Annotated in this window: 51 protein-coding genes (1 of these 51 cut by a window edge); 23 read left to right on the top strand and 28 right to left on the bottom strand. The window is 60.7% G+C overall.

Features of this window, described 5'->3' with window-relative positions; translation table 11 throughout:
• The 9 genes from prfB to ACA047_RS06130 form a co-directional block, all read right to left on the bottom strand.
• The gene (gene prfB, locus ACA047_RS06170; protein WP_497357620.1) for a peptide chain release factor 2 occupies positions 1 to 12 on the bottom strand; it reaches 1,084 nt to the left of the window's first position. Within the gene, positions 1 to 12 belong to an annotated coding region that runs on past the window's edge; the region does not span the whole gene.
• Between the two features lie 286 nt (positions 13 to 298).
• Positions 299 to 1,300, bottom strand: coding sequence for a diguanylate cyclase (locus tag ACA047_RS06165; RefSeq protein WP_497357618.1), 1,002 nt, complete (start codon positions 1,298 to 1,300; stop codon positions 299 to 301).
• 39 nt (positions 1,301 to 1,339) lie between these two features.
• On the bottom strand, positions 1,340 to 2,350 hold the full coding sequence (locus ACA047_RS06160) for a chemotaxis response regulator protein-glutamate methylesterase (RefSeq protein WP_497357616.1): 1,011 nt from the start codon (positions 2,348 to 2,350) through the stop codon (positions 1,340 to 1,342).
• Positions 2,347 to 4,611 carry a hybrid sensor histidine kinase/response regulator gene (locus ACA047_RS06155; RefSeq protein ID WP_497357614.1) on the bottom strand — a complete coding sequence of 755 codons (2,265 nt, stop codon included), beginning with the start codon at positions 4,609 to 4,611 and terminating at the stop codon, positions 2,347 to 2,349. Before ACA047_RS06155 ends, ACA047_RS06160 begins: the two co-directional genes overlap by 4 nt.
• Positions 4,608 to 5,273 carry a chemotaxis protein CheW gene (locus tag ACA047_RS06150; RefSeq protein WP_497357612.1) on the bottom strand — a complete coding sequence of 222 codons (666 nt, stop codon included), beginning with the start codon at positions 5,271 to 5,273 and terminating at the stop codon, positions 4,608 to 4,610. Before ACA047_RS06150 ends, ACA047_RS06155 begins: the two co-directional genes overlap by 4 nt.
• Entirely contained in the window at positions 5,270 to 6,532 is a 1,263-nt protein-coding gene (locus ACA047_RS06145) for a CheR family methyltransferase (RefSeq protein ID WP_497357610.1), read from the bottom strand. The genes ACA047_RS06150 and ACA047_RS06145 overlap by 4 nt, the downstream gene beginning before the upstream one ends.
• The gene (locus ACA047_RS06140) at positions 6,529 to 7,065 is read right to left on the bottom strand and encodes a chemotaxis protein CheW (RefSeq protein ID WP_497357608.1); all 537 of its coding nucleotides are present in this window, start codon (positions 7,063 to 7,065) and stop codon (positions 6,529 to 6,531) included. The genes ACA047_RS06145 and ACA047_RS06140 overlap by 4 nt, the downstream gene beginning before the upstream one ends.
• Positions 7,065 to 8,687 carry a methyl-accepting chemotaxis protein gene (locus tag ACA047_RS06135; protein ID WP_497357606.1) on the bottom strand — a complete coding sequence of 541 codons (1,623 nt, stop codon included), beginning with the start codon at positions 8,685 to 8,687 and terminating at the stop codon, positions 7,065 to 7,067. The genes ACA047_RS06140 and ACA047_RS06135 overlap by 1 nt, the downstream gene beginning before the upstream one ends.
• Positions 8,688 to 8,910: 223 nt before the next feature.
• A complete protein-coding gene (locus tag ACA047_RS06130) occupies positions 8,911 to 9,621 on the bottom strand; it encodes a tellurite resistance TerB family protein (protein ID WP_497357605.1) in 711 nt (236 codons plus the stop codon).
• A 177-nt stretch (positions 9,622 to 9,798) separates the two neighbouring features.
• Between ACA047_RS06130 and ACA047_RS06125 the strand changes: the two genes are divergently transcribed.
• From ACA047_RS06125 to ACA047_RS06095, 7 genes are all read left to right on the top strand, one after another.
• The gene (locus tag ACA047_RS06125) at positions 9,799 to 10,713 is read left to right on the top strand and encodes a LysR family transcriptional regulator (protein WP_497357603.1); all 915 of its coding nucleotides are present in this window, start codon (positions 9,799 to 9,801) and stop codon (positions 10,711 to 10,713) included.
• A gap of 132 nt (positions 10,714 to 10,845) precedes the next feature.
• Complete coding sequence (locus ACA047_RS06120) at positions 10,846 to 12,303, top strand: gamma-aminobutyraldehyde dehydrogenase (RefSeq protein ID WP_497357601.1); 1,458 nt, start codon at positions 10,846 to 10,848, stop codon at positions 12,301 to 12,303.
• Between the two features lie 90 nt (positions 12,304 to 12,393).
• Positions 12,394 to 13,545: a putative ABC transporter substrate-binding protein YdcS gene (ydcS, locus tag ACA047_RS06115; protein ID WP_497357599.1), complete on the top strand. Its 1,152-nt coding sequence runs from the start codon at positions 12,394 to 12,396 to the stop codon at positions 13,543 to 13,545.
• Between the two features lie 93 nt (positions 13,546 to 13,638).
• Complete coding sequence (locus ACA047_RS06110; protein ID WP_497357597.1) at positions 13,639 to 14,676, top strand: ABC transporter ATP-binding protein; 1,038 nt, start codon at positions 13,639 to 13,641, stop codon at positions 14,674 to 14,676.
• 1 nt (position 14,677) lies between these two features.
• Positions 14,678 to 15,622 (top strand): ABC transporter permease, encoded by a 945-nt coding sequence (locus ACA047_RS06105; protein ID WP_497357595.1) that lies wholly within the window; start codon positions 14,678 to 14,680, stop codon positions 15,620 to 15,622.
• Entirely contained in the window at positions 15,612 to 16,436 is an 825-nt protein-coding gene (locus ACA047_RS06100) for an ABC transporter permease (RefSeq protein WP_497357593.1), read from the top strand. Before ACA047_RS06105 ends, ACA047_RS06100 begins: the two co-directional genes overlap by 11 nt.
• Positions 16,437 to 16,494: 58 nt before the next feature.
• Complete coding sequence (locus ACA047_RS06095; RefSeq protein ID WP_497357591.1) at positions 16,495 to 17,919, top strand: gamma-aminobutyraldehyde dehydrogenase; 1,425 nt, start codon at positions 16,495 to 16,497, stop codon at positions 17,917 to 17,919.
• A 179-nt stretch (positions 17,920 to 18,098) separates the two neighbouring features.
• On the opposite strand, the gene ACA047_RS06090 is transcribed toward ACA047_RS06095, so the two are convergent.
• Positions 18,099 to 18,284: a hypothetical protein gene (locus ACA047_RS06090; protein WP_497357589.1), complete on the bottom strand. Its 186-nt coding sequence runs from the start codon at positions 18,282 to 18,284 to the stop codon at positions 18,099 to 18,101.
• 363 nt (positions 18,285 to 18,647) lie between these two features.
• On the opposite strand from ACA047_RS06090, the gene ACA047_RS06085 reads away from it, so the two are divergent.
• Positions 18,648 to 20,273, top strand: a complete 1,626-nt coding sequence (locus ACA047_RS06085) for a glucan biosynthesis protein D (protein ID WP_497357587.1) — start codon at positions 18,648 to 18,650, stop codon at positions 20,271 to 20,273.
• Between the two features lie 193 nt (positions 20,274 to 20,466).
• Here ACA047_RS06085 and ACA047_RS06080 read toward each other — a convergent pair whose 3' ends face one another.
• From ACA047_RS06080 to ACA047_RS06070, 3 genes are all read right to left on the bottom strand, one after another.
• Positions 20,467 to 21,573 carry an NADH:flavin oxidoreductase/NADH oxidase gene (locus ACA047_RS06080; RefSeq protein WP_497357585.1) on the bottom strand — a complete coding sequence of 369 codons (1,107 nt, stop codon included), beginning with the start codon at positions 21,571 to 21,573 and terminating at the stop codon, positions 20,467 to 20,469.
• Positions 21,574 to 21,891: 318 nt separating this feature from the next.
• Positions 21,892 to 23,601, bottom strand: coding sequence for a single-stranded-DNA-specific exonuclease RecJ (gene recJ / locus ACA047_RS06075; RefSeq protein ID WP_497357583.1), 1,710 nt, complete (start codon positions 23,599 to 23,601; stop codon positions 21,892 to 21,894).
• Positions 23,602 to 23,692: 91 nt separating this feature from the next.
• On the bottom strand, positions 23,693 to 24,235 hold the full coding sequence (locus ACA047_RS06070) for a YaeQ family protein (RefSeq protein ID WP_497357581.1): 543 nt from the start codon (positions 24,233 to 24,235) through the stop codon (positions 23,693 to 23,695).
• A gap of 147 nt (positions 24,236 to 24,382) precedes the next feature.
• Here ACA047_RS06070 and ACA047_RS06065 point away from each other — a divergent pair, with 147 nt between their 5' ends.
• Positions 24,383 to 25,582, top strand: coding sequence for a CaiB/BaiF CoA transferase family protein (locus tag ACA047_RS06065; RefSeq protein ID WP_497357579.1), 1,200 nt, complete (start codon positions 24,383 to 24,385; stop codon positions 25,580 to 25,582).
• A 192-nt stretch (positions 25,583 to 25,774) separates the two neighbouring features.
• On the opposite strand, the gene ACA047_RS06060 is transcribed toward ACA047_RS06065, so the two are convergent.
• The 11 genes from ACA047_RS06060 to ffh all read right to left on the bottom strand — a co-directional run bounded on the left by ACA047_RS06060 (position 25,775) and on the right by ffh (position 36,207).
• Positions 25,775 to 26,062 (bottom strand): DUF3509 domain-containing protein, encoded by a 288-nt coding sequence (locus tag ACA047_RS06060; protein WP_497357577.1) that lies wholly within the window; start codon positions 26,060 to 26,062, stop codon positions 25,775 to 25,777.
• A 185-nt stretch (positions 26,063 to 26,247) separates the two neighbouring features.
• Positions 26,248 to 27,618, bottom strand: coding sequence for a transporter substrate-binding domain-containing protein (locus ACA047_RS06055; RefSeq protein WP_497357575.1), 1,371 nt, complete (start codon positions 27,616 to 27,618; stop codon positions 26,248 to 26,250).
• A 120-nt stretch (positions 27,619 to 27,738) separates the two neighbouring features.
• Positions 27,739 to 29,148 carry a threonine synthase gene (gene thrC, locus ACA047_RS06050; RefSeq protein WP_497357573.1) on the bottom strand — a complete coding sequence of 470 codons (1,410 nt, stop codon included), beginning with the start codon at positions 29,146 to 29,148 and terminating at the stop codon, positions 27,739 to 27,741.
• A gap of 104 nt (positions 29,149 to 29,252) precedes the next feature.
• Complete coding sequence (locus ACA047_RS06045; protein WP_497357571.1) at positions 29,253 to 30,557, bottom strand: homoserine dehydrogenase; 1,305 nt, start codon at positions 30,555 to 30,557, stop codon at positions 29,253 to 29,255.
• A 132-nt stretch (positions 30,558 to 30,689) separates the two neighbouring features.
• A complete protein-coding gene (locus ACA047_RS06040) occupies positions 30,690 to 31,421 on the bottom strand; it encodes a DsbC family protein (RefSeq protein WP_497357569.1) in 732 nt (243 codons plus the stop codon).
• Positions 31,422 to 31,606: 185 nt separating this feature from the next.
• Positions 31,607 to 32,503 (bottom strand): site-specific tyrosine recombinase XerD, encoded by an 897-nt coding sequence (gene xerD, locus ACA047_RS06035; RefSeq protein WP_497357567.1) that lies wholly within the window; start codon positions 32,501 to 32,503, stop codon positions 31,607 to 31,609.
• Positions 32,504 to 32,634: 131 nt separating this feature from the next.
• Positions 32,635 to 32,985: a 50S ribosomal protein L19 gene (gene rplS / locus ACA047_RS06030; protein ID WP_003175895.1), complete on the bottom strand. Its 351-nt coding sequence runs from the start codon at positions 32,983 to 32,985 to the stop codon at positions 32,635 to 32,637.
• Positions 32,986 to 33,030: 45 nt separating this feature from the next.
• Positions 33,031 to 33,804, bottom strand: a complete 774-nt coding sequence (gene trmD, locus ACA047_RS06025; protein WP_205929660.1) for a tRNA (guanosine(37)-N1)-methyltransferase TrmD — start codon at positions 33,802 to 33,804, stop codon at positions 33,031 to 33,033.
• The gene (gene rimM / locus ACA047_RS06020; protein WP_497357565.1) at positions 33,786 to 34,322 is read right to left on the bottom strand and encodes a ribosome maturation factor RimM; all 537 of its coding nucleotides are present in this window, start codon (positions 34,320 to 34,322) and stop codon (positions 33,786 to 33,788) included. The genes trmD and rimM overlap by 19 nt, the downstream gene beginning before the upstream one ends.
• A gap of 5 nt (positions 34,323 to 34,327) precedes the next feature.
• On the bottom strand, positions 34,328 to 34,579 hold the full coding sequence (rpsP, locus tag ACA047_RS06015; protein WP_003185073.1) for a 30S ribosomal protein S16: 252 nt from the start codon (positions 34,577 to 34,579) through the stop codon (positions 34,328 to 34,330).
• Positions 34,580 to 34,830: 251 nt separating this feature from the next.
• A complete protein-coding gene (gene ffh / locus ACA047_RS06010) occupies positions 34,831 to 36,207 on the bottom strand; it encodes a signal recognition particle protein (RefSeq protein ID WP_253471795.1) in 1,377 nt (458 codons plus the stop codon).
• A gap of 205 nt (positions 36,208 to 36,412) precedes the next feature.
• On the opposite strand from ffh, the gene ACA047_RS06005 reads away from it, so the two are divergent.
• From ACA047_RS06005 to cmoB, 8 genes are all read left to right on the top strand, one after another.
• A complete protein-coding gene (locus tag ACA047_RS06005) occupies positions 36,413 to 37,225 on the top strand; it encodes a cytochrome C assembly family protein (RefSeq protein ID WP_497357562.1) in 813 nt (270 codons plus the stop codon).
• Between the two features lie 12 nt (positions 37,226 to 37,237).
• Positions 37,238 to 38,479, top strand: coding sequence for a transporter associated domain-containing protein (locus ACA047_RS06000; RefSeq protein ID WP_497357560.1), 1,242 nt, complete (start codon positions 37,238 to 37,240; stop codon positions 38,477 to 38,479).
• 439 nt (positions 38,480 to 38,918) lie between these two features.
• Positions 38,919 to 40,232 carry an MFS transporter gene (locus ACA047_RS05995; protein ID WP_497357558.1) on the top strand — a complete coding sequence of 438 codons (1,314 nt, stop codon included), beginning with the start codon at positions 38,919 to 38,921 and terminating at the stop codon, positions 40,230 to 40,232.
• A 220-nt stretch (positions 40,233 to 40,452) separates the two neighbouring features.
• Complete coding sequence (lon, locus tag ACA047_RS05990; RefSeq protein ID WP_497357556.1) at positions 40,453 to 42,867, top strand: endopeptidase La; 2,415 nt, start codon at positions 40,453 to 40,455, stop codon at positions 42,865 to 42,867.
• 214 nt (positions 42,868 to 43,081) lie between these two features.
• Positions 43,082 to 43,474: a protease inhibitor I42 family protein gene (locus ACA047_RS05985; RefSeq protein ID WP_497357554.1), complete on the top strand. Its 393-nt coding sequence runs from the start codon at positions 43,082 to 43,084 to the stop codon at positions 43,472 to 43,474.
• 2 nt (positions 43,475 to 43,476) lie between these two features.
• Positions 43,477 to 44,121, top strand: a complete 645-nt coding sequence (locus ACA047_RS05980) for a lysoplasmalogenase (RefSeq protein ID WP_497357552.1) — start codon at positions 43,477 to 43,479, stop codon at positions 44,119 to 44,121.
• Positions 44,122 to 44,168: 47 nt separating this feature from the next.
• On the top strand, positions 44,169 to 44,912 hold the full coding sequence (gene cmoA / locus ACA047_RS05975) for a carboxy-S-adenosyl-L-methionine synthase CmoA (RefSeq protein ID WP_497357550.1): 744 nt from the start codon (positions 44,169 to 44,171) through the stop codon (positions 44,910 to 44,912).
• A complete protein-coding gene (cmoB, locus tag ACA047_RS05970; protein WP_497357548.1) occupies positions 44,909 to 45,865 on the top strand; it encodes a tRNA 5-methoxyuridine(34)/uridine 5-oxyacetic acid(34) synthase CmoB in 957 nt (318 codons plus the stop codon). The genes cmoA and cmoB overlap by 4 nt, the downstream gene beginning before the upstream one ends.
• 28 nt (positions 45,866 to 45,893) lie before the next feature.
• Here the strand turns inward: cmoB and tadA are convergent, their stop codons facing one another.
• The 4 genes from tadA to ACA047_RS05950 all read right to left on the bottom strand — a co-directional run bounded on the left by tadA (position 45,894) and on the right by ACA047_RS05950 (position 50,167).
• Positions 45,894 to 46,391 (bottom strand): tRNA adenosine(34) deaminase TadA, encoded by a 498-nt coding sequence (gene tadA / locus ACA047_RS05965; RefSeq protein ID WP_497357546.1) that lies wholly within the window; start codon positions 46,389 to 46,391, stop codon positions 45,894 to 45,896.
• Complete coding sequence (locus tag ACA047_RS05960; protein ID WP_497357544.1) at positions 46,391 to 47,767, bottom strand: multicopper oxidase family protein; 1,377 nt, start codon at positions 47,765 to 47,767, stop codon at positions 46,391 to 46,393. The genes tadA and ACA047_RS05960 overlap by 1 nt, the downstream gene beginning before the upstream one ends.
• Before the next feature lie 218 nt (positions 47,768 to 47,985).
• On the bottom strand, positions 47,986 to 48,420 hold the full coding sequence (locus tag ACA047_RS05955; RefSeq protein ID WP_497357542.1) for a nuclear transport factor 2 family protein: 435 nt from the start codon (positions 48,418 to 48,420) through the stop codon (positions 47,986 to 47,988).
• Positions 48,421 to 48,568: 148 nt separating this feature from the next.
• Positions 48,569 to 50,167: a tetratricopeptide repeat protein gene (locus tag ACA047_RS05950; protein WP_497357540.1), complete on the bottom strand. Its 1,599-nt coding sequence runs from the start codon at positions 50,165 to 50,167 to the stop codon at positions 48,569 to 48,571.
• A gap of 212 nt (positions 50,168 to 50,379) precedes the next feature.
• Between ACA047_RS05950 and ACA047_RS05945 the strand changes: the two genes are divergently transcribed.
• The 6 genes from ACA047_RS05945 (at position 50,380) to ACA047_RS05920 (ending at position 57,616) form a co-directional block, all read left to right on the top strand.
• Complete coding sequence (locus tag ACA047_RS05945; RefSeq protein WP_497357538.1) at positions 50,380 to 51,660, top strand: acyl-CoA dehydrogenase family protein; 1,281 nt, start codon at positions 50,380 to 50,382, stop codon at positions 51,658 to 51,660.
• A gap of 25 nt (positions 51,661 to 51,685) precedes the next feature.
• Entirely contained in the window at positions 51,686 to 52,288 is a 603-nt protein-coding gene (locus ACA047_RS05940; RefSeq protein WP_497357536.1) for a nitroreductase family protein, read from the top strand.
• Complete coding sequence (locus ACA047_RS05935; RefSeq protein WP_497357534.1) at positions 52,285 to 52,890, top strand: NADPH-dependent FMN reductase; 606 nt, start codon at positions 52,285 to 52,287, stop codon at positions 52,888 to 52,890. Before ACA047_RS05940 ends, ACA047_RS05935 begins: the two co-directional genes overlap by 4 nt.
• A gap of 281 nt (positions 52,891 to 53,171) precedes the next feature.
• Positions 53,172 to 54,608, top strand: coding sequence for an MFS transporter (locus tag ACA047_RS05930; protein ID WP_497357532.1), 1,437 nt, complete (start codon positions 53,172 to 53,174; stop codon positions 54,606 to 54,608).
• Between the two features lie 63 nt (positions 54,609 to 54,671).
• Positions 54,672 to 56,087, top strand: a complete 1,416-nt coding sequence (locus ACA047_RS05925; RefSeq protein ID WP_497357530.1) for an FCD domain-containing protein — start codon at positions 54,672 to 54,674, stop codon at positions 56,085 to 56,087.
• On the top strand, positions 56,084 to 57,616 hold the full coding sequence (locus ACA047_RS05920) for a DHA2 family efflux MFS transporter permease subunit (protein WP_497357528.1): 1,533 nt from the start codon (positions 56,084 to 56,086) through the stop codon (positions 57,614 to 57,616). The genes ACA047_RS05925 and ACA047_RS05920 overlap by 4 nt, the downstream gene beginning before the upstream one ends.
• Positions 57,617 to 57,671: the final 55 nt, after the last annotated feature.

Raw genomic sequence — 57,671 nt, 5'->3', positions numbered from 1 at the left:
GTTGATTTCCATGGCGGGCAGCACTCGTTGGCGAACTTTTGAAAGCCGGCGAGTATAACGTAATCAAGCGCCAGCGGCAGCCCGCCTGGCGGCTTTAGGGGCAATGAGATTCAAACCGATCCCTAGTCGAGCACATGCCCCTGTGGCGAGGGGATTTATCCCCGCTGGGTTGCGTAGCAGCCCCAAAACAGACAACTCAATTAATCTGACACACCGAGCTGCCTGGTTTCAGGACCGCTGCGCGGTCCAGCGGGGATAAATCCCCTCGCCACAAAAGCATTCCTGCCAGCCGAACGAACTATTCAACACCCACCCGATTACGCCCATTGTGCTTGGCGATGTACAACCCCTTGTCCGCCGCCGAAATCAACTGTCGGCAATCGCTACCCGGCTGCGGAATGAAGGTCGAGACACCGACGCTGACGGTCAGGTTTTCGCCGCCCTCAGGCGGGGTGTGGAGGATTTTCAGAGCAAGGACACTCTGGCGCAGTTTTTCGGCCATCAGCCGGGCGCCGCCAGGCGAGGTGCCGGGCAGTACCAGGGCGAACTCTTCACCGCCGTAGCGGGCCGGCAGGTCGGACGGTCGGCTGCACGCCTCACGGATCGCCGTGGCGACCTTGCGCAGAGCTTCGTCGCCTTCCAGGTGGCCGAAGTTATCGTTGTAGGACTTGAAGTAATCCACGTCGATCATCAACAACGACAATTGGCTCTGATCCCTTAGCGCCCTCCTCCACTCCAGTTCCAGATACTCATCGAAGTGCCGGCGGTTAGACAGCCCGGTCAGGCCGTCGGAATTCATCAATCGTTGCAGCACCAGGTTGGTGTCGAGCAGTTGCTGCTGGCTGATCCGCAGGGCGCGGTAGGCCGCATCGCGCTGCAACAGAGTCATGTAGGAGCGCGAGTGATAACGGATGCGCGCCACCAGCTCGATGTTGTCCGGCAACTTGACCAGGTAATCGTTGGCGCCAGCGGCAAACGCGGCGCTCTTGATCAGCGGGTCTTCCTTGGTGGACAGGACAATGATCGGAATATCGCGGGTGGCCGGATGGTTACGGTATTCGCGCACCAGGCTCAGGCCGTCGAGGCCGGGCATCACCAGGTCCTGGAGAATCACCGTCGGCTTGATGCGAACGGCATGGGCGATGGCTTGGTGAGGATCGGCGCAGAAGTGGACGTCGATGTTGTCTTCATTCGACAGCCCGCGCCGCACCGCCTCGCCGATCATCGCCTGGTCGTCGACGAGCAAGACCATGGCGGCGTTCTCATCGCTCTTGAAGTCATCGAGCTGTAAATCAATCATGGGGGCTCACCTGAATACGGCTTGGCCTGCTGGTTTTCTTCATTGGGTAAAAATCTCTAACAACCGTGGCGCTATTTTGTTCAGCGCAAGAATCTGTGCGGCCGCGTCGATAGCCGCCGCCGCTCTGGGCATGCCATACACCGCGCTACTCTGCTGGTCCTGGGCGATGGTCACACAGCCCTGCTGACGCATGAGTTTAAGCCCTTGTGCACCGTCGCGGCCCATGCCAGTGAGCAATACGCCCACCGCATCACCGCTCCAGAAATTGGCGACGCTCTCGAAAAACACGTCGATGGAGGGCCGATAGATCTCGTTGACCGGCTCTGCGGTGTAAGCCAGGGTACCGTCCTTCAACAACCGTAGATGGTGGTTGGTCCCGGCCAGCAACACCGTGCCGCTTTGCGGCGGTTCGCCGTGCAGCGCCAGGCGGACCTTGTGGCCCGACACACTGCTCAGCCACTCGGCCATGCCCGCGGCGAAGACCTCGTCCACATGCTGCACCAGCACAATGGCCGGGGCAAAGTGGCGTGGTAGTCCCTTGAGCAGGACCTCCAGCGCCGCCGGCCCGCCCGCCGACGAGCCGATGGCCACCAGGCTGTTGCGCGACACCGAAGCGCGCTGGGCAGCCGGCGCGGCGCGCTCACGGTTGCCGCGCTCGCCGATCAGCCAACCGATGTTGGTGATCTTGCGCAGCAACGGTGCCGCCGCCTCCTCGGGTCTACCAACACCCAGGGCTGGTGTATCGACCACATCCAACGCGCCATGGCCCATGGCCTCGAACACCCGGTGGACGTTCTGCCGGCTGTCGCCGGTGACGATCACAATGGCGCAGGGGGTTTCGGCCATGATCCTCCGGGTGGCCTCCACGCCGTCCATGATCGGCATGAACAGGTCCATCAGGATCAGGTCCGGGGTGTATTCGGCGCAACGCTGCACCGCTTCGGCCCCGTTGGCGGCTACCCAGACCACTTGATGCGCCGGTTCGAGCACCAGGGCACGGCGCAGGGCCTCGACCGCCAAAGGCATGTCATTGACGATGGCGATCTTCAAGCGCCTGCTCCTCCGATTAATTCGACCACGGCGTCGAGTAATGCGTCGTCATGGAAACTCGCCTTGGCTAAATAATAGTCGGCTCCGGCGTCCAGGCCACGGCGGCGATCTTCTTCGCGGTCCTTGTAGGACACCACCATCACCGGCAGCGATTGCAACCGGTTGTCGCGCCGCAACAGCGTCACCAGTTCGATGCCGTCCATGCGAGGCATGTCGATGTCGGTGATCAACAGGTCGAAATCCTCCGAGCGCAATGCGTTCCAGCCATCCATACCGTCCACGGCCACCGCCACATCGTAACCGCGATTGAGCAACAGCTTGCGTTGCAGCTCGCGCACGGTCAGGGAATCGTCCACCACCAGGATACGCTTGCGCGGGGCCTGGGTCTGGTTTTGACGGGCGATGCGCTCCAGGCGGCCGGTATCGAGCAACTTGTCCACCGAGCGCAGCAGGTCTTCGACATCGACGATCAACACCACCGAGCCGTCGTCCAGCAAGGCTCCGGCGGAAATGTCCTGGACCTTGCCCAGGCGTTCGTCCAGGGGCAGGACCACCAGGGTCCGTTCGCCGATGAATCGCTCCACCGCCACGCCGTAGATCGCCTCACGTTCGCGGATCACCACGACTTTTAGGGTCTGGCCACTGCTCTGTGTCGCCGGACGATTAAGCAACTGACTGGCGGCGACCAGCCCGACATGCCGGCCTTCGTGCCAGAAATGCTGGCGGCCTTCGACCTGCACGATATCTTCTGGGGCCAGGTCGCACATGCGTTCGATGTGAGCCAGGGGAAAGGCGTACGCTTCATCGCCAACTTCCACCACCAGGCTGCGCACCACCGAAAGCGTCAGCGGCACCTCGAGGTGGAAACGACTGCCCTCGCCCGCCGTCTGCTCCAATACCACTGCGCCGCGCAATTGCCGGACCATGTGCTGGACAGCGTCCAGGCCGACGCCGCGCCCGGACACTTCGGTGACTTTGTCCCGCAGACTGAAGCCGGGCAGGAACAGAAAAGTCAGCAGCTCCTCTTCGCTCAAGCTGGCGGCGGTTTGCTCAAGGGAAAGGCCGCGTTCGACGATGCTACGGCGCACCCGCTGCAGGTCTACACCGGCGCCGTCGTCCACCAACTCCAACACCAGCAGACCGGCCTGGTGGGAGACCCGCAGACGGATCAGGCCTTCGGCAGGCTTGCCGGCCAGCATGCGTTGCTCCGGGGTTTCGATGCCATGGTCCACGGCGTTGCGCAGCAGATGGGTCAGAGGCGCTTCGAGTTTTTCCAATACGTCGCGATCGACCTGGGTTTTCTCGCCCTCGATTTCCAGGCGCACCTGTTTGCCCAGGCTGCGTCCCAGGTCTCTCACCATCCGCGCCTGACCCGAAAGCACATCGGCAAACGGCCGCATGCGACAGGCCAGCGCCGTGTCGTACAGCACCTGCGCCCGTTGACTAGCCTGCCAGGCGAATTCGTCCAGCTCGGCGATTTTCTGCGCCAGCAGTTGTTGGGTTTCGGCCAGTAGACGTCGAGCATCGCCAAGAGCTTCCTGGGCTTGCAGGCTCAGGGCGTGGTCCTTGAGGTGCACGTTCAGCTCTTCCAGGGCACGCAAGCCGTTGCTTTGCTGGCGCTTGAGTCGTTGCATCGTCGCCAGCCAAGGCTTGAGGCGCTGGGTTTCCACCAGGGACTTGCTCGATAGGTCCAGCAAGCTGTTGAGGCGTTCGGCCGTGACCCGCAAGACCCGCTCGCCACCTTCGGTGACCCGCTTGGTCTTGGGCGCTGGTTCTGTTGCCGCGACCGGCTCCGGTTCGGGTAACTCTACACGGACGGGCTCGGCAGGCCTCTCGATGTTTGGCGGCGCTGCTGCGGGAGTCAGCGCACTGGAGGGGTCGAGCAACCGCCCCATCAGTGCCACATACGCATCGACGTCCGGGGCGCCGACACTGTTGCCCGGCGTAGCGATACGCGTCAGCAGGTCGGTGCCTTGCAGCAAGGCGTCGATGTGTTCGGCGCCCAGGATCAGGCGCTGCTCCTGGGCACTGACCAGACAATCTTCCATCACGTGGGCCACGCTGACCCCGGCGTCTACCCCGACGATCCGCGCCGCGCCCTTGAGGGAATGGGCCGCGCGCATGCACGACTCAAGATGATCGGCCTGGGTCGGGTCGCGCTCCAGGGCCAGAAGGCCAGCGCTCAGCACGTGGGTCTGGGCTTCGGCTTCCAGGCTGAACAGCTCCAGCAATGAGGCGTCGCGCATCTGATCAGGGGTCATGACAGGCTCCGGGTCACTGCGCACAGCAGCTGTTCTTCATCCAGCCAGCGCAGGCTGCGGCCGCCGTAATGCAACACGCCGCGGGTGTATTTGCCCGCCGATTGCGAAGCGCCCGCCAGGATACGTTCGTCGATGGCGTGAATACCGTCCACCTCATCCACCGGCATGACCACCGGCCCGCCCCGGGCCGCAACGATCAACATGCGCGGCATGACTCGCCCAGAGGAAATCACCGCCGCGGCGGGCTCCAGGTCCAACAGCTCCACCAGCGACAGACAGGCCACCAGTGCGCCACGCACATTTGCCACGCCCAGCAAGGCCCGCGAACGCTGATGGGGCAACGAATGGATCGGCTGCACCGGCGCCACTTCCACCAGGCTGCGGGTGGTCAGGCCCAGCCACTCTTCGCCCAGGCGAAACATCAGCAGCGAGCGAGTGACGATATCGGTTGGCGCCGGCGCCCGGACCAGGCCGTCGTGCTGCAGGGTATAGCGGTCGAGCAACCGCGTGGCGGCGGCCGAGTACACCGAGCAGTTGCGGCAATGGATATGCTCGTCCAGCAGCGGACACGATTTGTCGCCATGAACCCCGATGCGGTTCCAGCAGTCGTCGATTGCCTGGGCATCGTCGTGGGTGACGTTGTCAAAAGCCGAACCACTCATCGTTTACGCTCACTGTCAGCCGTACGCTCGCTGCGGGCGGCACGATCCTGCAATCGACGGGCTGCGGCCACGTCTCCCTGAGAAGCCAGCAGCGCCGCCAGATGCACCAAGGCCTCGGCGTGTTGTGGTTCAAGATAAAGCGCCTTGCGATAAAAACCCTGGGCTTCAAGCGTGTTGCCGGCCATGTCGCTGAGCAGTCCGAGCCAGTAGAACACCTGGGCCTTTGGCGCGTGGCTGCGCAAATACTGCTCACAGGCTGCACGGGCCTCGGCGCTTTTGCCACTGTTGGCCAGCGCCGCGATTTGGGCCAGCAACGTGGCGGCGTCGCTGCTTTTCGGTTCGGCAATCAGGGGCGCCGCCCCTGCAAACGGTCGGGGCCGAACCACAGGGGGGACGACGCGGGTCGGCTGACGAATGGGCAGCGGGGTCGGCATCAAGGCCGGCAACGGTTGTGGCTCGGGAGCACCCTGACGGCTGAAAGCGAACGACTGGGCAATCCCGATTGAGCGCATGCCCAGCCGCCCCAACAAGCTGCCCTCGGCGGGGCCGATAAACAGCACGCCGTCCTGGTGAGTCAGGCGCTTGAGCACCTCGAACACCTGCTGTTGGGTCGGCTGGTCGAAATAGATCAGCAAGTTGCGGCAGAACACAAAATCATAAGGTGCTTCGTTCGCCAGCAAGGCTGGATCCAGCAGGTTGCCCATTTGCAGGCGCACCTGTTCGCGCACCCGCTCACTGAGGCGATAGCCTTCATCTTCAGCGTTGAAATGCCGATCACGAAAAGCCAGGTCGGCGCCACGGAAGGAGTTTTTGCCGTAACGCGCTTCCTTGGCCCGCGCCACCGAAAGCGGGCTCACATCCAGCCCATCCACCTTGAACTGATGAGGCCCCAGCCCCGCGTCGAGCAAGGCCATGGCAATGGAATAAGGTTCTTCGCCGGTGGAGCACGGCAAGCTGAGAATGCGCAGCGCGCGCAGGTGCTTGATCTCGGCCAGGCGCTTGACGGCCAGTTTGGCGAGGGTCGTGAAGGATTCGGGATAACGCAAGAACCAGGTCTCCGGGACGATCACCGCTTCGATCAGCGCTTGCTGTTCCTGGGCCGATTGCTGCAGGCATTGCCAATACTCATCAGCGGTTCGCCCAGGCACAGCAATGACGCGCTGGCGCACGGCCCGCTCGATGATGGCAATGCCGACGGAGGTGACATCCAGGCCGATACGTTCCTTGAGGAAATCGAAAAAACGCTGGTCCTGGTTCATGGCCGGGCCTCGCGGTCATCGAGGTTCAGCGGCGGCGTGGGGAACAACACAGCGCGGACCGACTCATCGAGCAGGTCATTGACCCGCACCCATTGCAGCAGCCCTTGGGCGTCTTCACGCACGGGGCCCAAGTACGGCGCTTGCCGGTTGTCCAGGCCATACGGCTGAAAATCCGCCGGGTCGCAGCGCAAGGTGTCGGTGGCCTGTTCCAGAATCAGCCCCAGCACCTGCCCCGCTTGCTGCGCGTCAGGCCGGTAGTGCACCAGCACCAGCCGCGTACTGGTACGCGCCTCGGCGCTCTGGCCGAAGGTCAGGGTGCACAGGTCGATTACCGGCACCACCGCCCCGCGCCAGGCAAATACGCCAGCCACCCAGGACGGCGCCCGGGCAATCGGCTTGAGGGACAGGCACGGCAGCACTTCCACCACATCGATGGCCTGCAAGGCGTAGCGCTCGTTACCGATGCAAAACACCAGAAACAGCGTTTGACGGGCCACCGGTGCGGCGCCACGTCTGGCGTCGAACTCACTCATCAGACTTTGAAACGCGAGACGCCGCCGCGCAGCCCCACGGCCACCTGGCTCAACTCGTCGATGGCCGCACTGGCCTGGCGCAAGGACTCCACTGTCTGGCTGCTGGCATCCCCCAATTGCACCAACGCGTGGTTGATCTGCTCGGCACCGGTGGCCTGGGCCTGCATGCCCTCGTTAACCATCAGCACCCGCGGTGCCAGCGCCTGGACCTGATGGATGATCTGCGACAGCTGCTCGCCGATCTGCTGCACTTCGGCCATGCCGCGGCGCACCTCTTCAGAGAACTTGTCCATGCCCATGACACCGGCCGACACGGCGGACTGAATCTCGCGCACCATTTGTTCGATGTCGTAGGTGGCCACGGCCGTCTGATCGGCCAGGCGCCGCACCTCAGTGGCAACCACGGCAAAACCGCGACCGTACTCGCCGGCCTTTTCGGCCTCGATGGCGGCGTTGAGGGACAGCAGGTTGGTCTGGTCGGCCACTTTGACGATGGTCACCACCACTTGGTTGATGTTGCCGGCCTTCTCGTTGAGGATCGCCAGTTTGGCGTTCACCAGGTCGGCTGCACCCATCACCGAATGCATGGTTTCTTCCATGCGCGCCAGGCCTTGCTGGCCGGAGCCGGCGGCCACCGACGCCTGGTCGGCGGCAGTGGAGACTTCGATCATGGTGCGCACAAGGTCACGGGAGGTGGCGGCAATCTCTCTGGAAGTAGCGCCGATCTCGGTGGTGGTGGCGGCGGTTTCGGTGGCCGTGGCCTGTTGCTGTCGAGAGGTGGCGGCGATTTCAGTCACCGAGGTAGTGACCTGGACCGAAGAGCGCTGGGCCTGGGACACCAACGATGTCAGCTCGGCCATCATGTCGTTGAAACCGGTTTCCACGGCACCGAATTCGTCCTTGCGCGCCAGATTCAGGCGCCCGCTCAGATCGCCGCTGCGCATGATCTCAAGGATCTCCACGATGCGGTTCATCGGCGCCATGATCGCGCGCATCAGCAACAGGCCGCAGAGGACGGCGACGATCAACGCGACCAGAAACGACAGACCCATGGCGACCTTGGCCGCCGTCACCGCATCGCCAATGGTCCCGGTGGCTTTTTCCGCCAGCTCACGATTGCGCTCGATGATGCGATTCAAATGCCCGCGGCCGTCGATCCATACCGGCGTCAACTCTTTCTCCAAGGCCAGCCGCGCGCCTTCGTAATCCTTGCGCTGATACAGATCCAAGACCTTCGCCACGGCCTGATTGAACGCATGGTGATTGGTTTCGAACTCATCGAAAGAGGCCTGGTCGGCAGGGTCCTGGATCAGTTTTTGGTAGTTCTGGATTTCTTCGCGCAGATGCTTCTCAAAACCCTGGAAGCGGCTCTTGTCCTCGGACGTGATTTCCCCATTCCCCGAAAAGCCAACGATCTGTTGGGTCAGGACGTAACTGTCGACCCAGCCACCGCGAATCATGGAGCTGTAATACACCCCTGGCACCGCATCGACTCGCACTCTTTCTTCACTGTCCTGGATCTTGAACAACCGTGAATACGAGACAACTACCATCAGCAGCATGATGGCGATAATCATCGCAAAACTCGCCAGAATGCGTTGGCGCAACGTCCAGTTCTTCACAGTAAAACCTCAGGCACTTTGAAATACTGGGGAGTATAGCCGAGGGTGACGGTGCTTCTATAAGGCGGTGTAGGGGGTGTTTTGCAAGGGCTCACTGATTTTCAGAGGCCACAGGAATGCGTTGGAAGCAGGTCCGGTAGTAAACCCAAAACTAATGTGGGAGCAAGCCCGCCCCCACAAGGAGAGAGTTCGCCGAGGCTTCGTTAAGCCCCTTGGGCCAAGTTTAGAGAGCCGCCTGGCGCACCTGCTTCTCCAGCTCCACCTTCAACCCCGGTTCCAACTTGAGCTGGCGTGCCAGTTCATCGAGGTAGGATTTCTCCATGAAATTCTCCTCGTCCACCAGCATCACGCTGGCGATGTACATCTCTGCGGCCATTTCCGGCGTGCTTGCTGCGCGGGCGACGTCGGTGGGGTCCAGGGGTTTGTTGAGTTCGGCGTGCAGCCAGTGTTGCAGTTCCTGGTCGCTGTCGAGTTTGGTGAATTCGCCCTCGATCAACTGCCGCTCACGCTCGTCCACATGACCATCGGCCTTGGCCGCCGCCACCAACGCCTTGAGGATCGCCTGGCTGTGCTGCTCGACCTGCGCCGGGGGGACGCGGTCCAGGGTCTGCGGTTCGGTTTTCGGTGCGCTGCCCTGCTGGGCCTGCCAGTTGCCATAAGCCTTATAGGCAATCACGCCCAATGCGGCCAGGCCACCATAAGCCAAGGCCTTGCCACCAAAATTGCGGGCCTTTTTATTGCCCAGCAACAGGCCCATGGCCCCGGCTGCCAGTGCCCCGCCACCCGCGCCGGAAAGCATTCCGCCCAAGTTGCCGGAGCCGCCAAGCAACCCGCCCAAACCGCCGGACGACTTGCCTTGGGAACCGCCAGCCTTGTTTTGCAACATTTCCTGGCCGGACTTGAGTAGCTGATCGAGCAATCCACGGGTGTTCATTTGCGACCTCCACACATTCGGGTTAACCGGATCTTTAAGGCCACCAGCCTAGATCGAAAGTGCCCCAAGGCCCTCGGAGAGATTGCTTCGAAATGTTGCCTGACGCTTGCAGCCGACCTCGAAAAAAACGATATACACTCCAGAACTTCGATAAAACCGCCCACCGGGTATTCGTCCATGATGACCCTGCGTCAGATCCGCCATTTCATCGCCGTGGCCGAAACCGGCTCGATTTCCGCCGCCGCGCAAACGGCGTTTATTTCCCAGTCCACCTTGACTCTGGCCATCCAGCAACTGGAGCAGGAAATCGGCGTCAACCTGTTCCACCGGCACGCCAAAGGCATGACCCTGACCCATCAGGGGCATCAATTCCTGCGCCAGGCCCACCTGATCCTGGCCACCGTCGACAATGCCAAGCGCAGCCTGCAACAAAGCACCGACCAGGTGGCCGGCCAAGTCACCATCGGGGTCACCAGCCTGGTCGCCGGTTATTACCTGGCAGACCTATTGACCCGCTTCCAGCGCGCCTACCCCAATGTGGCGATCCGCGTGATGGAAGATGAACGTCCGTATATCGAGCATCTGCTGGTGAGCGGCGAAATCGACATTGGCGTACTGATCCTCTCCAACCTTGAAGACCGCCATGCCCTGCAGACCGAAGTGCTGACGCATTCGCCACACCGCTTGTGGCTGCCGGCCCAGCACCCGCTGCTGGAGCACGACAGCATCAACCTGGCCGACGTGGCCCGCGAGCCGCTGATCCAACTGAACGTCGATGAGATGGACCGCAATGCTCAGCGCCTGTGGCGCGGTGCCGGCCTGCAACCGAAGATCACGCTGCGCACCGCCTCGACCGAAGCGGTACGAAGCCTGGTGGCAGCGGGACTGGGGGTGTCGATCCAGCCAGACATGACTTACCGCCCATGGTCACTGGAAGGCGACATCATTGAGGCGCGCCCGATTGCCGACCTCAGCCAGACCCTCGACGTCGGCCTGGCCTGGCGTCGGGGCACCGCGCGGCCGGCGCTGGTAGACCCATTTCTGACCGTTGCCCGAGAGCAACCCCACGGCGGACGCAAGCCATCTATTTAATCGAATGCAGCCTTGAGTATTTAGAATTTGTTGTCCTCGGGGCCGCGCACTAGTCTCTTGCTGGTTCCCACAAGGTTATGTGGTTTAACTGCTGGCCGTACCTCTGGGCCACCGACAAAAGAGAACCCGAACATGGCTGGCGCGCAAACTCCGTTGTGTACCGCGTTGTTGATCGATGGGGAACTGGTTCCCGGCCAGGGCGTTGTCGAGCCGATCCTCAACCCGGCCACCGGCGAAGTATTGGTGCACATCGCCGAGGCCAGCACCGAGCAGGTCGAAGCGGCCATCCTGGCCGCCCACCGCGCCTTCGACGGATGGTCGCGCACCACGCCGCAACAACGCTCGAACCTGCTGCTGGACATCGCCAGCGCCATCGAAAAAAACGCCGACCACCTCGCCCGCCTCGAATCCCTGAACTGCGGTAAACCGTTGCACCTGGCGCGCCAGGATGACCTGAGCGCCACGGTGGACGTGTTCCGTTTCTTTGCTGGCGCGGTACGCTGCCAGACCGGCCAACTCAGCGGCGAATACTTGCCCGGCTACACCAGCATGGTGCGCCGCGACCCGATCGGCGTAGTGGCGTCCATTGCACCGTGGAATTACCCGATCATGATGGCCGCCTGGAAAATCGCTCCAGCCCTGGCTGCTGGCAATACGCTGGTGTTCAAGCCCTCGGAGCACACGCCGCTGTCCATCCTGGCCCTGGCACCGACACTGGCCGAAATCCTGCCGCGGGGTGTCATCAACGTCATCTGCGGGGGCGGCGAAGGTGTCGGCAGCCATCTGGTCAGCCATCCCAAAGTGCGCATGGTCTCGCTGACCGGCGATATCGTCACCGGGCAGAAGATCCTCCAGGCCGCCGCGAAAACCCTCAAGCGCACCCACCTGGAACTGGGCGGCAAGGCGCCGGTGATCGTGTGCAACGACGCCGATATTCAGGCCGTGGTCGAAGGCGTGCGCACCTACGGTTATTACAACGCCGGCCAGGACTGCACCGCCGCGTGCCGGATCTACGCCCAGGGCGACATCCACGACCGCCTGGTGGCCGAGCTCGGCGCGGCCGTCAGCAGCCTGCGCTTTGCCGGCAAGCGTGATGCCGACAATGAAATCGGCCCGCTGATCAGCACCCGCCAACGCGACCGCGTCGCCAGTTTCGTCGAGCGCGCCCTCGGCCAGCCCCATATCGAGCGCATCACCGGCGCGGCGGTGCATTCCGGTGCTGGCTTCTATTACCAGCCCACGCTGCTGGCCGGCTGCAAGCAAAGCGATGAAATTGTCCAGCGCGAGGTGTTTGGCCCGGTCGTCACCGTGACCCGCTTCGACGAACTCAGCCAGGCGGTGGACTGGGCCAACGATTCCGAATACGGCCTGGCCTCCTCAGTGTGGACCCAGAACCTGGACAAGGCGATGCAGGTGGCGGCGCGACTGCAGTACGGCTGCACCTGGATCAACAGCCACTTCATGCTGGTCAGCGAAATGCCCCACGGCGGGCTAAAACGCTCGGGCTATGGGAAAGATCTGTCCAGTGACTCGCTCCAGGACTACAGCGTGGTGCGCCACATCATGGCTCGGCACGGCCAGCATCTGTAAATAGCAGCACTACTCTAATAACAGGCCACTGACGGCGCTTTACCTCGTTCAACCACTGCCCCGACCATAATTAAAGCAAGAGGGATTTCCATGTACGCGCACAAGACCGTATTGCTCAGTGCAATCACCACGGCGCTGCTGACCAGCGTCAGCCTCCAGGCCGCCGAACCGCTCAAGGCCATTGGCGCCGGCGAAGGCCAACTGGATATCGTCGCCTGGCCGGGTTACATCGAACGAGGCGAAAGCGACAAGGCCTACGATTGGGTGACCGGCTTCGAGAAGGACACCGGCTGCAAGGTCAACGTGAAAACCGCCGCTACGTCCGACGAAATGGTCAGCCTGATGACCAAGGGCGGCTACGACCTGGTCACCGCCTCGGGCGATGCCTCGCTGCGGCTGATTGCCGGCAAGCGCGTGCAGCCGATCAACACCGCACTGATCCCCAACTGGAAAAACCTCGACCCGCGCCTCAAGGATGCGCCGTGGTACGTGGTCAACCAGCAGACTTACGGCACCCCGTATCAGTGGGGCCCGAACGTGCTGATGTACAACACCGACGTGTTCAAGCAGGCGCCCACCAGTTGGAGCGTGCTGTTCAGCGCCCAGGACTTGCCCGACGGCAAGGCGAACAAGGGCCGCGTGCAAGCCTACGATGGCCCGATCTACATCGCCGACGCGGCGCTGTACCTCAAGACCGCCAAGCCTGAGCTGGGCATCAAGGACCCGTACCAACTCGACGAAGCCCAGTACAAGGCTGTGCTGGAGCTGCTGCGGGCCCAGCAACCCCTGATCCATCGTTACTGGCACGACACCACTGTGCAAATGAGCGATTTCAAGAACGAAGGCGTGGTGGCGTCCGGCGCCTGGCCGTATCAGGTCAACGGCCTGATAAACGAAAAACAACCGATCGCCTCGACCATTCCAAAAGAAGGCGCCACAGGGTGGGCCGATACCACGATGCTCCACGCCGAGGCCAAGCACCCCAACTGCGCATACAAATGGATGGACTGGTCGCTGCAACCGAAAGTCCAGGGTGACGTAGCGGCGTGGTTCGGCTCCTTGCCGGCGGTGCCTGCGGCGTGCAAGAGCAGCGAACTGCTGGGCGCCGAGGGCTGCCAGACCAATGGCTTCGACCAGTTTGACAAAATCGCCTTCTGGAAAACCCCACAGGCCGAGGGCGGCAAGTTCGTGCCGTACAGCCGCTGGACCCAGGACTACATCGCGATCATGGGCGGGCGCTAAGCCCCCATGTGTGATCGTTCCCACGCAAAGCGTGGGAACGATCACAACCCACCAACGACTCAATAGAAGTCGCGCTTTTTGGAGCACCGCACCATGACGCTTGCAGTCCAGTTCACCCAGGTTTCCCGTCTGTTCGGCGAAGTGAAGGCCGTCGACCGGGTTTCAATCGACATTCAGGACGGCGAGTTCTTTTCCATGCTGGGCCCTTCCGGCTCAGGCAAAACCACCTGCCTGCGACTGATCGCAGGCTTTGAACAACCCAGTGCTGGCTCGATCCGCATCCACGGCGAGGAAGCCGCCGGGCTGCCGCCGTATCAGCGGGACGTCAACACGGTTTTCCAGGATTACGCCCTCTTCCCCCACATGAACGTGCGCGACAACGTGGCCTACGGGTTGAAAGTCAAAGGCGTCGCCAAGGCCGAGCGCATCAAGCGCGCCGATGAGGCCCTGGAGATGGTTGCCCTGGGCGGTTATGGCGAGCGCAAACCCGTACAGCTCTCCGGCGGCCAGCGCCAACGCGTAGCCCTGGCCCGCGCGCTGGTCAATCGCCCACGGGTGTTGCTGCTGGACGAACCCCTGGGCGCCCTCGACCTGAAACTGCGCGAACAGATGCAGGGCGAGTTGAAGAAACTGCAACGCCAGTTGGGTATCACGTTCATTTTCGTGACTCACGACCAGACCGAGGCGCTGTCGATGTCCGACCGCGTGGCGGTGTTTAACAAGGGCCGTATCGAACAGGTCGATACACCGCGCAATCTGTACATGAAACCGGCAACCACCTTCGTCGCCGAATTCGTCGGCACCTCCAACGTGATTCGCGGTGAGTTGGCTCAACAACTGAGCGGTTATCCACAGCCGTTTTCGATCCGCCCGGAACATGTGCGTTTTGCCGAAGGCCCGTTGGCCGGTCATGAAATCGAAGTCCACGGCCTGCTTCACGACATCCAGTACCAGGGCAGCGCCACACGCTATGAGTTGAAACTTGCGAACGGCCAGATCCTGAACCTCAGCCAGGCCAATACCCAGTGGATCGACAGCAGTGCCCAGCACCAGACCGGCCAGCGCCTCACTGTGCGCTGGGCCCGTGAGGCGATGATTGCGCTGCACGACACCGCCAACGGTGAGGTGTGAGATGAACACACTGGCCATCGCCCGGACACCGTCGCCGGGTTCGCTGCGACGCTTTTCCAACCTGCTGTACCGACGGCCCAACCTGTACCTGTCGATGCTGCTGGTGCCGCCGCTGATCTGGTTCGGCGCGATTTACCTGGGCTCGCTGCTGACCTTGCTGTGGCAGGGCTTCTATACCTTCGATGACTTCACCATGGCGGTCACACCGGACCTGACCCTGGCGAACTTCGCCGCGCTGTTCCAGCCCTCGAACTTCGACATCATCCTGCGCACCTTGAGCATGGCCATCGTGGTCTCCATCGCCAGCGCCATCGTCGCGTTCCCGATTGCCTACTACATGGCGCGCTACACCAGCGGCAAGACCAAGGCGTTTTTCTACATCGCCGTGATGCTGCCGATGTGGGCCAGCTATATCGTCAAGGCCTATGCCTGGACGCTGCTACTGGCCAAGGGTGGCGTGGCCCAGTGGTTCGTCCAGCATTTGGGCCTGGGACCGGTGTTGCAGTTTGTGCTGGGAATCCCCGGCGTGGGTGGCAGCACGCTGTCCACCTCCCACCTGGGACGTTTTCTGGTGTTCGTCTACATCTGGCTGCCGTTCATGATCCTGCCGATCCAGGCCTCCCTCGAGCGCCTGCCGCCATCGCTGCTGCAAGCCTCGGCAGACCTGGGCGCCAAGCCGCGTCAGACGTTCCTGCAGGTCATCTTGCCATTGTCGATTCCGGGCATTGCCGCCGGATCGATCTTCACGTTCTCGCTGACCCTGGGGGATTTCATCGTGCCCCAACTGGTGGGCCCGCCGGGCTACTTCGTCGGCAGCATGGTCTACGCCCAGCAAGGGGCCATCGGCAACATGCCGATGGCCGCGGCGTTCACCCTGGTGCCCATCGTGCTGATCGCCATTTACCTGTCTATCGTCAAGCGCCTGGGGGCTTTCGATGCACTCTGACTCTTCATCCCAAGGGCGCGCATCCTGGGGCTTGCGCATCGCGGCATGGGGCGGGCTGGTGTTCCTGCACTTCCCGATCATGATCATCGTCCTCTACGCCTTCAACACCGAAGACGCGGCGTTCAGCTTTCCGCCCAAGGGCCTGACCCTGAAGTGGTTCAGCGTCGCCTTCTCGCGCCCGGATGTGCTGGAGGCAATCAAACTGTCGTTGCAGATCGCAGCCATCGCCACGCTGATCGCGATGGTGCTCGGCACGCTGGCCTCGGCGGCGCTGTACCGCCGAGACTTCTTCGGCAAACAGGGCATTTCGCTGATGCTGATCCTGCCGATTGCCCTGCCGGGGATCATCACCGGCATTGCGCTGCTGGCCACCTTCAAGACCCTGGGGATCGAACCCGGGATGTTCACCATTATCGTGGGCCACGCGACCTTTTGCGTGGTGATCGTCTACAACAACGTCATCGCCCGCCTGCGACGCACGTCCCACAGCCTGATCGAGGCGTCGATGGACCTGGGTGCCGACGGCTGGCAGACCTTTCGCTACATCATCCTGCCCAACCTCGGCTCGGCGCTGCTGGCCGGCGGGATGCTGGCATTTGCGCTGTCGTTCGACGAAATCATCGTCACCACCTTCACCGCCGGCCACGAACGCACGCTGCCGCTTTGGCTGCTCAACCAACTCAGCCGCCCACGCGACGTGCCGGTGACCAATGTGGTGGCGATGCTGGTGATGATGGTGACCATGCTGCCGATACTGGGCGCCTATTACCTGACCCGCGGGGGCGAGAGCGTGGCGGGCAGTGGTGGGAAATAAATGTCACGGTGGAACAGTATCCCCTGTGATCACAAGCAAGATTCAAGAGGACATGGACATGCAAACCAAACTACTGATCAACGGCCAACTGGTGAACGGCGAAGGTCCCGGCCAGGCCGTGTTCAACCCGGCGCTGGGCCGAGTGCTGGTGGAAATCAATGAAGCCAGCGAAGCCCAGGTCGATGCTGCCGTGCGCGCAGCCGACAGTGCTTTCGAAAGCTGGTCGCAGGTTCCACCCAAGGACCGCTCCCTGCTGCTGCTCAAACTGGCCGACGCCATCGAAGCCCACGGCGAAGAACTGGCGAAGCTGGAATCGGACAACTGCGGCAAACCTTTGAGCGCCGCGCTGAACGACGAAATCCCGGCCATTGCCGATGTGTTCCGGTTCTTTGCCGGTGCCAGTCGCTGCATGAACGGCTCGGCGGGCGGCGAATACCTGCCGGGGCACACGTCGATGATTCGCCGCGACCCGGTGGGCGTAGTCGCCTCTATCGCGCCGTGGAACTACCCCTTGATGATGGTCGCCTGGAAAATCGCCCCGGCCCTGGCCGCCGGTAATACCGTGGTACTCAAGCCGTCGGAACAAACCCCTCTCACGGCGTTGCGCCTGGCAGAACTGGCGTCGGAGATTTTCCCGGCCGGCGTACTCAACGTAGTGGTCGGCCGTGGACAGACCGTCGGCAACCCGCTGGTTACCCACGCGAAAGTGCGCATGGTTTCGCTGACCGGCTCCATCGCCACCGGCTCGAACATCATTTCCAGCACCGCTGACAGTGTCAAACGCACACACATGGAACTGGGTGGCAAGGCCCCGGTGATCATTTTCGACGACGCCGACATCGACGCAGCCGTGGAAGGCATCCGCACCTTCGGTTTTTACAACGCCGGCCAGGACTGCACCGCCGCCTGCCGCATCTATGCCCAACAAGGTATCTACGACAGGTTTGTCGAGAAACTCGGCGCCGCGGTGAGCAGCATCAAGTACGGCCTGCAAACAGAACCAGGCACCGAGATGGGGCCGCTGATCACGGCCCAGCACCGCGACCGCGTGGCCGGTTTCGTCGAGCGGGCCATCGCCCAGCCGCATATCCGCCTGATCACCGGTGGAAAGACCGTGGACGGCAACGGGTTCTTCTTCGAACCAACGGTACTGGCCGACGCCCAGCAGGATGACGAAATCGTACGCCGGGAAGTGTTCGGGCCGGTGGTGTCCGTCACTCCGTTCCTCGACGAAGCGCAAGTGCTGACCTGGGCCAACGATTCGGACTACGGCCTGGCCTCATCGGTGTGGACCGCCGACATTGGCCGTGCTCATCGCCTGTCGGCACGCCTGCAATACGGCTGCACCTGGGTGAACACCCACTTCATGCTCGTCAGCGAAATGCCCCATGGCGGTCAGAAACGTTCCGGCTATGGCAAGGATATGTCGATGTATGGGCTGGAGGACTACACGGTGGTGCGGCATGTGATGTTCAAGCATTGAATACAAGACAACGTTAGCAACACCTGCTCGCGGCTGCCCTATGTGCGTCCTGCCATCACCACCACTGTCCTGGAGACGCTGCGCCAATTGCAGCGTTCCGGGCTCAGGCCGGCCTCCGTCGTTCCCGAGTGATATCGGCCGGTGCTCCCCCTGCCCCGGCCGTTCACCACCACGATTGATCAAAACCTTGAAACACTCCTCATTGCATCCACCAGATAGCGCATGGCGATCCGATCGCTTTCCGACAGCTCCCGATAACGCTCCACCAGTCTTAACTCCTCCACGCTGAGGCGTCGTGTCCTGCGGGCGTTGGTCAGGCATGGAAAGAGCCCCAGCATTTCGGTAATGCCCTGTATTTTCGTCATGAGTTGTCCTTCTGTACGTCGAATTGTCCTGATAGCGCCTGCTGAATCCTAGGGCTCAGCTGCCTATCAAAACTAAAGAATAGGGATGATTCATACCGTGAAAAGGGAGTTTTAGAGTAATTAGTCAAAAAATGCAGAGATCCTCATAAAAAAAGAAATATCTGTAAGAAAATTTGACTAAACCTCGCTTTCCGTTCTCTCAGCCCCTGTATATCCCCTATGATTTTGCGCCTTGGTGAACCGATCCAGCTCTCAGGCATCTGTTCTAACGTCCGTTGCGTTTGGCCAAAGGTATGTCCGAACTCCTTTACCAATCTTTGCTGCCAGGAACGGCTCGGGATTGTTTCGAGAAAGGTTGTATTTATGCACCGCAGGAATCTGCTCAAGGCCTCCATGGCCTTCGCCGCCTACACCGGGCTTTCGGCCTCCGGGCTCATGGCCGCACGCGCTTGGGCTGCTGATCAGACCGCCGATGGCGAAGCCCGCCCATTCGATTTCAACACCCTGAAAGATCAGGCCCTGCAATTGGCCTCGAGCCGCTACGTCGACACCAAGCAAGTGTTGCCGCCGACCCTGGCCCAGATGTCACCCTTGCAGTTCAACGCCATCCAGTACGACGCCAACCACTCGTTGTGGAATGACCTCAACGGGCAACTGGACGCGCAGTTCTTCCATGTCGGCATGGGTTTCAAGCAACCGGTGCGCATGTACAGCGTCGACCCGAAAACCCGCCTGGCCCGTGAAGTGCACTTTCGCCCGGAGCTGTTCAACTACGAAAAAACCACGGTCAACACCTCGCAGCTGACGGGTGACCTGGGGTTCTCGGGGTTCCGGGTGTTCAAGGCTCCGGAGCTGGACCGGCACGACATCGTTTCGTTTCTGGGGGCCAGTTATTTCCGCGCCGTGGACGCCAGCGGCCAGTACGGGCTGTCAGCCCGTGGCTTGGCCATCGACACGTACGCCAAGCAGCGTGAGGAATTCCCGGACTTCACCAAGTTCTGGTTCGAAACCCCGGACAAGAACAGCACCCGTTTTGTGGTCTATGCCCTGCTCGACTCCCCGAGTGCCACCGGTGCCTATCGTTTTGACATCGATTGCCAGCCCACTCGGGTCGTGATGGAGGTCGATGCGCATATCAATGCCCGTACCGCCATCGAACAACTGGGCATTGCACCGATGACCAGCATGTTCAGCTGCGGCACCGCCGAGCGGCGCATGTGCGACACCATTCACCCGCAAATTCACGATTCCGACCGGCTGGCCATGTGGCGCGGCAATGGCGAGTGGGTCTGCCGTCCGCTGAACAACCCCGCTACCCTGCAATTCAACGCCTTCGTCGACAAGAACCCGAAGGGCTTCGGGCTGGTGCAGACCGACCATGACTTTGCCAGCTACCAGGACACCGTGGACTGGTACAGCAAGCGCCCAAGCTTGTGGGTCGAACCTACAACGGCCTGGGGCGAAGGCTCTGTCGATCTGCTGGAAATTCCGACAACCGGCGAAACCCTGGATAACATCGTCGCATTCTGGACGCCGAAAAAACCGGTCGCCGCCGGTGATTCTCTGAACTATGGCTATAAGCTCTACTGGAGCGCCTTGCCCCCGGTGAGCACGGACTTGGCGCACGTCAACGCGACCCGTTCGGGCATGGGCGGCTTCATCGAAGGCTGGGCACCGGGCGAGCATTACCCAACCGTCTGGGCGCGCCGCTTTGCCGTGGACTTCAGCGGCGGCGGCCTCGACCAGCTGCCGCCGGGCACTGACATCGAACCGGTGGTGACCTGCTCCCACGGCGAGGTGAAGGACTTCAACGTGCTGGTACTCGATGCGATCAAGGGCTACCGCATCACCTTCGACTGGTACCCGACCGATGACCGCGTGGACCCGGTACAGATGCGCCTGTTCATTCGCACCAAGGACCAAACCTTGAGCGAGACCTGGCTGTATCAGTACTTCCCACCGGCGCCGGATAAGCGTAAGTATCCCTGAACCTGGACCGGCCCTATCGCGAGCAGCCTCGCTCCCACAAAGTACGGTGTGGGTCACAAACTCTGTGAACAACACCCATCCACTGTGGGAGCGAGCCTGCTCGCGATGAGGCCGGTAAAACCACCGAATATTCATCCAGACAAACAAAAGCCCCGGCCAAAACGACCGGGGCTTTTTTGTTTCAAACGGGCGCTCAGTCCCGTAAATCCGACTCACGAATCGGCTGCTCCCGATGCGTCGCCCGCTGGTACTGCGCCGGCCACACAGCCTTGCGTCCGCCCAAGTCATCATCGGCGTGCAGGGCCCAGTACGGATCACGCAACAATTCACGGGCCAGGAAAATAATGTCTGCCTGGCAGGTGCGCAGGATGTGCTCGGCCTGGGCCGGTTCGGTAATCATGCCGACAGTGCCGGTGGCGATTTCCGACTCCTTGCGCACCCGTTCGGCGAAGCGCGTCTGGTAACCCGGGCCGGTCGGAATTTCCGCATTGGCGGCAGTGCCACCCGATGACACATCGATCAGGTCCACCCCCAGCGCCCTGAATCGCCGCGCCAGCGCCACGGTTTCATCCGGGTTCCAGCCATCCTCGACCCAATCGGTGGCCGATACGCGAACGAACACCGGCAACTCTTCAGGCCACACGGCCCTGACCGCTTCGGTCACTTGCAGTACCAGCCGGATGCGGTTCTCGAACGAGCCGCCATATTGATCGCGACGCTGATTGCTCAAGGGAGACAAGAATTGATGCAGCAGATAGCCGTGGGCGGCGTGGACCTCGACCACTTTGAAACCGGCCGTCAGGGCGCGCTTGGCTGAATCCACAAACGCCTGGAGCACACCGGCGATCTGCCCTTCGTCCAACTGGGCCGGCGGGGTGTGCTGCGGGTCGAAGGCAATCGGCGACGGGCCAACCGGAACCCAGCCGCCATCTTCGGGCTTCACACTGCCATGTTTGCCCAGCCAGGGTCGCCAAGTGCTGGCCTTGCGTCCGGCGTGGGCCAATTGAATGCCCGGCACGGCGCCTTGAGCGGTGATGAAACGGGTGATGCGTTGCAGGGGCTCGATCTGTTCATCGTTCCACAGCCCCAGGTCCTGGGCGGTGATGCGACCGTCGGCGGTGACCGCGGTGGCTTCGGTGAACACCAGGCCGGCGCCGCCCACGGCGCGGCTGCCGAGGTGCACCAGGTGCCAGTCGTTGGCCAAGCCATCGACACTCGAATACTGGCACATCGGCGATACCGCGATGCGATTGGGCAGGATCAATTGGCGAAGGGTATAGGGTTCCAACAGCAGACTCATGGGGCACCTCTCGAATCAGTGGGCAGGCTCCAGGGTTCTGTTTGAAAAGTCGACGAGTGACAAAAGGTGCAACACCCGACCCCGCGGGCAAAGAAAATCGACAAGACGTCACAACGGCTATCAAGCAGTGCTTAGAGCCTAGTCGACAACCTGGGATGAGGGAGGGTTCAGAATTAAAAACCGGCCCTGGTTACTCTGTGGGAGCAAAGCTTGCTCGCGAAACTGGCATCTTGTTCTTTGAAAGACCGCATCGCCTTCAGCGCGGGCAAGCCTTACTCCCACACAAGGAGTCGCCATCCAGCAGATTAGTATTCGAGCCTACCGCGGTTCGATATGAGCAATCATCAACTGCACCGTTTCCTGGCCGCGGAACTCGTTGAGGTCGAGTTTGTAGGCCAATTCGACCCAGCGCACAGTGGGGTTTGGCCAAATCTCGCGGTCGATGCCGAAGGCAATGCCGTCGAGCTTCACCGAGCCGCATTCGCTCTTGAGCACCACCTTCAAGTGTCGTTCACCCACCACCCGCTGCTCCACCAATTGGAACACTCCGTGGAACATCGGCTCCGGAAAATGCTGGCCCCAAGGCCCGGCGTGGCGCAGTGCCCGGGCCAGCTCCAGGTGAAACTCTTCCACCGCCAGGGTACCGTCCGACAACAGGCGCCCGGTCAGGTCTTCTTCACGTAATTGCCTACGCACTTCAGCGTCGAAAGCCTCGGCGAACAACGGAAAATTCGCCTCCGGCAACGTCAGCCCCGCCGCCATGGCGTGACCTCCGTATTTGCTGATCAGGGTCGGATGCTGCGCCGCCACCACGCTCAGCGCATCGCGAATGTGAAAACCCGGTACCGAGCGGCCCGAGCCCTTGAGCAAGCCGTCTCCCGCATCGGCAAAGGCAATGGTCGGACGGAAATAGCGCTCTTTCATGCGCGAGGCAAGGATGCCGATGACCCCTTGGTGCCACTGTGGATCGAACAGGCACAAACCGAACGGCATCGACTCCACCGGCAGGTCCTTGAGCTGGGCCAGGGCTTCACGCTGCATGCCCTGCTCGATGGATTTTCGGTCCTGGTTCATGCCGTCCAGTTGCGCGGCCATCTCCCGGGCCAGCGCCGCGTCGTCGGTGAGCAGGCATTCGATGCCCAGGCTCATGTCGTCCAGCCGCCCTGCCGCATTCAGACGCGGGCCGAGGATAAATCCGAGGTCCGTGGAGGTAATACGCGAATGATCGCGCTTGGCCACTTCCAGGATGGCCTTGATACCGGGGCGGGCACGCCCGGCACGAATCCGTTCCAGGCCCTGGTGCACCAGGATCCGGTTATTGGCGTCCAGAGGCACCACGTCGGCCACACTGCCCAGGGCCACCAGGTCCAGCAATTCGCCAATGTTCGGCTGGGGTTTGCTGGCATACCAGCCCAGGCTGCGCAGACGAGCCCGTAAAGCCATCAACACATAAAAAATCACGCCGACACCGGCCAGTGCCTTGCTCGGGAATTCACAGCCCGGCTGGTTCGGGTTGACGATGGCATCGGCCGCCGGCAGTTCGAGGCCCGGCAAGTGGTGGTCGGTGACCAGCACCTTGAGCCCCGCCGCTTTCGCCGCCGCCACGCCTTCCACGCTGGAAATGCCGTTATCCACCGTGATCAGCAATTGCGGCTCGCGGGCCAGGGCGACTTCGACGATTTCCGGGGTCAGCCCGTAGCCGTATTCGAAGCGATTGGGCACCAGATAGTCGACATGGGCCGCACCGAGCAGGCGCAACCCCAACATGCCTACCGTGCTGGCCGTCGCGCCGTCGGCATCGAAGTCGCCGACGATCAGGATCCGCTGGCGTTGCTCCAGCGCCACCACCAGCAGGTCCACCGCTGCGTCGATGCCTTTGAGCTGCTGGTAGGGAATCAAGCGCGCCAGGCTCTTGTCCAGTTCAGCCTCGGACTGCACGCCACGCGCCGCATACAGGCGGGTCAACAGGGGCGGCAGGTCACCGAGAAACGGCAGGGTGTCGGGCAGCTGGCGGGGTTCTATTCGCATGGGGTGACGGACATTTCTCTACAAGTCGTGGGAATCGTGGCTAGGGAACGTGCTCCCTCGCCACAATGAACCTCAATACCGGGTCAATGGATCAACCACGTTCGCCCAGCAACCATTGCAACTGGACTTCATGCTGCCCACGGTCGTCGGTCACGAAAATCGTTCCTTCGCTGATCATCACATCCCACTTGATGACGCGGGGCATGTCTTGGGCCAGGGTTTCGAGCACTTCCTGAGGCACAGAGGCGATGTTGACGTTTTTCAGGTTTTTGACCGCCGGGATCACCTTGCCTTCCCAAACCCGCAGGCTGCCATAGGCCAGCAGGCTGGTGCGTTCGGTGCGACGCGAGCACCAGGTCAGGCGATCGGCGTCGGGCTGGCCGACTTCGATCCAGTGCAGCACACGGTCATCCAGGCTTTTTTCCCACAGCGCAGGTTCATCGACATCTGACAGACCACGACCAAACGCCAGCAGCTCGTTGTACCAGAAAGCATAAGCCAGCAGACGCACAGTCATGCGTTCCTCGGTTTCCGAAGGATGGCGGGCGATGGTCTGCTTCACGTTCTCGTACACATTGCGGTCGAGGTCGGTGAGGTTCAGTTCAAACTTATAGGTCGTGGACGGCTGGGCCATGAACGGGCTTCTTGATACGAGGAAAGGCGGCAAGTCTAACCGATGACGCGGGCAATCCACGAATTGCCGACCATCAACCTGCGGCGACTGACGCTGGCCTATGATAAAACGCTCTATTCGTTCTGCCTTTGTCCTACAGGATCCATCATGTCGCTTACTGCCAAACCCCTTGCGGGCGTCAAAGTCATCGAACTCGGCACCTTGATCGCCGGGCCTTTTGCCTCGCGGATCTGCGGTGAATTCGGTGCAGAGGTCATCAAGATCGAATCGCCCGACGGCGGCGATCCGTTACGCAAGTGGCGCAAGCTGTATGAAGGGACATCGTTGTGGTGGTTCGTGCAGGCACGCAACAAGAAATCCCTGACGCTAAACCTGAAGCACCCCGACGGCCTGACGATTCTGAAAAAACTGATCGGTGAAGCCGACATCCTGATCGAGAATTTTCGCCCCGGCGTGCTGGAAAAGCTCGGCCTGGGTTGGGATGTATTGCATGCCCTGAACCCGAAACTGGTGATGGTGCGGCTCTCAGGCTTCGGCCAGACCGGGCCGATGAAAGATCAGCCCGGGTTCGGCGCGGTGGGTGAGTCCATGGGCGGCCTGCGCTACATCACCGGGTTCGAGGACCGACCGCCGGTACGCACCGGGATTTCCATCGGCGACTCCATCGCCGCCCTCTGGGGCGTGATTGGCGCACTGATGGCCCTGCGTCACCGCGAGGTCAACGGCGGAACCGGACAAGTGGTCGATGTGGCGCTGTACGAAGCCATTTTCGCCATGATGGAAAGCATGGTGCCGGAGTTCGACGTGTTCGGTTTCATCCGCGAGCGCACCGGCAATATCATGCCCGGCATCACCCCGTCGTCTATCCACACCAGCGCCGACGGCAAGCACGTGCAAATTGGCGCCAACGGCGATGCGATCTTCAAGCGGTTCATGCAGATCATCGGCCGTGACGACCTGGCCAATGACCCGCAACTGGCCAGCAACGATGGTCGCGACAGCCGCCGTGACGAGTTGTACGGGGTCATTGATCGCTGGGTCAATTCACTGCCGCTCGATGCCGTTATCGAGCAGTTGAACCAGGCCGGGGTGCCGGCCAGCCGGATATTCAGCGCCGAGGATATGTTCAGCGACCCGCAGTTCCTGGCCCGTGAAATGTTTCTGCAGGCCAAGTTGCCGGACGGCAAGGCGTTCAAGATGCCGGGCATCGTACCGAAACTGTCCGACACACCGGGTACATCCGAATGGGTCGGACCAGGGCTGGGGGAACACAACGCACAGGTACTCGGAGAGCTGGGCTACGATGCGCAACAGATCACCCAATTGCGCACGGACGGGGCCATTTGAACTTCACAAAATACCCGCCGCAGCGTTAAACGCCAGGCAAAAGAAACCCCGAGAAGTGGGGAGACGACTCGGGGTTAAACGTGACCATTCAGGGTCCGTACAACAAGCGACAAGCACCGGAGCACAATGCTTGATCTTGTTGGTAAAAGATCTGACTCATCAGGACGTAGGAAGGTTCCCACAAAATATCGTTCAATTCGGGACGGCCATGACCTTGTCGCGCGCCAGATTACGCAGCGCCGCGATCACACAGGGCTCCAAGCGGCCCTCGGCAATCAGTACATCGCGATGCAGGCCATCGACCACGTCCGTCAGTTGGCGCTTATCGGTCAATTGGGCCTGATTGAATACGCGCTCGACCATAATGGCTCCCAAGGCATTCTTCAGCGTCACCAGGCATTTGCCCTTGGCGCCAGAGGGAGTCAGCGTGACCTGATACGGGCTCAAAGCCTCACCCAGCAATAGGCTGATACTTTCCATTCGCTCACCCTTCAATAGTCTGAAAACAACTGCGTGTTCACAGTAAGTGACCGTGAGCCGCAGCAGAAAGTTCGTCGGAGCGCCAGCCGGCGCTCTTCAAACCTGTTCGACCGAGCATGCGCGTCCAATATGACAGGTAAACAACAGACTTTACCTGAGCCAATGTTCGTTGCGAGCGTTCTGTATCAAGCCAGGAATTTGTCGCAACGGCGCCACCGACGCCCTACATCGATCCACCCCCCTAAAAGACCGCGCAGTTGCCCATCGGCCCCGTAGAAAGGCACCGACCAATGGTAGATATCCCGCAATCCGCTGCGGAACATCAATTGACGGTCGACGAATCGAGACTGGCCGGTTCGCAATTGCTCCATCATCTCCCCATGCAGCAACTCGGCAGTGGCTGGAGGAAACGCCGCGGAGTCCGTCAACCGCGTACCCCGCAGTTTTTCGAAGCGGGTTGCAAACTGGTCTTCGTAACTTTTGTTGCACATGATCAGGCGCCCTTCCAGATCACGGATAAAAATCGGATCGGGAATGGCATCCATCAAGGCTCTCTGAAGCATCAACTGGTCTTTGAGGACAGCCTCGGCCTTGAGGCGCTGATCGATCTGTATCTGCAGGCGGCGGCTCCATAGCAGGGACAGCAGAGCGAACACACTGACCCCGACCACACACCAGTAACCCCAGCGGGAAACGCGGCGCCAGATCGACGGCGCCTGGGCGGGCGCAACGCCCGCCAGCCACTTGGAGCGCAGCACCCGCATTTCTTCGGCCGGAAAGGCTTCCAGCGCTTTATTCAGAATACTCAACAACGGCAGAAGATCCTGGCGCACAGCCAGATAGTCCGGTTCCCACTTGCCCTCAAGGTTTCTTCCTACTTGCAACTGCCCCACCGGATAAAGATGCACCCCGGTTTCATTTTCGATGGTGGCATAGGCTTCCCGGCTCTCCACCAGTGCCCTCGCCTCCCCATACGTCTTGACCGTGCGCAACTCGATGGCCGGATAGTCACGCCTGATTTCCGCCTCCAACGCATGCCGAGCCGGCAAAGCCAGGACCTTGCCCTTGAGCTGTTCCAGCGAATGGAGCGCCTCCCCCCCGTCACGTCCGACAAATACCCAGCCGGAACCGCCAAATGCATGGCTGAAATTCAGGAAATTCCTACGTTCGTCGTTCATCGCCATGGTGGTTGTCATGTCGGCCTCGCCATTCTCCAGCATCGTCAGCAACTGACCGGGGGAGAATAACTCCCGATGCACGAACTCAAGACCCGTCATTTGCGCAATGCGCTGGAGAATGTCGTTGTTCAGCCCGTTCCACTGCCCGAGCTCGTTTTTGAACAGGAACAACGGAAATTGCATCGAGGCCACGATGACCCGCGGGTTCTCCTTGATCCACTTCAGTTCTTGCGCGTCCAGCAGCAGCCGCTCGCCGGGATCGAACGCAGGCCCTTCGAAGGCCGCCAACTGTGCCGCGCCGCCCCACTGCGCCCAGTACATCAGGCCCAGGCCTATCATCCAGCTCCACGCCGGTTTGTATCGGGTAAAAAACAACATCTGCAGTTCCTTCGAGATTACTCGCCCGTCCCTCCAAGGGCGAAAACCCGACCAGTTTGGCATGCAGAAACAAGAAAGCCCGTCAGGAGACGGGCTTCAAAATGTGACAGGTTTCAGCGGTCAGAGAGGCTTGCCGCGGTTGCCATGCTGACTGACAAAGGCCTGCACGGCTTTCAGGTCGTTAGGCAACACGGTGCAACGCTCATCTCGCTCAAACAAATCAGAAAGATGTGCAGGTAGCTCAAGCGCTTTTCCTACGCCCGCTTTCTCCACCGCTTCCGGAAACTTGACCGGGTGAGCGGTGCCCAGGATCACCATCGGGATGTCCAGGCTGCGACGGCACTCACGGGCGGCTCTCACGCCAATGGCCGTGTGCGGATCGAGCAATTCACCGCTTTGCTCGAACACCTCGGCAATGGTTTCACAGGTTTGCGCATCGTCCACCGCCAGCGAGTCGAACAGCTTGCGGGCTTCGGTCCAGCGCTCAGGCTCGACACTGAAACCACCGCCCTGCCTGAAACTGTCCATCAGACCGGCAATCGCCGCGCCATTGCGACCGTGCAGGTCGAACAGCAGGCGCTCGAAGTTCGACGACACCATGATGTCCATGGAAGGCGACAACGTGGCGTGCAGGGTTTCCTTGACGTACTGGTTACCGCTCATGAAGCGGTGCAGGATGTCGTTGCGATTGGTGGCGACGATCAATTGGTTGATCGGCAGCCCCATGTTGCGCGCCAGGTAACCGGCGAAAATATCGCCGAAGTTGCCGGTCGGCACCGAGAACGACACCGAACGCGCCGGGCCGCCCAGTTGCAGGGCCGCGTGGAAGTAATAAACGATCTGAGCCATGATCCGCGCCCAGTTGATCGAGTTCACCGCCACCAACCGTGTGCCCTTGAGGAAGCTCTGGTCGGCGAAACTGGCCTTGACCATCTCCTGGCAGTCATCGAAGTTGCCTTCGATGGCGATGTTGTGGATGTTTTCGCCGAAAATCGTCGTCATCTGCCGACGCTGCACTTCCGAAACACGGTTGTGCGGGTGCAGGATGAAAATGTCGACGTTCTCGCAATGCTTGCAGCCTTCGATGGCGGCCGAACCGGTGTCGCCAGAGGTGGCACCGACAATGACCACGCGCTCGCCACGCTTTTGCAGCACGTAGTCGAGCAGGCGACCGAGCAATTGCAGGGCGAAGTCCTTGAATGCCAGGGTCGGGCCGTGAAACAGCTCCATCACCCACTCGTTACCGTTGAGCTGACGCAACGGTGCGATGGCGTTGTGGGAAAAGACGCCATAGGTCTCTTCTAGAATTTTCTTGAAATCGGCGTCCGGGATGCTACCGGTGACGAACGGGCGCATCACCCGGAATGCCAGCTCGTGATACGGCAGGCCGGCCCAGGAGGCGATTTCTTCCTGGGTGAAGCGCGGCAGGCTTTCCGGCACATAAAGGCCGCCATCCGTGGCCAGACCGGCCAGCAGGACATCTTCGAAATTCAGGGCCGGTGCCTGGCCGCGGGTGCTGATATAGCGCATAAAGGCAAACCTTTGGTTTGGGCTTCAAGCTGCAAACCACAAGCTACAAGTAAAAGCGGGGCTGCTTTTAACTTGGAGCTTGCCGCTTGCCGCTTGGAGCTGCTTCAGTTCAAATGTTCAACGCGAATACGGACCACAGGGCCAACGACGTCCTGGAGAGCCTCCAACGCAGCGATTGCGTCGTTGATGCGCTGCTCGACCACACGGTGCGTCAGCAGAATCATCGGCACCAGGCCGTCATGCTCCTCGACTTCCTTCTGCATGATCGACTCGATGTTGATGCCGCGCTCCGAGAGGATACTCGCCACTTGGGCCAGCACGCCCGGATGGTCCTTGGCCTGGATGCGCAAGTAGTAGGCACTTTCGCACGCTTCGATCGGAAGAATCGGATGAGCCGACAGCGAGTCCGGCTGGAAGGCCAGGTGCGGCACACGGTTTTCCGGGTCGCAGGTCATGGCGCGCACCACATCCACCACGTCGGCCACCACCGAAGAAGCGGTTGGCTCCATGCCGGCGCCAGCACCGTAGAACAGCGTCGAGCCGCAGGCATCGCCGTTGACCATCACCGCGTTCATCACACCGTTGACGTTGGCGATCAGCCGGTCGGCCGGGATCAGCGTCGGGTGCACGCGCAGTTCAATGCCACTGGCGGTGCTGCGGGCCACGCCCAAGTGCTTGATGCGGTAGCCCAGGGCCTCAGCGTAGTTCACGTCAGCGGTGGTCAGCTTGGTGATGCCTTCGGTGTAGGCCTTGTCGAACTGCAGCGGAATACCAAAGGCGATGGACGCCAGGATCGTCAGCTTGTGCGCCGCGTCGATGCCTTCCACGTCGAAGGTTGGATCAGCTTCGGCGTAACCCAGGGCTTGGGCTTCGGCGAGTACGTCCTCAAAGGTGCGACCCTTCTCGCGCATCTCGGTGAGGATGAAGTTACCGGTGCCGTTGATAATCCCGGCGACCCAGTTGATACGGTTGGCCGACAGGCCCTCGCGGATGGCCTTGATCACCGGGATACCACCGGCCACGGCGGCTTCAAAAGCCACGATCACGCCCTTTTCACGGGCCTTGGCGAAAATCTCATTACCGTGAACAGCGATAAGCGCTTTGTTCGCGGTGACCACATGCTTGCCATTCTCGATGGCCTTGAGTACCAACTCGCGGGCAACGGTATAGCCGCCCACCAGCTCTATGACGATATCGATCTCAGGGTTCGTGGCCACTTCGAAGACATCGTTGGTAATCGCAATACCGGTCGTCTGGAACTGAGGCTTTGGCGTGCGCATGGCAATTTGTGCCACTTCGATTTCACGCCCGGCACGACGAGCAATTTCCTCGGCGTTGCGCTGAAGTACGTTGAAGGTGCCGCCACCGACGGTACCTAACCCACAGATGCCTACTTTGACCGGATTCACTCTTGACTCCCCATGAAACGGCCGACGCAAGGTCGGCCGTGAAATACAGCCGCGCAGCAACGCGACTTAGTGTTTAACGGCCCGACGAAAGTTTTCGCCGAGCCATGATCTTCAGGAACGGACCGCCCATGATCATTTCGCGCCAAGGGCCAGTTTGGCCACTTGTGGCGCCGGCTGGTAGCCCGGAATCACCTGGCCGTCTGCCAAGACGATGGCCGGCGTACCGTTCACACCGATGGACTGGCCGAGGGCGAACTGCTTGGAAACCGGGTTCTCGCACTTGGCGGCCTTGATTTCTTTGCCATCGACCATTTTGTCCATGGCCGCTTTCTTGTCCTTGGAGCACCAGACCGCCTGCAACTGCTCATCACCCGGCGAGCCCAGGCCCTGGCGCGGGAACGCAACATAGCGCACTTCGATACCGCGCTTGTTCAGCTCAGGCACTTCGGCATGCAGTTTGTGGCAATACGGGCAGGTGGTGTCGGTGAACACAGTGATGTGGGATTTGGTTTCGCCGACCGCCGGGTAGACCACGGTTTCAGCAACCGGAATCTCGTTGATCAGTTTGGAAATACCTTGGCGCTCGGTGATCTCGGTAAGATTGACCGGCTTGCCATCCTTGAGCTCGAACAGGTTGCCCTGGACGATGTACTGACCATCGGCGCTGGCGTAAAGCACCCGACTACCCTTGAGCTTGACTTCATACAGGCCAGACATGGGGCTGGCGGAGATGGCTTCGATCGGCACCTCGAGCTGAAGGTTTTCCAGGCTCTTGCGGATAGCCTTGTCGGCCGCGTCGTCGGCGATGGCAAAGGTACTGGCCAACGCGATGGCGGCGGCGGTAAACATCTGGATCAAACGCATGGGGACTCCTGAGGCGAACAAATGGGACGGGGAAACGCCGACCCGCAGATTCGGGTTCCGGCCGCCCACTGTGCAAACCGGCAAAGCCTACCACATAAGGCCAGCGAGGCCGAATGCCGGTGATACAAGGCGTTGGTGGATGCTTCTTTTGTGGAAGCAAGGCTTGCTCCCACGAGCTTTTTCATTCAACCACGCGGGTGATGTTTGGCGTGCAGGTCCTGCAACCGTGCCCGGGCAACATGCGTGTAGATCTGGGTAGTGGACAAATCGCTGTGACCCAGCAGCATCTGCACCACCCGCAGGTCAGCGCCGTGATTGAGCAGATGCGTGGCGAAGGCGTGGCGCAAGGTGTGGGGCGAGAGGGATTTACCGATCCCGGCCACTTTGGCCTGGTGCTTGATGCGATACCAGAAGGTCTGGCGGGTCATCTGCTCACCGCGCAGGCTCGGGAACAACACGTCGCTGGGGCGCCCAGCCAACAGTTCGTGGCGGGCATCACGCATGTAACGCTCGACCCAGACAATCGCCTCTTCGCCCATCGGTACCAGGCGCTCCTTGCTGCCCTTGCCCATCACCCGCAACACGCCCTGACGCAGGTTGACCTGCTCCAGCGTCAAGCTGATCAACTCGGTGACACGCAGGCCGCAAGCGTACAAGACCTCCAACATGGCCCGATCGCGTTGACCAATGGCTTCGCTGAGGTCCGGTGCCGCCAGCAGCGCCTCCACATCGGCTTCCGACAGGGATTTAGGCAGTGGTCGCCCCAGTTGCGGCATTTCCACGCGCAAGGTCGGATCGACCGCGATCAGTTTTTCCCGCAGCAAATAGCGATAAAACCCACGCAAACCGGAGAGAAACCGTGCCGTAGATCGCGGCTTGTAGTTCTGTTCCAAACGCCATGCCAGGTGATCGAGGATCAACTCCCTCCCGGCGTTGGCCAGTTCCAGGCCTTTTTCCTGCAACCAGCCGTTGAACAGTGCCAAGTCACTGCGATAGGCATCGCGGGTGTTATCGGACAGGCCCTTCTCCAGCCACAAGGCATCGAGAAACTGGTCAATCAGCGGGTGGTCGATGGCTGGCATAAAAACTCATGAAGGATGCGAATGTAGGCGGCATCGAAATGGAGGACTAAGGCATGCAGGGTGCGCAAAGACCAAATCGCAGGCAACAAAAAAGCAGCCCGCAGGCTGCTTTTTTTGCATCGGAAGCTGACTTAAGCCAGTTTTTCCTTGATGCGAGCTGCTTTACCGGACAGGTCACGCAGGTAGTACAGCTTGGCTTTACGCACGTCACCACGACGTTTCACGGCCATGCTGTCGATTTGCGGGCTGTAGGTCTGGAAAGTACGCTCTACGCCAACACCGTTGGAGATTTTACGAACGGTGAAAGCACTGTTCACGCCACGGTTACGCTTGGCGATAACGACGCCTTCGAACGCTTGCAGACGGGAACGGTCACCTTCCTTCACTTTCACCTGAACGACAATGGTGTCGCCCGGGGCAAAGGTAGGGATTTCTTTGGTCATCTGCTCTGCTTCGAGTGCAAGGATGATTTTGTTAGTCATGCTGTGCTCCTAAGGCAAGTCGTCGGACTTACCATCGATACGTTGTTAACTATCGTCCCGCTCGCGGATGTATTCCTCGAGCAGCTTCTTCTCTTCTCCAGAAAGCGAGCGGCTTTCCAGAAGATCGGCGCGTCGTTCATAGGTCCGACCAAGGGACTGCTGTAAACGCCAACGCCGGATGTGCGCGTGGTTGCCACTTAGCAACACGTCGGGAACACGCTGATCCGCATACACCTCCGGTCGGGTGTAGTGCGGGCAATCCAGCAGACCATCCGTAAAGGAATCTTCCTCAGCGGAATCTGCATGCCCTAAAGCTCCAGGCAGCAGTCGTGTAACCGCATCGATCAGGACCATCGCCGGCAGCTCGCCGCCAGACAGTACATAGTCGCCAATCGACCACTCTTCATCGACATGAGCTTCAATGAAACGCTCGTCAATGCCTTCATAACGGCCGGCAATGAGGATCAATGCATCCAAATTCGCCAGCTCGCGTACCGCCGACTGAGTCAGCTGACGGCCTTGGGGCGACAGGTAAATCACCTTCGCGCCCTCCCCGGCTGCGGTTCTGGCCTGAACCAGAGCGTCTTCCAGGGGCTTGATCTTCATCACCATGCCCGGACCACCGCCAAACGGGCGATCATCCACAGTGTGATGCCGATCCGTGGTGTAGTCCCGCGGATTCCAACAGGTGAGCTGCAACAGCTCCTGTTTCACCGCGCGGCTGGTTATGCCGTACTCGCTGATGGCGGAAAACATCTCGGGAAACAATGTGATGACTTCAACGCGCAAATTAGCCACGTTTAGAAATCCGCATCCCATTCCACCTTCATCTCGCCTGCCTCCAGGTCGACGGCCAACACGCATTGCTCGGTATAGGGCAACAGGCGTTCGCGATCATCCAGGCTGCCGACGCAAGGCTTGACCACCATGACATCGTTCGAACCGGTCTCGAGCAGATGATCGATTTTCCCGAGCAATTGCCCGAGTTGGTCGATGACCTTCAGACCCACCAGCTGGTACCAGTAGTACTCGCCGTCGGTCAGTTCAGGGAACAGGTTGCGTGGCACGCAGATCTCATAACCGGCCAGAAGACGCGCTTCTTCACGATCATCGAGACCCTTGAGCTTTGCGACCAGGAACTTGTCGTTCCCGCGTCCGCTGACCAGCTCAACCTGTTTCACGCTACCTTCGCGCTTGAGCGTCCAGGTTTTGTAGTCCAACAGGTTTTTGATCGGATCAGTAAAGGAATACACCTTCACTTCGCCGCGAACGCCATGAACAGAATAGATTTTGCCGATAACGATCAAATCATCAGCATCTTTTGGCGTCGCGTTCATATTGCTCAGGCCGCAGCCTTAGCCGATTCCTTCAACAACTGAGCAACGCGCTCAGAAGGTTGTGCACCAACGCTCAGCCAGTAGGCTACGCGCTCTTGGTTCACGGACAGACGAATTTCCTGACCACGGGCAACAGGGTTGAAGAAACCAACCTGCTCCTTGTGGGAACCGTCGCGCGGGTTGCGGCTGTCGGTTACGGTCAGGTGGTAAAACGGGCGCTTTTTGGAGCCGCCAAGGGCAAGACGGATTGTTAGCATGTGAACATCGTTCCTGTAGTCGGTGCTGCAAATCTAAATGCACAGCGGGCATAGGTGCCCGAAAGGCCGCATATTCTAAGGAATATCCGGACTTTTGCAAATGTCTTTTTCCGGCGCCTATCGGCATGCCATTCAGATCTGCCATGAAGCCGTCGTTGAAAACGGCCGGTCAGCGCCCGCCGAAGGCGGGTTGGCTGGAGATCCCACGTCCCCGTGGGCAGCACCGGCATGACTGCCGGCGCCTGGATTCTTTACATTTTGGGCATGCCACCGCCGGGCAACATACCGCCCATGCCGCGCATCATCTTGGCCATCCCGCCTTTGGCGGAGAATTTCTTCATCATCTTCTGCATCTGCTTGTGCTGCTTGATCAAGCGACCGATGTCCTGCACCTGAGTGCCGGAACCCATGGCGATGCGGCGCTTGCGCGAGCCGCTGATCAGTTCAGGGTCGCGGCGCTCGGCCGGGGTCATGGAGTTGATGATGGCTTCCATCTGCTTGAACTGCTTTTCAGCCGCGCCCTGGGCGTTGCCCATCTGCGCCAGGTTCACGCCACCGATGTTCGGCAGTTTGTCCATGAGGCCGCCGAGGCCGCCCATGTTCTTCATTTGTTGCAGCTGGTCGCGGAAGTCTTCGAGGTCGAAGCCCTTGCCCTTCTTCAGCTTCTTGGCCAGTTTTTCGGCCTTGTCCTTGTCGAGGGTCTGCTCGGCCTGCTCGATCAGGCTGAGCACGTCGCCCATGCCCAGGATGCGCGAAGCAATACGCTCGGGGTGGAACGGCTCGAGCGCTTCGCTCTTCTCGCCCATACCGATGAACTTGATCGGCTTGCCGGTGATGGCGCGCACCGACAGTGCGGCACCGCCACGGGCATCGCCGTCGACCTTGGTCAGGATCACGCCGGTCAGCGGCAGCGCGTCACCAAACGCCTTGGCGGTGTTGGCCGCGTCCTGGCCGGTCATGGCATCGACGACGAACAGGGTTTCCACCGGGTTGATCGCGGCATGCAGCGCCTTGATCTCGCCCATCATCTCTTCATCGATGTGCAGGCGACCAGCGGTGTCGACGATGACCACGTCGATAAACTTGAGTTTTGCTTCTTTAATAGCCGCCTGGGCGATGTCCACCGGCTTCTGGCTCAGGTCGGACGGGAAGAACGTCACGCCGATGTCGTTGGCCAGGGTTTCCAGCTGCTTGATCGCCGCCGGGCGGTAGATGTCCGCGGACACCACCATCACCGACTTCTTCTTGCGCTCTTTAAGGAAGCGCGCCAGCTTGCCGGCGGTAGTGGTCTTGCCCGCGCCCTGCAGACCGGCCATCAGCACCACCGCTGGCGGCACGGCGCTCAGGTTCAGGTCTTCGTTGGCGGCGCCCATCAGGCTTTCGAGCTCGGCCTGGACGATCTTCACGAACGCCTGACCCGGTGTGAGGCTGCGCGACACTTCGGTGCCGACGGCGCGTTCCTTGACCGAATTGACGAAGTCCTTGACCACCGGCAGGGCGACGTCGGCTTCGAGCAACGCCATGCGCACTTCGCGCAGGGTGTCTTTGATGTTGTCCTCGGTCAGCTTCGCCTTGCCGGTGACATGGCGCAGCGTCTGCGAGAGACGGTCGGTTAGGTTTTCAAACATGCGCGATCCTTTCAGGCCCAGATGAGGCCGGGATAATGGCGGCCCAGACCGTGAAAAATGTGCTCGGCGAGCCTGCGGCGTGGGCAGGTCGCGGATTATAGCGAAGAAGCGTGCGACGTACAGCTCGCTGTCGTCGCTATGGTCTTTCGTGCAGTGGGGGTTCTATGCCAAACTCAGCGCCTTTCGGGCTTGCCTAACAGGATTTATGCTCCCCTTGTCACCCAGCTTGCTTGCTACCCTCGCCGCCGCTTGTCTTTACGCCGCTGCGACCCTCTATCAAGGCACTCGCCTGGCCACCGGCGCCAAGGCGAATAAACGTCTGCTGGTCACGCTTGGCGTGCTGGCGGTGCTTGCCCATGCGGTCAGCCTTTATAGCCATCTGATGACGCCGATCGGCCTGGGCCTGGACTTTTTCAACGCCGCCAGCCTGATCGCCGTGGCCGTGATCGCCCTGACGCTGTCGGCCTGCTCGCGCATCCCGGTGGAAAACCTGCTGGTGCTGCTCTTCCCGCTAGGGCTGGCCACGGTACTGCTGGCGCAGTTCGCGCCGTCAGGCACGGTGCAGATCATCGACGAAGAGCCGGGCATCCTTGCCCACATCCTGCTGTCGATCCTTGCCTACGGCCTGTTCACTATTGCGGTGTTCCAGGCATTGCTGTTGCTGGTGCAGGATCACCAGCTCAAGCACAAGCACCCGTCCGGGCTGATCCGCAATTTCCCGCCGCTGCAAACCATGGAAAGCCTGCTGTTCGGCTTCCTCTGGGCCGGCTGGACCCTGCTGTCGCTGTCGCTGATCTCCGGCTGGTTGTTCGTCGAGAACCTGTTCGCCCAGCACCTGGTGCACAAGACCCTGCTGGCCTGCCTGGCATGGGTGGTGTTCAGCGTGTTGCTGTGGGGTCGCAACCGTCTCGGCTGGCGTGGACACAAAGCCATTCGCTGGACCCTGGCCGGTTTCTGCCTGCTGATGCTGGCGTATTTCGGCAGCAAGCTGGTCCGTGAATACATCCTGCATATCTGACGGACGGCTCTGATGGATACGTTGCCCGTGGCACCGCTGCTCGCCGTATTGGTCGTGCTGATCCTCTGGTCAGCGCTGTTCACCGCCATCGAAGCCGCCCAGCAGCACCTGCTGGCCCAACGCAAGGCCTCGCGCGCCGGCGATAAACCGCTGGCGACGCTGAGTTTCCCCTGGGAAAGCCTGCTTTTGTGCAATACCCTCTGCCGAGCCCTGGCGGTGGTGATCGGCACATTGCTGGCCATTTTTACCTGGCTGGAAAACGGCCCCTGGATCGCCTGGCTCGGCACCAGCGCGGGCCTGCTGGTTTTCGCCGATTACCTGCCGCGCACCCTGGCCACCCGCCAACCCGATGCAGTGCTGGCACTGGGCAACGCCTTGCTTGGCGTGCCATTGAAGATTCTTTACCCGTTTGCCTGGCTGCTGAATGCCATCAGTCAATTGCTGCTGCGCCCATTTGCCCGCAAGACCGGCGTGGTCCAGCAAAGCGACGACGAAATGCCCGCGCCACCGCGCAGCGAGCACGACCTTGAGCATAACAACGGCCGGTTGCACCCGATTTCCGGCATTCATGCCCTGGACAACATTACCGTCAACGACATCCTCGTACCCCGCAGCGAGGTCGATGGCATCAACCTCGACGACCCGATTGGCGACATCATTGAACAGTTGCGCCTGAACCGTCGTACCCGTCTGCCGGTGTTTCATAGCGACATCAACCAGGTCGAAGCGGTGCTCAACACCCGCCAGGTCCGCCATCTGCTGGCGGACGCGAGCCTGACCCAGGAAGTGCTGCTCAATGCCTGCCACGAACCTTACTTCGTGCCGGAGAGCACGCCATTGCAACTGCAATTGCTGAACTTCCACAAGCAGCAACGGCGTCTGGGCATGGTGGTGGACGAATACGGTGAAGTGCTGGGTATCGTTACCCTGGAAGACATCCTCGAAGAAATCGTCGGCGAGTTCGAAAGCGAGCACAGCCTCGACAACCCCCACGTTCATCCCCAGCCCGATGGGCGCCTGATGATCGATGGCGCGGCGTCGATTCGCGAACTGAACAGGACCCTGGGCTGGCATTTGCCCTGTGACGGCCCCAAGACCCTCAACGGGCTGGTGACCGAAGCGCTGGAAACCATCCCCGAGAGCCCGGTATGCCTGAAGATCGGCCGTTATCGGCTGGAAATCAGCGAAACCGTGGACAACCGAGTCAGCCAGGTGCTGGTGTGGCATAACAGTTCGGTGCCGACGGTTCTCTAACTCCCCTGTGGCGAGGGAGCTTGCTCCCGCTGGGGGTAGGAGCTGGCGAAGCCTGCGATCTTTTGATCTTGATCTTTCGCTCTCGACTCAATTGTCTGGAGCAAGATCGCAGCCTCGCTTCGCTCGACAGCTCCTACGCAGCGCAGTCCAACGGGGATAAATTCCCTCACCACAAAGGTTCAGCGCACGCTTCAATATCGTGTGTGGGCTCACTTGTCGAATCGTTAGCCCCCTTCCTATACTCAAGCCGCTTACCCAGCCCCGCCCAAACCCTGTGCTTACCCCGCACTTAAACGGTTGCGGCCAGACCATCAGCAAAATCCGCATCAGCCCTGCGACTGTTCCTACTTGAAACAGCGACAGGACACCGCCCACATCCCTGGGTGTTCGACCATAATAATTCGCTCCAACGGAGCACATGACTGTCAGGGATAACTGCATGACGACCACTACTTGCAATGATGCTGTGGCTACCCAGCCGACAAACTCCGCTACCCGCGTGGCGACCGCGAGTTTCATCGGCACCGCCATCGAGTTCTACGACTTCTACGTCTACGCCACGGCTGCCGCCCTGGTAATCGGGCCGGTGTTCTTCCCACAAACTTCAGGCACGGCACAGATGCTGTCGTCCTTCCTGACGTTCGGCATCGCCTTCCTCGCCCGTCCGCTGGGCTCGGCGCTGTTCGGCCACTTCGGTGACCGGATCGGGCGCAAGTCCACTCTGGTGGCGTCCCTGCTGCTGATGGGCGTGTGCACCACACTCATCGGCGTGCTGCCCGGTTACGCCAGCATTGGCGCCTGGGCACCGATACTGTTGTGCGTACTGCGCTTCGGCCAGGGCCTGGGGTTGGGGGGTGAATGGGGCGGCGCGGCGCTGCTGGCCACCGAAAACGCGCCCAAAGGCAAGCGTGCCTGGTTCGGCATGTTTCCCCAACTGGGGCCTTCCATCGGCTTCCTGGCGGCCAACGGGCTGTTCCTGACCCTGGCCATGACCCTGGACGACGAGCAGTTCCGCTCCTGGGGCTGGCGGATTCCGTTCCTGCTCAGCGCCGTGCTGGTGATCGTCGGCCTCTATGTGCGGCTCAAGCTCCATGAAACCCCGGTGTTCGCCAATGCCATGGCCCGTCAAGAGCGGGTGAAGATCCCGCTGGTCGAGCTGTTCAGCCAGTACTGGGCGCCGACGTTGCTGGGCGCGGCGGCGATGGTGGTGTGTTACGCGCTGTTCTACATCTCCACCGTGTTCTCCCTGAGCTACGGCGTGTCCACCCTCGGCTACAGCCGCGAGACCTTCCTTGGCCTGCTGTGCTTTGCCGTGCTGTTCATGGCTGCGGCTACGCCCCTGTCGGCCTGGGCCAGCGACCGTTTCGGCCGCAGACCGGTGCTGATCATCGGTGGTGTGCTGGCAATTGCCTCGGGTTTCGCCATGGAGCCGTTACTGACTCACGGTTCGACATGGGGCGTGGCGCTGTTTCTGTGCATCGAGCTGTTTCTGATGGGGGTGACCTTTGCCCCCATGGGCGCCTTGCTGCCAGAGCTGTTTCCGACCCACGTGCGCTATACCGGCGCGTCGGCGGCCTACAACCTGGGCGGCATCGTCGGCGCTTCAGCCGCCCCGTTCTTCGCCCAGAAACTGGTGGCAATGGGCGGTTTAAGCTATGTCGGCGGGTATGTATCAGGGGCTGCCGTGCTCAGCGTGATCGCCGTGCTGTGCCTGAAAGAAACGCGCCATAACGATTTGAACAGGGTCGCCTGACCTAAAGACTGACGCGAACCCGTAGGAGCTGCCGCAGGCTGCGATCTTTTGATCTTTCGCTTGAGACTCAAGCGTCAGGGGAAAGATCGCAGCCTCGCTTCGCTCGGCAGCTCCTACAGGGCAAAACCGGCCAATGAAATAGCAGCTAACAATCGCCCACCATTGAAACCACCCCTCACCTGCCCCATCTAAGACCCATACTCCATTGCGCAGGTGCCCCATGAGCGACCAGCACTCTACTGAAGCCACGAACGATTACGCTGACCCCGAACACATCGAACACACCGCCTCCGGCACCGGCCTGGCCCTGCCCGGCCAGAACCTGCCAGACAAGGTCTACATCATTCCAATCCACAATCGTCCGTTCTTCCCGGCCCAGGTGCTGCCGGTCATCGTCAATGAAGAACCGTGGGCCGAAACCCTGGAACTGGTGGCCAAGTCCGAACATCATTCCCTGGCGCTGTTTTTCATGGACACGCCCCAGGAAGACCCGCGCCATTTCGACACCTCCGCGCTGCCGCTGTACGGCACGCTGGTCAAGGTGCATCACGCCAGTCGCGAAGCCGGCAAACTGCAGTTCGTCGCCCAAGGCCTGACCCGCGTGCGCATCCGCACCTGGCTCAAGCACCATCGCCCACCGTACCTGGTGGAAGTCGAATACCCGCACCAGCCGAGCGAGCCGACCGACGAGGTCAAGGCCTATGGCATGGCGTTGATCAATGCGATCAAGGAACTGCTGCCGCTCAATCCGCTGTACAGCGAAGAGCTGAAGAACTACCTCAACCGCTTCAGCCCCAACGACCCTTCGCCCCTGACCGACTTCGCCGCGGCACTCACCTCCGCCACCGGTAGTGAATTGCAGGAAGTGCTCGACTGCGTGCCCATGCTCAAGCGCATGGAAAAAGTGCTGCCGATGCTGCGCAAGGAAGTCGAAGTGGCGCGCTTGCAGAAGGAAATTTCTGCCGAGGTCAACAACAAGATCGGTGAACATCAGCGCGAATTCTTTCTTAAGGAGCAACTCAAGGTCATCCAGCAGGAGCTGGGGCTGACCAAGGACGACCGCAGCGCCGATCTCGAACAATTTGAGCAACGGCTGGTAGGCAAAGCGCTGTCGGCCCAGGCGCACAAGCGCATAGAAGAGGAAATGAACAAGCTCTCCATCCTGGAGACCGGCTCGCCGGAATACGCCGTCACCCGCAATTACCTCGATTGGGCGACATCAGTACCGTGGGGCGTCTACGGTCAGGACAAGCTCGACCTCAAACATGCCCGCAAGGTGCTCGACCAACACCATGCCGGCCTGGACGACATCAAGGACCGCATCCTGGAGTTCCTCGCCGTCGGTGCCTACAAGGGTGAAATCAGCGGCTCCATCGTGCTGCTGGTGGGCCCGCCGGGCGTGGGCAAGACCAGCGTGGGTAAATCCATTGCCGAATCCCTGGGGCGGCCGTTCTACCGCTTCAGCGTCGGCGGCATGCGTGACGAAGCCGAGATCAAGGGCCATCGACGGACCTACATCGGCGCCCAGCCGGGCAAACTGGTGCAAGCGCTGAAGGACGTCGAAGTGATGAACCCGGTGATCATGCTCGACGAAATCGACAAGATGGGCCAAAGCTACCAGGGCGATCCGGCTTCAGCACTGCTCGAGACCCTGGACCCGGAGCAGAATATCGAGTTTCTCGATCACTACCTGGACCTGCGCCTGGACCTGTCGAAAGTGCTCTTCGTGTGCACCGCCAACACCTTGGATTCGATCCCCGGCCCACTGCTGGACCGGATGGAAGTGATTCGCCTGTCGGGCTACATCACCGAAGAAAAAGTCGCCATAGCCAAGCGCCACTTGTGGCCCAAGCAACTGGCCAAGGCAGGCGTGTCCAAGGGCAGCCTGAGCATTAACGACAGCGCCCTCAAGGCTCTGATCGACGGCTACGCCCGTGAAGCCGGCGTGCGGCAGCTGGAGAAACAACTGGGCAAACTGGTGCGCAAAGCCGTGATGAAGCTGCTCGACGACCCCAAAGCCGTGATCAAGCTCGGGGCGAAAGACCTTGAAGCGTCCCTGGGCAAACCGGTGTTCCGCAACGAGCAGGTGTTGTCTGGCATCGGCGTGATTACTGGCCTCGCCTGGACCAGCATGGGCGGTGCCACCCTGCCGATCGAAGCGACGCGCATCCACACCCTCAATCGCGGCTTCAAGCTCACCGGGCAACTGGGGGACGTGATGAAGGAATCCGCGGAAATCGCCCACAGCTACGTCAGCTCACATTTGAAACAATTCGGCGGCGACCCGAAGTTCTTTGACGAGGCCTTCGTTCACCTGCACGTACCGGAAGGCGCCACACCCAAGGACGGCCCGAGTGCCGGCGTGACCATGGCCAGCGCCTTGCTGTCCCTGGCCCGTAACCAGGCACCGAAAAAAGGCGTGGCCATGACCGGCGAACTGACCCTCACCGGGCATGTGCTGCCAATTGGCGGGGTGCGCGAGAAGGTAATCGCGGCGCGACGGCAGAAAATCAATGAACTGATCCTGCCGGAAGCCAACCGGGGCAACTTCGAAGAGCTGCCGGACTACCTCAAGGAAGGCGTCACGGTGCACTTTGCCAAGCGGTTTGCGGATGTGGCGAAGGTGTTGTTCTGATCATCTTTTAGCCTGTACCGGCCCCATCGCGGGCAAGCCTTGCTCCCACAATGGATCTTTGTTGCACACAAAATCTGTGAGCGACATTGATCCTGTGGGAGCAAGGCTTGCCCGCGATGGCGTCATCAGCACCAACACATTCCCCACCTGACACACCCCATAGCATCTTCGGTTATGCTCGCCGTTCGTCGTGAATGCCGGAGCCGTTGCCCTTATGTCCCTCACCCGCTTGCTCGTCCCCTTCAGCCTCGCCCTGCTGAGTGCCTGCGCCACGCAACCGAAACACAACGTGACCGTGGAAAAACTGAGCCAGTGCCCGGTGCGGCTCAATAATGGGCAGAACCTGATCCTGAGTTTGCCCAGCAACCCCAGCACCGGTTATCGCTGGGCGATCCAGGATTCGGCGGGCGGCGTGCTGAAGGCCCTGGGGCCTGAGGTTTACCGCAACCCGGAAGACGCCGGCATCGTCGGCGCCGCCGGTGTATCGACCTGGCGCTTCCAGGCGTTTACCGTCGGCACCGGCCGCTTGCGCCTGACCTATCAACAACCCTGGGCACCTGAAGTGCCTCCCGTGGAAACCTTCGACTGCGCCATTTCGGTGAATTGACCGTGGGTTGGCTGATCCTCGCCCTGATGGGTGCAGCCACCTACCTGTATGGCCTGAGCGTGCACGCCACGCTGCTGTGCCTACTGGTCAAGCCGATGCCAGTGCTGGCCCTGCTCGGTTGGTTGCACGATGCGCCGCCCAGCGAGTATCGGCGCTGGATCAGCCTGGGGCTGATGTGTTCGCTGGTGGGCGATGTGCTGCTGGCCTGGCCGGGGGATCTGTTCGTGTTCGGCCTCGGCGCGTTTCTGTTGGCGCACCTGGCCTACCTGAAAGCCTACTTCAGCGACTGTCGTCGCCCGGCGCTGTTGCCGCTGGCCCTGGCCTTGGGCATCGGCGCGGTGCTGTTGGGGGTCCTGGTGTCGAACGGCCTCGGGCCGTTGTTGATACCGGTGATCGTCTATGGCCTGGCCATCAGCGCCATGCTCTGGCGAGCGCTGGCGCGACTGGGCACCGAAGTGCCCAAGCGCTCGGCCTGGTTGGCCGCCGCCGGGGCGTTGGCCTTTGTGTTTTCCGACAGCGTGATTGGAATAAACCGGTTCGTGGCCCCCTTTCATGCCGCGCCTTATCTGATCATCGTCAGTTATTGGTTGGGCCAGTGGGGGATTACGGCGTCGGCATTCGATCAAAGATCACGCTTGGCCCATTAATTGGCTAAAATGCCGGCCTTTTCATTACCCATGCCGCTGGAACCGCCGTGAGCAAAGAGCCCGATCGCCTATTCGCCCAACCCCTGGCCCAAGTGCCTGACTTCGCCTTCAACGAGGACGTGGTGCGGGTGTTTCCGGACATGATCAAGCGTTCGGTACCGGGTTACCCGACCATTGTCGAAAACCTCGGTGTGCTCGCCGCACAATTTGCCCAGCCAAACAGCGTGCTCTATGACCTGGGCTCGTCCCTGGGTGCGGTGACCCAGGCGTTGCGCCGCCATGTGCGCACCGACGGTTGTCGGGTGATTGCGGTGGATAACTCGGCGGCCATGGTCGAGCGCTGCCGCGAATACCTCAACGGCCAGGACTCGATGTTCCAGGAGCTGCTGCCGGTGGAGGTGATTGAGGGCGACATCCTGGCCCTGGCGTTTCAGCCGGCCTCGGTGGTGGCGCTGAACTTCACCCTGCAATTCATCGCGCAAGATCAGCGCACCGCGTTATTGAGCCGCATCCGCCAGTCGCTGCTGCCCGGCGGCGCGCTGATCCTTTCGGAAAAGCTGCGCTTCAACGATGCGCAAGAGCACGCACTGCTCACCGACCTGCATGTGGCGTTCAAGCGCGCCAACGGTTACAGCGAACTGGAAATTGCCCAGAAACGCAGTGCCATCGAAAACGTCATGAAGCCCGACAGCCTCGAAGAACACCGCGAACGCCTGCTGGCGGCCGGGTTCTCGAAAGTCGTGCCGTGGTTCCAGTGTCTTAACTTCGCCTCGTTGATTGCCCTGCCATGATTGACCTGTCCCCCCTCGCCCGCCATCTGGCCGGCACGCCCCTGGCCGATTGGGCCGCGACGCTACAGACGCAACTCGACACCAAAATGGAAAAGGGCCACGGCGATCTCGAGCGCTGGCAAAGCGCCCTCGACGCCTTGCCAGCGTTGCAACCGACCGAAATCGACCTGCTGAACGGTCTGACACTCGACACCGATTGCTGCGACGAAACCCGCACACAGATGCGCACGGCACTGATGGGGCTGTCACCCTGGCGCAAGGGGCCGTTCGACCTGTTTGGCGTGCACGTGGACACCGAATGGCGCTCGGACTGGAAGTGGTCACGGGTGGCCCCGCACCTTGACCTCAAGGGCAAGCGCATCCTCGATGTCGGCTGCGGCAACGGTTATTACATGTGGCGGATGCTCGGCGCCGGGGCCGATACGGTGATCGGAGTCGACCCCAATTGGCTGTTCTTCTGCCAGTTCCAGGCCGTGCAGCGTTACCTCGCGCAGCCCAACGCCTGGCACCTGCCGTTTCCGTTCGAGGCCTTGCCGCCGGAGCTGGAAGGCTTCGACACGGTGTTTTCCATGGGCGTGTTCTACCACCGTCGCTCGCCGATCGAACATTTGCTGGCCCTCAAGGATTGCCTGGTCAAGGGCGGCGAGCTGGTGCTGGAAACCTTGGTGATCGAGGGCGACGAACATCAAGTGTTGGTGCCCGAGGACCGCTATGCACAGATGCGTAACGTGTGGTTCCTGCCCTCGGTGCCGGCCCTGGAGCGCTGGCTGCGCCGCGCCGGGTTCAGCGAGGTGCGTTGCGTGGACGTGAGCCTGACGACCGTGGAGGAACAACGCAGCACTGAGTGGATGAAGTATCAGTCGCTGGGTGACTTCCTGGATCCTGACGACCACAGCAAAACCGTGGAAGGGTTGCCGGCACCGATGCGAGCGGTGATTGTGGCGCGTAAATAAATAGCCCAAGCCCCGCAGGGGGACAGTGTCAGTCTGAAGACTTGGTCCTTCGAGCCTTGAAGAACTCACTCAACACCGCACTGCACTCTTCAGCCAGCACGCCACCCTCGAACATCACCCGATGATTCAGGAAGCCCTGGCTGAAAAACTGCCCCTGGCTCTGCACGATGCCGGCCTTGGGCTCCAGGGCGCCGTAGACGACCCGGGCGATGCGCGAGTGAACGATGAGGCCGGCGCACATGCTGCACGGTTCCAACGTCACATACAGCGTGCTGCCCGGCAGACGATAGTTGCTCACGGCTTGGGCGGCGGCGCGGATGGCGACCATTTCTGCGTGGGCGCTGGGGTCGTGACCGCTGATCGGGCAATTGAAGCCCCGCCCGATGATCTCGCCGTCCTGCACCAGCACCGCGCCCACCGGCACTTCGCCCAGGGCCGCGCCTTGTGCGGCGAGCACCAAAGCTTCGCGCATGAAGTCCTGGTCGCGGCTACGGTCGACGATCCGGACGGGACGAATCTGGCGCATCACACCACCTCGATGGCAGCCATCAGGCCGGTTTCCATGTGATCGATCACATGACAGTGGAACATCCACACCCCTGGGTTATCCGCCACCAGCGCCACCTGCGCCCGCTCGTTCTTGCCCAGCAGGTAGGTGTCGGTGAAATACGGAATGACCTTGTGCCGGTTGGACGCGATGACCTTGAAGCTCATGCCGTGCAAATGGACCGGATGCTGGTACTGAGTCATGTTCTTCAATTCGAAAATATAGCTCTGACCTTTTTTCAATGTCGCAATCGGCCGATCGGCGCAGGTCTTGTCGGTGATGTCCCAAGCCTTGCCGTTGATCTGCCACAGGCTCGGCGGCTTACCGTTGTCCACGTTGACGGACACCGAGCCCACCCATTCGAAATTGAAGTTGAGTTTCTCGGCATTGGCCAGGTCCGGTTCGGACACCGGGTTGGCTGGCAACGCGGGGGGCCATTGAGTTGGCGCCTCATTGTTGGCCACCGAGCGCAGGGTGCCCAGGCGTACCGGGCCATTGCGCAACGACAACGTTTCCCCGGCCGGCGGGGCCTTGATCGCCAGGCAAATGCGCATGCCCGGGCCAAGCCAGTATTCCTTGCCCAGCGGGCGCGGTTCGACGGGGTTGCCGTCCAGCGCGTAAATCTGCGCCTCGACGCCAGGGATGTTGATGCGGTAGGTCAGCGTGTTGTCCAGGTTCAGCAAGCGCACCCGGGTGATCTGCCCGGCCGGCAAGTCGATCACCGCTTCCGGCACGCCATTGATGGTCGCCAGTCGCCCGGCGGTCCCGCCACGGGCCGCTTCACGGGGAATACTGAAAGCCACGAATTCGCCCTGTTCATCCACATGCCAGCTCTTGAGGCTCAAGGTCTGTTCGTATTTGAAACCGGTGGGCTCACGCTCTTCGATGATCAGCGGCCCCACCAGGCCACGCCCGAGCTCTTCGCTGCTGTTGACATGGGGGTGATACCAATAGCTGCCAGCGTCCGGCACGCGGAATTTGTAATCGAAGTACTCACCCGGCAGCACCGGCAGTTGCGAGACATACGGCACGCCGTCCATCTCCAACGGCAGCCGAATACCGTGCCAGTGAATGGTGGTGGCCACCGGCAGGTGATTGATGAAGCGTACCCGCAGCCATTCGCCCTGGCGCACCCGCAGCTCGGTACCCGGCGCCGACGGACCGAAGGCCCAGGCCTGGGTCTTGTGCCCGGCCACCAGCTCGACGTCCAGGGGCGCCGCGATCAACTCATAGTCGTGACCGGCCTCGGCATCGGCCCTCCTGCCCAGCCAATACCGTGACGCGCCCCCCGCTCCAACACCAACGACAACAAGACCGGCCAGGCCACCGAGTATTTGGCGACGGGTAAAGGACATGAACGCGAGGACCTCTTGAATCTGCAGCGGACCGTTGGGCCCGCAAAAGGCGAATACGATACACCCGCAGATGAGAAACAGTAAGGGCAGCGTACGCCGGCCCGCTCAATTGCTGCGGCGAATTGTCCGCGCCCGACACTGAACAGCCCCTGACCAAAATGAAAAAAGCCCTGGGAAGGTTATCCACAGGGCTTTTCAGTACGCATCGACTCAAGCGTTCAAGGCTTCGGCCTCTCGAGGTGTTTAGGCGGTGCAATCTTGTTGATACCGCTCCAATGTTCGGCGAGCTTTCCATCGCGGACGCGGTAGGCATCGAACACGAAAAAGGGATAGGTCCGCGTTGGATCTTCCGGCTCGGGTTGAGGGAGTTCACCCGCAATCACCACCATATCGCCCTCGGCAACGAGGAGCGTCGGCGGCATGGAAAGCTCCGGCTTGACCGGCAGCGGCGGCAGGCCGCGAAACGCCTCGGCCACGAAAGCCTCCAGGCCGGCGCGGCCGCTGGGCAGATGAGGGCTATGCTGCTTATAGTCCTCGGTCACGAAATCCTTTACCGCCGCCGGGTTCCGAGCTTCGAATACATGTCTGTAGAAATCGATCACGAGCTGACGGTTGCGTGCGGCTTCGTCCGTCGATTGGAGCTGGTTGGTCATAGTCTTCATCTTCCGTGGCAGAACATCACATGAGTGCAGGCCCCTGCTGCTTCGGCGCGTCAGGATTCTGGCTGGAGAGTATGAGTGGCCACAAAAGGGGGACGGAAGTCACAGAGGGTCGCGTCACGCATCGTCCTGTCTATAAGGCCTAGGAAGCGTTCAGACGACCCGCGAATGAATTGAAATGTGGATGGGAGCGCAGGATGTCGTAGGCGGGCGATGTGAGTAGCAGCAATTCCTGGGTATGAGCGCGCGAAGTGAGGGCTTGATCCAGCCAATAAAAGGCCTGTTCCACCTCTTGCAAACCAACGTGAATCATCGTCATCGCCGCCGAGTTGGGGCCTTCCGGATTATCGCTGCTGTCCTGCAGGACATGGAGAATACGCCTGGCCTTGGTTTCCTGCCCGGTTTGGGCATAGGCGTAGCCCAGATGCCCCAAGGCGATAGGATGTTCATCCATTAGCCGGCAGGTTTCCTCCAATTGAGCGATGGCGGTGTTGGCGAGTCCGGCATAGAGGAAACAATCGCCCAGCATCAGTTTGACCGCGTCGAACTCGGGAGCCAAAGCCACGGATCGCTGGGCGAACATGATCGCACCGTCGAAGTCGCGCATATGCATGCAGATCGCGGCCAGCGAAGAAACCGCGAAGGCGGACCGAGGAGCCAGTTCTACCCCGCGCTCCGCAGCCTGGTACGCCTCCTTGAGGCGTCCTGATTGAAGATACCCCAACCCCATCGCGGTATGGGGCAAGCCGTCGGCTGGGCTGGCCATGATCGCCTGGTTGAACATCATCGTCGCTTCGGCGGCATAGCCGGACGTGAGACGCCCCACGCCGAGGGCGACCTGGTCACCTGCCGTTCGGTCCCGGATCGCACCGCGTAAATATTCGCGCAGCAACACGTTATCGCGCAGGACATAGCGCGGCGCCATCTCGTCCTCGCCAATCACGGCGCTGGGTCTGGAACTGAGCCAGGCATGAACGGAGGAAGCAACCTCGGTCGCAACCTTGCGTTGAAAGACGATCATGTCGTCCACCTGTTGCTCATGGCGTCCCGACCAGACGGTCACATCCAGGATTGGATCGATAACGCGCAGATTCAACCGATAGGTGCGCCCTTGCCGGAATAGACTTCCTTCCATGACGTAGGACACTTGTGACGCTCGAGCGACAAGCCGCAGATCCATCGCCGCTTGACCGAATTTCTGGCTGGACCCTTGGGAAAGTACGGCCACGCTCGGCAGATTGGCGAGGTACAGGCTGATCTCTTCATGGAATGAGGTGACCAGATCGGGTTCGTCAATGCTCAAGCCTGAGAAAGGCAAAATCAGCAGCCGTGGCCGAGGTTGCTCAAACGCGGGAGATCGCACCACCGTGCCCTCACTGCTCCTGGTCATGAACTGGAATCTTGGCGTGAACCCCCCTTTTGGTAATGAGATCCGCACCGGGTCCATCACACCCTCGGTCCGGTAGTAGAGTTCCAGCCGCGTTCTTAGCCGCCATGCTTCGGTCCGTACACTGGTGTCGACCCGCGGGTCAAAGCCCCCATCCCGACCGAAAGCATCCACGGCGATATTGAATTGTTTGAGTCGATCACCACGGCCGGCCAACGTTTCAGATACGAGGTATTGCAGCAACTCGCGCAGACGCTTCGTACGCCGGAAGGTTTCGCTTTGCAGCACCGCTTGAAGCGCTGCGACAACACGCTCCTGTTGCAGTTCGACGGTGGTGATGACACTTGAATTCATACTGTGCTCGTCCATCGTGCGGCAGATTGTCACATCCTATCCCTTTTTTCGCTTCATGCCGCATGGCACCGCGAGCGGATAGGTCACATCACGTCACAAATAGCCGTCGTAGCCAAAGCCTGAATCAGCGTAACCCTCTGAGACTTCGTTTCCCCGCGGGGTGGGCGCCACTATCGGCGCCATGTTCAACCCCCGACGAAAACGACAATAAAATGAATCCACTCAGCACGCTCAACCAACCGGCAGGCTCCGACGCCGGCCCCATCAATGCCCCTGGCCCAAGTCCCGAAGCTGTAAAGATGCGCGATGCGATCTTGGCGCTGACGCCGCTGCTGCGTGAAACCGCGTGGGAAAGCGAGAAAGCGACGGCGCTGGTGCCCGAGGCATTACGGGCGTTGGACCAGACCGGTTTTTTCCGCATCACCCTACCGGAAAAATTCGGCGGTTCGGCCTTCGGCGCCCGTGATCTGGTAGAAGTGATCGCCGCCGCGTCTTATGCCGACGGCTCGGCCGGCTGGAGCGGCTTCGCTGCGTCCGGCATCCGCATGGTCCTGGCTTTTAGTCCGCAGGCAGTCGACGAGTTTTCGACGCAGATCGCCGATTGGGTCGGTCCGGCCGCTGTGGGGGCTTCGATTTTTTCCAACATTGTCGGGCAGGCCAAGCGCACCGACGAAGGGTTCCTGGTCACCGGCAAGTGGATGTACGGCAGCGGCTGCAGTTATGCCGCATGGGCAGTCGTCGGTATCGAATGGCAAGAAGATGACAAGCCCGTTCGCGGCTTGGCACTGATCTCTCGAGATCAGTACGAGATCCTCGACGACTGGTATGTCATGGGCATGGGCGCGAGCTCAAGCAACAGCATCGTGGCCAAGAACGAGATCTTCGTTCCAGCGTATCGCGTGGTCCGCCATGCCGACCTGCCTGTCGCCTTGGGCGCTCTTGCACAGAAATATGAAGGGCTCACCTATCGGATGGGGCCCTTCTCGACCATGTTGTCCACGGCGCTCGCCAATATCGCCATTACCCTCGGGATGGCAAGGGGCTGTCTTGACTGCTTCGTCGAGCAGGCCAACAAGCGCCTGCCGTTCAACCTACCTTATGAAACAGTCGCGGCGACGCCATCGACCCAGGTCGTGGCAGGACTGGTGTACGCCAAGATCAAAGCCGCCGAGGCGTTGATCCTGCAGACGGCCGACGAAGTTGATGCACGCACCCGGCGCGGAGAAGACTTCACGCCTCGCGAGGAATCTCTCGCCACAATGAGTCTGGTCTACGCCGCGAATCTCTGCGGTGAAGCCATTGACGAGATGCAGCTTTGCATCGGTTCTTCGACCGTCAGCCTGCGCAACCCCATTCAACGCTTCGCCCGTGATGCACGGGTGATGCTGACCCACGGTGCCATCCGCCGGGATCCAGCGGCAGAAATCGCCGGACGCCATGTTCTTGGTCTTGCGCCCTTCAACATGTTCGCTGGCGGCTTGCTACAGCGCTAACACTTTCACACAGAGAAAACCCCATATGTCCAGTTCTTCCAACACTCGTACCTCGGCTTACCCCATCGATCCGATCTTTCTGGAGCGCTGGTCCCCACGTGCCTTTGATCGGGACGCTGTCATTTCCGACCAGGACCTGATGACCATCTTCGAAGCGGCGCATTGGGCACCGTCCTCTTTCAACTCGCAACCTTGGCGTTTCATCTATGCCCGTAAGGACACGCCACAATGGGCACGTCTGTTCGACCTTCTCGTGCCCATGAACCAAGGTTGGGCCTCCGGAGCCTCGGCGCTGGTCGTGCTGGTGTCCGCCAATACCGCGCAGATGCCAGGCGCCCCGGGACCAATGCCTTCCTACAGCCATTCGCTTGATGCCGGCGCAGCCTGGGCCTATCTCGCCTTGCAGGCAACGCGGCTTGGTTGGTACGCCCATGCGATGGCCGGCTTCGATGTCGAGCGCACCTACGAAGCGCTCGATGTGCCCAAGACCTTCCGGGTCGAAACAGTGATCGCCATCGGCAAGTTGGGCGATAAGAGCCAGTTGCCCCCACCCCTGCAGGAACGCGAGCAGCCAAACAGTCGGCTGCCGGTTGAGGAATTGGTTATGGAGGGAGGTTTCCGGTCATGAAAATGTCTTCGGACAAGCCCTTCATCGTCGGGATCGGCGGTACGAGCTCTAAAGGCTCGTCCACCGAACAGGCACTGATCCTTGCCCTCTCGGCCGCAGAAGCGGCGGGTGGCAGGACCCAACTCTTCGACGGCGAGGCGCTTCTGGCGCTCCCGCACTATGGCAGCGGCGCACTCAACAGCGGCGCAAAGGCACTGATCGAGGCTGTTCGCGCAGCGGATGGTCTCATCATCGCCAGCCCCGGATATCACGGCAGCATCTCGGGTCTCGTCAAGAACGCCATCGACTATTTCGAGGAAACGTCCAAGGACGAGAGGGTTTATCTGGATGGGCTGCCAATCGGGTTGATCGCTACCGCCTATGGCTGGCAAGCGACCGGCGGGACCCTCGGCGCGCTGCGCTCGATTGTCCACGCGCTGCGCGGCTGGCCGACGCCCATGGGGGCCGCAATCAACTCAAGCGGGAAAATCTTCGTCAACGGTGTCTGCCAGGACGAGGCGGCAACCAACCAGCTCAATTTGGTTGGCCGTCAGGTCGTCGAATTCGCAGGCCGGTCGGCACATTACACCGCACCGCTAAAGCCACTCAGAAACGTTAACTAGGAGAGGATTTCCTTCCCACGCAGGAACGGAGATCAACACAGATCTCCTTCACCAAATTCATGAATGTCTCGGGACAATCGACGGTTTCAAGCGTGCCCAGGGCTCTTCGACCGTGAGCCCTGGCAATCCGATCCAACGCTTGCTCCGCGACATCCATGTGCTGGCCGCCATGCCTTGCGAAGGCGGTAAAACCGACCACTGTCATACGAAAGGAACCACGACGCGCAGTCAAGCAAATGAACAGAAAGCTACCTCAACAAAAATAACAATAGGAGACGACCTTGGAACAGACTGCGGACCCATCCACTTTTCGCGGCCACCCTGCGCCCAAGGCGACGTGGCAGGCTTATCTTCACGATCTGCGACGAGCACCTGGCCGGGCGAAAGCCGCGCTCCTGGGCTGTGTCATCATGATGACACTCGGTCCCGTCGGCCTCTCGGCGATGCTGCCTTTCATCACGGCCTCATTCGCGGCTCATACAGCAAGGCCTATGTCGGAGGCGATTCTGCTGTTTGTGGCCATTCCACTTTTAATCACCCCCTTAGTCCTCCCGATCACAGGCGGCTGGGTGGACCGCTGGGGAGTAAGGCGGGTCGTCATCCCTGCAGCTATCTTGTACGCCGCGATGACCGCGCTGATACCGCTCAGCAGTACGCTCCCCTGGCTTTTCGGCACCGTCATCGTACTGACGACGATGTTCGGTTGCATGGCCAGCCTCGCGGTGGTCTTCAAGGTGGTCACGGGATGGTTCCCGCGTCATCGCGGTCTCGGCTTGGCCCTGATTGGCACAGTATCGAGCCTGGTGAGCGCCCTGCTCTCCCCTGTGTATCAATGGGTCATTGACGGCGACCAGTCAGGGTTCACTGGCCTCGGCTGGGATGGCACCTACTATGCCGTCGCCGCCGTGATCGCGATTCTCGCGATTCCGGCTGCGCTGTTCCTTTTCTCCGAACCTCCTTACACATTCACCGAGTCGGCCTTTCCCAAGCCCCCAACCGAAACCAACCTTAAAGAGGTTCCCGGTATCGCGCTACGAAAGGCACTTCGGACCCGCACGTGGATCTTCATCGTTGTGGCCTTGGCTCTGGCCGCCGCCGGCCCCATGGCGGTACGTCAGAATGCGGTCGGTTTTTTCGCTGAGCGCGGTTTCGATGCGGCGACCGTCGCGGTGTCGCAATCCGTGCTCTTCATCGCCTCGATCATCGGCTCGCTCTTCGGCGGCCTGACCCTGGACCGTGCGCATAGACCATGGGTCGTGGCCCCATTACTGGCGATCGTGCCCATCGGCCTGGTCCTTTGCTACACCAATCACGGCAACGTTCCCTTACTGTTCGTGGCCACCGCTTGTCTGGGCTTCACAACCGGAGCGGAGTCGTCCATGGGGCCGTTCCTTATCGCACGCTACTTCGGCCTGAAGTGCTTTGCCCAACTCCAGGGACTCACCCTGGGGATCGCCACGCTTTCGCTCGGCCTCGCGCCGTTCCTGGTGAGCGCGATGCAAACCGCCACAGGCAGCTATGCCGCTCCATTCATCGTGTTGACCTCGCTCACCGGATTGGCCGCACTTCTGGCGTTTTTCCTTCCGCAATATCCCGCCGAATGGACCGGCCCTGTCGAACACCCGCTGCCGAACCAGCACGGTTCACGCGTCCTGCAAAAACGGAGCAAGCCCCTGAATAGTCTGCAGCGATCACCCAAGAGGATGGAAAAGGTATAGGCACTTTGCCAGCGCTCGATCGAGCGTCAGCGTAACCAAACAATAAAAACAAGTGGAGACGTCATGAACTTTCCTGGTCTTAGGACTGAAGTCCGACGCGACTTCAGTGAACGCATTGTCAGTCCGAACAACAGATCGCATCAATTGGCGCATGAAATCGTGGCCGCGATGGAAGAAGATTTCTCCGCTCGCGGCTGGCCGGAAGGTCATCTGATCGGCTCGGTTTCAGACCTGCGGCAGCGCTTCGGGATGGGACGCAAAGTCTGCCAAGAGGTCATGGCCATCATGCAGGCACGCCGACTCATCGATGTCCGGCGAGGTGTCGGCGGGGGCCTGTATGTCTCACGTCCGGGATTGAACGACACAGTACAAGCGCTCATTCTGCATCTCGTCCTCAGCCGCACATCTCCGCGCGCCCTTCGTGATACGCGCGTCATTGTTTGTCAGCTTGCCATCCGGTCACTCGTCAGGCGCAACACGCCCTTTGTCCATCAGGACGCACCGCCCATTGGCGGCAAGGAGCTGGGAGCAAACTTTTACCGCCATTTAGCCCAGGCCTGCGGCGACCCGGCGATCGCTTTCCTGATGGACCTTCTGGAAGAGTTACAGCAGCGCTTCGTTGCCGCCGATCCTCAAAAAGCTGAGATCCACACAGAGCTGCTGGATAACGCCCTCATCGAGGCCATACGCTCAGGCGACGCGGAAACAGCGTGCTGCCTGATCCGGGATCGTATACACACCCTCGACCTGGTTGGGGTGAACCGACCGATGGATCAGGTCAGCTTTGAGCACGCAACGACCTTCCTCGCCATGAAAAACTCTTCCGGCCGATTAGCGGGATTGATCGTCGAGGAAATTCTGACCCATGCGGCCACTGTGTCGTTCAAGCTCGGGTCTGAGTGGGATATCGGCGCTCGCTACGGTTTCACCGGCGAGATCGTGCGCCCGGCCTTACGGATACTCGAGGATCTGGGCATCGTTGCATGCTGCCGCGGACGCAACGGCGGCGTGGTCAGCACGCAGCCCAGGACCGGAGCGGTGGTACGCCTGATCAGTTCCGGTATCGCCAGTTGCGGCATCTCTCTGGAGCAAAACTTCGATTTGTCGACCCGGCTCGTAATAGAAGGGGCCCGCGTAGCCGCCGAGCGCAACAGCAAGGGGGCGGCCTCGTCCTCGAACAAAGATCTGCCTTCACAGAAAATCGCCAAATTGACCGATCTCATCGACATCGATAACACGCTGTTCGAAATGATGGGCAACCCAATCCTCATCATTCTTGTGCGAAGCCTGGCACTGCAATCCATGCCCAGTAAGAAGTTGGCCGGGATTGCTTATTTCGCGGGCAAGGTACCCACGGCGATGCACACATGTAGTTTTGAGCTTTCACAGGCGATCCAAATGGGTGATGCGATGGCTGCGGTCAACGCGGCCACGCGCAAAAGTGAATTAATGAAACGCGAAATAATGGGGGCTTCGTGAGCATCGTCGATCTATCTTCTGCCAAGTCAGATTCTGAATTACCCGACAAACTGGATCCGCATCTACTACGCCTTGCCGCCGTGGTGGTTCTGGGTGCCTTTATGTCGATCCTCGACACGACAGTCGTTAACGTTGCGATCCAAGGGCTGACTAAAACCTTCGAGGCTCCGCTGGAAACCACTCAGTGGATCTCGACCGGCTATATGCTGGCCCTCACCGCGATCATCCCCCTCGCCGGATGGGCGGCCGACCGCTTCGGTACCAAGCGCCTGTATCTGACATCGATCCTGCTGTTTCTAATCGGATCCGCCTTGTCAGGCGCCGCCTGGTCGATGTCATCGCTGATCGTATTCCGCGTGCTGCAAGGACTCGGTGGCGGCATGATCTTGCCCACCGGCATGACGCTCTTGAGCCTCGCTGCCGGTCCACAGCGAATGGGGCGCCTGATGGGAATCGTAGGACTGCCCATCGTACTGGGCCCGATCCTGGGTCCGACCTTGGGCGGATGGCTGGTGGACGACGTTTCCTGGCGCTGGATTTTTTTCATCAATCTGCCCGTCGGCGCGATTGCATTGTATGCAGCCTACCGTGTGCTTGACCCCGACGAATCCAAACCCCACCACACCCTGGACTGGACCGGCTTTTTGCTCCTTTCCCCGGGGCTAGGGATCTTCATTTATGGTCTTACGCAAATCACGGTAGTGGGCAACTTCAACTCACTTACAGCTGATGGCTGTGCGCTCGTTGGCCTTGCAATGATCATCGGGTTCACCCTGCACGCCCTACGGAGCGACGATGCGCTGATCGATATCCGGCTGTTTGGCCGTCGGATCGTTGGCCCCGTCGCCGTCATTAACTTTCTGCTGAGCGCATCCGCTTTCGGCATGTCCCTTTTGTTTCCTTTATATTTTCAAATAGTGCGGGGTTACTCGGCCTTCGACACCGGGCTTCTAGTCATAGTGGAGGGGCTAGGGGCCGTGGTAGCAATGCCGCTCTCGGGTTATCTGGTCGACAAAATCGGCGCCGGAAAAGTTGTTTTGTTTGGCATCGTATGCACTGCATTGTCTGTTCTGTTCCTGAGCATGATCGAAAGTACATCGCCACTCTGGATCATTGAAGTGATGTTGTTCATTGTCGGGTTTGGCAAAGGCTCAACGATGATGCCTGCGACAAGCGCGGCGCTCAGTACATTGCGAAAACATGAGATCGCTCGTGCCACCAGTGGGCTCAACGTCATACAGCGTGCCGGTGGCGCACTCGGCACTGCGCTGCTTGCTGTTATCGTGACACGCGGGATATCGGCCAACAGCGATGACAGCTTGCACTCCGGTGTCACTTCGACCTTGCAGCAAAATCTCTCGCTCGGGCTCGAACAAGTATTTAGCCACGCGTTTCTTTGGGCGCTCGGATTCATCGTGTTGTCGGGTTTCGCTGCCATGTTCTTGTTGCGCAAAACTGCGCTCGAAAGCAATGGGGGTACGATCTCTGCCGACTCAGACAGCGAGGGGAAATCCCGGGCGAGCACTTAGCCATACTCTTGCTAAGTGCCCAGGAGCGGATATAAATAGGTGGACATCATCGCCC

This window comes from Pseudomonas sp. LBUM1664 (assembly GCF_059695895.1).
The sequence above is the reverse complement of the archived record's forward strand: the minus strand, read 5'-3'. Positions and strand labels throughout refer to the sequence as shown.

Coding starts and splice junctions, on each gene's coding strand:
- ACA047_RS06165 (WP_497357618.1), bottom strand. CDS start 1,300: ATGATTGATTTACAGCTCGATGACTTCAAGAGCGATGAGAACGCCGCC.
- ACA047_RS06155 (WP_497357614.1), bottom strand. CDS start 4,611: ATGACCCCTGATCAGATGCGCGACGCCTCATTGCTGGAGCTGTTCAGC.
- ACA047_RS06150 (WP_497357612.1), bottom strand. CDS start 5,273: ATGAGTGGTTCGGCTTTTGACAACGTCACCCACGACGATGCCCAGGCA.
- ACA047_RS06145 (WP_497357610.1), bottom strand. CDS start 6,532: ATGAACCAGGACCAGCGTTTTTTCGATTTCCTCAAGGAACGTATCGGC.
- ACA047_RS06140 (WP_497357608.1), bottom strand. CDS start 7,065: ATGAGTGAGTTCGACGCCAGACGTGGCGCCGCACCGGTGGCCCGTCAA.
- ACA047_RS06130 (WP_497357605.1), bottom strand. CDS start 9,621: ATGAACACCCGTGGATTGCTCGATCAGCTACTCAAGTCCGGCCAGGAA.
- ACA047_RS06125 (WP_497357603.1), top strand. CDS start 9,799: ATGATGACCCTGCGTCAGATCCGCCATTTCATCGCCGTGGCCGAAACC.
- ACA047_RS06120 (WP_497357601.1), top strand. CDS start 10,846: ATGGCTGGCGCGCAAACTCCGTTGTGTACCGCGTTGTTGATCGATGGG.
- ydcS (WP_497357599.1), top strand. CDS start 12,394: ATGTACGCGCACAAGACCGTATTGCTCAGTGCAATCACCACGGCGCTG.
- ACA047_RS06110 (WP_497357597.1), top strand. CDS start 13,639: ATGACGCTTGCAGTCCAGTTCACCCAGGTTTCCCGTCTGTTCGGCGAA.
- ACA047_RS06105 (WP_497357595.1), top strand. CDS start 14,678: ATGAACACACTGGCCATCGCCCGGACACCGTCGCCGGGTTCGCTGCGA.
- ACA047_RS06100 (WP_497357593.1), top strand. CDS start 15,612: ATGCACTCTGACTCTTCATCCCAAGGGCGCGCATCCTGGGGCTTGCGC.
- ACA047_RS06095 (WP_497357591.1), top strand. CDS start 16,495: ATGCAAACCAAACTACTGATCAACGGCCAACTGGTGAACGGCGAAGGT.
- ACA047_RS06090 (WP_497357589.1), bottom strand. CDS start 18,284: ATGACGAAAATACAGGGCATTACCGAAATGCTGGGGCTCTTTCCATGC.
- ACA047_RS06085 (WP_497357587.1), top strand. CDS start 18,648: ATGCACCGCAGGAATCTGCTCAAGGCCTCCATGGCCTTCGCCGCCTAC.
- ACA047_RS06080 (WP_497357585.1), bottom strand. CDS start 21,573: ATGAGTCTGCTGTTGGAACCCTATACCCTTCGCCAATTGATCCTGCCC.
- recJ (WP_497357583.1), bottom strand. CDS start 23,601: ATGCGAATAGAACCCCGCCAGCTGCCCGACACCCTGCCGTTTCTCGGT.
- ACA047_RS06070 (WP_497357581.1), bottom strand. CDS start 24,235: ATGGCCCAGCCGTCCACGACCTATAAGTTTGAACTGAACCTCACCGAC.
- ACA047_RS06065 (WP_497357579.1), top strand. CDS start 24,383: ATGTCGCTTACTGCCAAACCCCTTGCGGGCGTCAAAGTCATCGAACTC.
- ACA047_RS06060 (WP_497357577.1), bottom strand. CDS start 26,062: ATGGAAAGTATCAGCCTATTGCTGGGTGAGGCTTTGAGCCCGTATCAG.
- ACA047_RS06055 (WP_497357575.1), bottom strand. CDS start 27,618: ATGTTGTTTTTTACCCGATACAAACCGGCGTGGAGCTGGATGATAGGC.
- thrC (WP_497357573.1), bottom strand. CDS start 29,148: ATGCGCTATATCAGCACCCGCGGCCAGGCACCGGCCCTGAATTTCGAA.
- ACA047_RS06040 (WP_497357569.1), bottom strand. CDS start 31,421: ATGCGTTTGATCCAGATGTTTACCGCCGCCGCCATCGCGTTGGCCAGT.
- xerD (WP_497357567.1), bottom strand. CDS start 32,503: ATGCCAGCCATCGACCACCCGCTGATTGACCAGTTTCTCGATGCCTTG.
- rplS (WP_003175895.1), bottom strand. CDS start 32,985: ATGACTAACAAAATCATCCTTGCACTCGAAGCAGAGCAGATGACCAAA.
- trmD (WP_205929660.1), bottom strand. CDS start 33,804: ATGGGATGCGGATTTCTAAACGTGGCTAATTTGCGCGTTGAAGTCATC.
- rimM (WP_497357565.1), bottom strand. CDS start 34,322: ATGAACGCGACGCCAAAAGATGCTGATGATTTGATCGTTATCGGCAAA.
- rpsP (WP_003185073.1), bottom strand. CDS start 34,579: ATGCTAACAATCCGTCTTGCCCTTGGCGGCTCCAAAAAGCGCCCGTTT.
- ffh (WP_253471795.1), bottom strand. CDS start 36,207: ATGTTTGAAAACCTAACCGACCGTCTCTCGCAGACGCTGCGCCATGTC.
- ACA047_RS06005 (WP_497357562.1), top strand. CDS start 36,413: ATGCTCCCCTTGTCACCCAGCTTGCTTGCTACCCTCGCCGCCGCTTGT.
- ACA047_RS06000 (WP_497357560.1), top strand. CDS start 37,238: ATGGATACGTTGCCCGTGGCACCGCTGCTCGCCGTATTGGTCGTGCTG.
- ACA047_RS05995 (WP_497357558.1), top strand. CDS start 38,919: ATGACGACCACTACTTGCAATGATGCTGTGGCTACCCAGCCGACAAAC.
- lon (WP_497357556.1), top strand. CDS start 40,453: ATGAGCGACCAGCACTCTACTGAAGCCACGAACGATTACGCTGACCCC.
- ACA047_RS05985 (WP_497357554.1), top strand. CDS start 43,082: ATGTCCCTCACCCGCTTGCTCGTCCCCTTCAGCCTCGCCCTGCTGAGT.
- cmoB (WP_497357548.1), top strand. CDS start 44,909: ATGATTGACCTGTCCCCCCTCGCCCGCCATCTGGCCGGCACGCCCCTG.
- tadA (WP_497357546.1), bottom strand. CDS start 46,391: ATGCGCCAGATTCGTCCCGTCCGGATCGTCGACCGTAGCCGCGACCAG.
- ACA047_RS05960 (WP_497357544.1), bottom strand. CDS start 47,767: ATGTCCTTTACCCGTCGCCAAATACTCGGTGGCCTGGCCGGTCTTGTT.
- ACA047_RS05955 (WP_497357542.1), bottom strand. CDS start 48,420: ATGACCAACCAGCTCCAATCGACGGACGAAGCCGCACGCAACCGTCAG.
- ACA047_RS05950 (WP_497357540.1), bottom strand. CDS start 50,167: ATGAATTCAAGTGTCATCACCACCGTCGAACTGCAACAGGAGCGTGTT.
- ACA047_RS05945 (WP_497357538.1), top strand. CDS start 50,380: ATGAATCCACTCAGCACGCTCAACCAACCGGCAGGCTCCGACGCCGGC.
- ACA047_RS05940 (WP_497357536.1), top strand. CDS start 51,686: ATGTCCAGTTCTTCCAACACTCGTACCTCGGCTTACCCCATCGATCCG.
- ACA047_RS05935 (WP_497357534.1), top strand. CDS start 52,285: ATGAAAATGTCTTCGGACAAGCCCTTCATCGTCGGGATCGGCGGTACG.
- ACA047_RS05925 (WP_497357530.1), top strand. CDS start 54,672: ATGAACTTTCCTGGTCTTAGGACTGAAGTCCGACGCGACTTCAGTGAA.